The sequence below is a fragment of the Pantoea sp. ABR1s genome, from assembly GCF_057812235.1.
The window spans coordinates 915,246-972,916 of sequence record NZ_CM173823.1 but is presented as its reverse complement, the minus strand read 5'-3'; the positions used below and the strand labels follow the sequence as shown (position 1 = coordinate 972,916).

The following is a 57,671-nucleotide window of genomic DNA, read 5'->3' as shown; positions in this document are numbered from 1 at the left end:
CGCCCACAGGGCTGATACATAACAAAGCGTTGCTCTGGCGGATAAAACCGTCCTGCTCTCCCCTCTAATCCATTGTTTATGATAAAACAAAGGTCAAAAGCGCAGCTCATCAAGGTTCATCCCCACAAAGCGACTTTCCAGGGTAGAATTAGAAACTTTGTTCAGTCATTGCCAATGTTTTCCATCATCGCAAAGTGATACGAAAAGCGGGTGAAATAAGGTATAAAGCCGCATGAAAATCCCAAACAGAATCCAGCCCCTGGTCGATGACGGCCTGATTGACGATGTCCTGCAGCGGCTGAAAAGCGGCAAAGAAGCAGACGTCTATACCGTGCTATGCGGCGGCAAGGTGCAGTGCGCCAAAGTCTATAAAGAAGCGACCCAGCGTAGCTTCAAGCAGGCGGTGCAGTATCAGGAAGGCCGTAAAACCCGTAACAGCCGTAACGCCCGCGCCATGCAGAAAGGCACAAAGTTCGGCCGTAAGCAGCAGGAAGAGTCCTGGCAGACCGCCGAAGTAGATGCCCTGTTCCGCCTGGCGAACGCCGGTGTTCGCGTGCCACAGCCTTATCTCTGCATCGACGGTGTGTTACTGATGGAACTGGTGACCGATGCCAATGGCTCGGTCGCGCCACGTCTCAGCGATGTCTCTCTGTCTGAAGAGCAGGCGGTAACGGATTTCCATACCATGATCCGTAACATCGTTCGCATGCTCTGTGCCGGTATCGTTCACGGTGACTTATCCGAGTTCAACGTGCTGCTGGATGACCAGGGGCCGGTGATTATCGACCTGCCACAGGCAGTTGATGCGGCGGCCAACAACCATGCCGAGTCGATGTTTGAACGTGACGTGGACAACATCACCTCTTACTACGGTCAGTTCGCTCCGCAGCTGTTGAAGACGCGCTATGCCAAAGAGATCTGGCTGCTCTATGAAGATGGCAAGCTGACGCCGGAAACGCCGCTTACCGGGAAGTTTGTGGAAGAGGAGCGCGTAGTCGATATGGATTCTCTGATGGATGAGATCATCACCGCAGAAGATGAATATTACGAGCGCCAGCGCGCCAGCCGTGAGCGCGACGAAGAGTAACTGCCTCAATAAAAAAGGCAGCGAGTCGCCTCGCTGCCTCTCACTTACCGCACTATCACAACGCCATCACCGCACGATGACCGTCAGCGCAATCAGAGTTAAGCCGATGATCATCACGCCGACAAAGACCTTATCGAGCCTGCTTTTTTTCATCTTCTCCTCCCTAGAACCACTGACCAAAGCGACGGATGTAGAAACGCTTCATGCCCTGCGCCACCAGGCAGTAGCTGAACAGCGTAAGCACCAGCCACGGGAAATATTGCCATGGCAGTGGCACCAGACCGACCATCGCACCCAGCGGTGAGAACGGGATCAGGATGCCCAGCGCCATCACCGCCAGCGTAGTCAGCATCACCGGTAAGGTGGCGCGACTCTGGATAAACGGAATCTTCCGGGTACGCAGCATATGCACCACCAGCGTCTGTGACAGCAGCCCCTCAATAAACCAGCCGGACTGGAACAGCGACTGCACGCCTGCATGGTTAGCGCCGAAAACAAACCACATCAGCGCAAAGGTGGTGACGTCAAAAATTGACGAAGTCGGGCCCATCCACAGCATGAAGCGTTTGATGTTGCCGGCATCCCATTTACGCGGCTTATTCAGAAACTCACGGTCAACCTTGTCCCACGGCAGCGCCAGCTGGGAAACGTCATACATCAGGTTCTGAATCAGCAGATGAATCGACAGCATCGGCAGAAACGGAATAAAGGCACTGGCCACCAGCAGCGAGAAAACGTTGCCGAAGTTGGAGCTGGCGGTCATATTGAGATACTTGATGATGTTGCCAAAGGTCTCGCGTCCTTTGAGTACACCCTCATTCAGCACCTGTAAATCCTTCTCCAGCAGGATGATGTCCGATGAGGCTTTCGCCACATCCGCCGCGCTGTCCACGGAAATCCCGGTGTCGGCTGCCCGCAGCGCAGGCGCGTCGTTAATGCCATCGCCCAGGAACCCGACGGTGTGACCGTTCTGCTGCATCAGCCGCACCAGACGGGATTTCTGCAGCGGCGTCAGCTGAGCAAACAGGGTGCAGCGTTCAGCTTCCTGCGCCAGCTCATCATCGTTCATCGCCTCAATCTGATCGCCGGTCAGCATCGCCGGATCGGTCAGCCCGACATCGGCACAGACCCGCAGCGTCACCAGCGGATTGTCACCGGTCAGTACTTTCACCGTCACACCGCTGTCACGCAGGGCTTTAATCGCTTTGCCCGCGCTGGCTTTAGGCGGATCGCGGAAGGTCAGCATTCCCTGGATAATCAGATCGCGCTCATCACTGTCGCTGAGCGGCGCGTGCAGCTCGCCATCACGGGTCGCCACCAGCAGCACGCGATAGCCCTGCTGATGATAGTGTTCAGTCTGCGCCAGCAGCGCCGCACGCTGTGCCGCATCCAGTGCGACCACCGTGTCGCCCTGCCGCACGGCAATGCTCACTGCCAGCATCTCTTCCACTGCGCCTTTGCAGATCAGTTGTGAACGATGCTGAGTCAGATCCTCCACCAGCACCGACACCCGACGGCGGGTAAAATCAAACGGCAGCTCATCGATCAGCTGGAACTGGCTGCGCTGAGACTGTGAAATGACCTTGTCGCCCGCGCAGAGTAAGGCGCGATCCATCAGGTTTTTCGCGCCACTCTGGCTGCCGCTATTGAGCCATGCCAGCAGCAGCACCTGTGCATCTTCGTTGCCCCGCGCATCCAGATGATGCGCCAGCAGGATGGTGTCCTGGGTCAGCGTGCCGGTTTTATCGGTGCACAGCACATCCATCGCGCCGAGGTTCTGAATGGCGTTGAGCTTTTTAACGATCACTTTGCGGCGTGACATCGCAATCGCGCCCTTAGCCAGGTTGGCGCTGACAATCATCGGCAGCATTTCCGGGGTCAGTCCGACCGCGACGGCCAGTGCAAACAGCGTGGCATCCATCCAGTCGCCTTTGGTGAAGCCGTTAATCAGCAGCACCACCGGAACCATCACCAGCATAAAGCGGATCAGCAGCTTGCTGACGCTGTTCACCCCGCGGTCAAAGGCGGTCTGCGGACGGCTTCCGGTCAGCGATGAGGCCAGGGAGCCGAACCAGGTTTCGCCACCCGTCGCTACCACGACTGCGCTGGCTGTGCCGCTGGCCACGCTGGTGCCCATCAGGCAGATATTCGGTGATGCCAGCCGCTCCTGGGCGGTCTGACCTTCGGCATCGATACCCGCATCGCTGCTCTGTTTCTCAACCGGCAGCGACTCGCCGGTCAGTACTGCTTCACTGATAAACAGATTACGTGAACTCAGCAGACGGACATCGGCAGGCACCTGATCGCCGGTGCTGAGCAGAATGATATCGCCCGGCACCAGTTCACTCATATCCACATCCTGACGCTGCGCGGTTTCGCTGCCTGGCTCACGGCGCAACACGGTGACCTGGCTGCGCACCAGTGACTTCAGTGCCTGCGCCGCACGGTTAGTGCGAAACTCCTGCCAGAAGCGCAGCAGCCCGCTCAGCATCACCATGGTGAAGATGATGATCACGCCGGAGAGATCGGTCTCCTGACCGGCGCGCAGCGGCAGAATATAGTCGGTAAACAGGCTCACCAGCGCCAGGACCAGTAATACGTAGATAAACGGGTTATTAAACGCCATCAGCAGCTGAATCAGCGCGGGTGGCGCTTTCTCATGCGCCACTTCATTACGGCCATACAAAGCCAGTCGTTTCGCCGCCTCAGCCTGAGTCAGACCCTGACGCTGACTACGCAGGTTCGCCAGCGTCCTATCAATGTGCTGGTCTGCCTGCTGCGCCACGGCAAACATTTTTTTACTTTTTTTATCATTACGGTTGCCGGATGAAGTGATCGCAACCTGTTCCAGTTTCATGTCGCTCATTTCGACATCTCCCTGATTTAAAGCAATAGTTGTCCTGCACGGGAAATAACGTGCATGGATAAAACCTGGCGTAGCCGGGTTATTTAATGGGGTGACTTTCAGAAACAGTCAGGTTATTCCGCCTGCACACAAAATAATGACGCGCACAGGGTTACCTGACGCCGGTTATACGCGGCGTTTTAAAAGTCTGATATCAGCGATTGGGCGCAGCCTGGGCTACGCCAGACGGGGCGGAGGAAAAAGAGCGAATATAAACAGCAGCATAACGCGCACTCCTGGTGATAGCAGGATTAAAAATAAGGAGCGCGATCGTTAATTAAAGCGGGGATCGCTGCTCGCCGGTTGGCAAGCAGCAGAGGAAACTCAGCTTGCCAGAATAAAGGTTAATCTCGGGTGACTGTCCAACTGAATTCTCCTGAAGTTATCTGCCGCCATTATAAAGAGAGGCCGGCGTCGGTAAAGCAATAACGTATTGAATAACGGTTTCGTTGAAGATTTGTTTCTGCTCAGGTTGCCGCTTCGGTAACAGCGTGGCGATCTTCTTATAACCTCCAGGTAATGCTTATAACCTTTTGGCATATGATTAGCCCATATTCGACTATTCTTCGCATCGGCCCTTTCGTAAACTCGCGTAACTTTTTAGAGGCAAGGAAATTTCATGAAAACTATAATTCCATCACTGCTGGCGCTGACGCTGGCTGCCGCCTTCACAGCCCAGGCCGCAACACCAAAAGATACGCTGGTGATTGCACAATCAACTGACGACGCAGACAGCTTCGACCCGGCCAAAGGGTTTGAACTGACCAGCGTTCAGGCCTTTACGAACATCTATCAGCGTCTGGTGCAGTCTGACCCGCAGAATCCGGTGGATCTGAAACCTACGCTGGCCACCTCGTGGCAGCCCGGCAGCGACAACCGCAGCCTGACCTTTGAACTGCGCAAAGATGCGAAATTCTCTACCGGCAACCCGCTGCGTCCGGAAGATGTGATCTTCTCGCTGGGCCGCGTGGTGAAACTGAACCTCGATCCCTCTTTCATCCTGACGCAGCTCGGCTGGAACAAAGATAACGTCGATGGCTTCCTGAAGAAAGTCGACGACAATCATGTGCAGATCAGCTGGACCGCCAACGTCAGCCCGACCTACGTCCTGAGCCTGCTCTCTGCCCCGGTTTCATCGATCATTGATGAAAAAACCGCGATGGCGAACCAGAAGAACGGCGATTTCGGTAACGCCTGGCTGGCCACCCACTCGGCGGGCAGCGGCCCGTATCAGATCCGCAAAGTGGTGATGCATCAGGTGGTGCTGCTCAGCGCTAACCCGACTTCACCAGCGGGCGCGCCAAAAATGAAGAACATTCTGATCAAGAACGTGCCTGAACCAGCTGCGCGTCGTCTGCTGCTGGAACAGGGTGATGCCGATATCGCCCGTAACCTGGGTGCCGATCAGATTGCTGCGCTGAACGGCAAACCGGGCGTGAAGACGGAAGCGATTCCAATGGCGTCGCTCTACTACATCCAGTTCAACATCGGCGCGAACGAGACGATGAAGAACCCGGCCTTCTGGGAAGCGGCACGCTACCTGTGGGATTACAAAGGCATCGCCAGTGAGCTGCTGAAAGGCCAGTTCGATGTGCATCAGAGCTTCCTGCCTAAGGGCTTCCTGGGCGCGATCAACGACACGCCATACAGCTACGATCCGGAAAAAGCCAAAGCGATTCTGAAGAAAGCAGGCCTGAACAACGTCACCTTCAAGCTCTCCACCAGCAACCAGCCGCCTTATCTGGATATCGCACAGGCGCTGCAGGGCAGCTTCGCCAAAGCGGGCGTGAAAGTGGAAGTGGTGCCGGGTCTGAGCTCCGAAGTATCGACCAACGTGAAAGCGCATAAATATGAAGCGACGCTGAACGCCTGGGGCTCCGACTATTTCGATCCCAACACCAATGCCGCCTCGTTTGCTTACAACCCGGAAGATGGCAGCAAAACCATCGCTTTCCGTTCAGACTGGCACATTCCTGAGCTGAACAAACAGGTGATTGCGGCGACCGCCGAGAGCGATCCGAAGAAACGTGTGGCGCTGTATGAAGCGATGCAGCGTGAAGTGATGAAGAACTCACCGTATGTGATTGGGATGCAGGCGAAGAACCTCATCGCCCTGCGCGACAACCTGAAAGGCTATGTTCAGGGCATTAACCCTGACATGGTGTATTACTCGCAGGTCACTAAGTAATGGCACAGTCTGTTCCTTCAGCCGGGTTCGCCCGGCTTTTTTGGCAGCGTGGCGGGCGCCTGATCGGTAGCGTACTGTCGCTGCTGGTCACGCTGCTTGGCCTGCTCGCCTTCACCTTTATGCTGTCGCATCTCTCGCCGATCGATCCGGTGCAGCAGATCGCCGGCGATCACGCCAGTGAAGCGACCTATGAGCAGGTGCGTCATGACCTGGGTCTCGACCAGCCGGTGCTGATGCAGTTCTGGCGCTACGTCGAACATCTGGCACAGGGCGATCTGGGTGTCTCCCGTCTCACCAATCAGTCGGTGAGCGGCGACCTGATGACCACCTTCCCCGCCACCATCGAGCTGGCGACCTGCGCGATGATCTTCGCGGTGGTGTTCGGTGTGACGCTGGCGCTGCTGGCCGCCTGGAAACCGGGGAGCTGGATCGATAATCTCGCCCGCTTTGTCTCGCTGCTGGGCTACTCGGTGCCGGTGTTCTGGCTCGGCCTGCTGGGCCTGCTGCTCTTTTATGCGGTGCTGCACTGGTCCGCCGGACCGGGACGGCTGGATGATATCTGGGTCTACACCCTGGAGCCGAAAACCGGCTTTGTGCTGATCGACAGCTGGCTGTCGGGTGAACCGGAGATGTTCCGCAATGCAATTGCGCACCTCTGGCTGCCGGTGGTGATCCTCGGCCTGCTGGCGATGGCGGGCATTACCCGCCTGCTGCGTGCTGCGCTGCTGGAAGAGAGCAGCAAAGAGTATGTGGTGCTGGCGCGTGCTAAAGGCGCGGGTCGGGTGCGCATCCTGCTGCGCCATATCTTCCCCAACGTGCTGGGCACGCTGGTCACGGTGATCGCCCTCTCCTACGCTACGCTGCTGGAAGGCTCGGTGCTGACTGAAACCGTCTTCGCCTGGCCAGGTGTGGGTCGCTATATGACCAATGCGCTGTTCTCCGGCGATGTGCCGGCGATTCTGGGCTCAACCCTGTTAATCGGCAGCTGCTTTATCCTGATTAACACCCTGGCGGATGTTTTAACCTGGTTAACCGATCCGAGAACCCGATGACGCAACAACTCTCTGAACTCGAAACGCTGCGACCACGCCGTCGCCGTCAACGCGTTACCTCGTTAACCGTTGGGCTGACGCTGGTGGCGATTCTTATCCTGATGGCACTGCTGGCGCCGCTGATTGCGCCGTTCGATCCGAACGTGCAGACCATGTCGAGCCGTCTGCTGGCGCCGTCGGCACAGCACTGGTTCGGCACCGACGGCTTTGGCCGCGATCTGCTGTCGCGCGTGATTTACGGCGCGCGTCCGACCCTGCTGCTGGTGTCGCTGATTCTTGTGCTGACCATTCCGGCCGGGCTGCTGATCGGCATCACCGCCGGTTACGTGGGCGGCTGGACCGAACGCCTGCTGATGCGCATTACCGATATCTTTCTGTCACTGCCCAACCTGGTAATCGCGCTGGCGCTGGTGGCGATTCTCGGCCCTGGCCTGATGAACGGCGCGCTGGCACTGGCACTGACCAGCTGGCCGCCGTTTGCCCGTCAGGCACGCGCTGAAACCCTGGCACTGCGCCGCAGCGACTACCTTGCCGCCGCGCGGATGCAGGGGATTACGGGCTTTCGCCTGATGTTCGGTCATATCCTGCCGCTCTGCATGCCGACGGCGGTAGTCCGCGCCGCCCTGAGCCTGGGCGGGATTATCCTGGCTGCGGCCGGACTCGGTTTCCTCGGTATGGGCGTTCAGCCGCCGACGGCGGAATGGGGTTCGATGGTGGCCGAAGGCAGTAAAGTCATTTTTGATCAGTGGTGGGTTGCTGCTGCACCGGGCGCGGCGATTCTGTTTGCCAGCCTGGCCTTTAACCTGACAGGCGATGGCCTGCGCGACCGACTGGATACCCGTCATGCAAAATAATCTGCTCCATGCCGAGGGGCTGACCATTCGCAGCGACGATGCGCTGCTGGTCGACAACATCAGTTTTTCCGTGGGTCGCGAGCGCGTGGCGCTGGTCGGTGAGTCCGGTTCCGGCAAGTCACTGACCGCCCGCAGCCTGATGGGCTTACTCTCGCCCGCGCTGCATCTGCAGGCCAGCCAGCTCCAGGTGGCCGGTGAAAATGCGCTGACGCTAAGCGAGCGTCACTGGAACCAGCTGCGTGGTAACCGCGTGGCGATGGTGATGCAGGACCCGAAGTATGCCCTTAACCAGACGCGCACCATTGGCTGGCAGGTGGAAGAGCCGCTGATCCTGCATCGCCGCCTGAGCCGTGCCGAGCGCAAAGAGAAAGTGTGTGAAATGCTGGATGCGGTCGGCCTGCCCGATCCGCGTCGTCTGATGCAGCAGTATCCGCATCAGCTCTCTGGCGGCATGGGCCAGCGCGTGATGCTGGCGATCGCCCTGATTACCGATCCGGACTTCCTGATCGCCGATGAACCGACCTCCGCGCTGGATCATGCCATGCGCGATCAGGTGCTGGCGCTGATCCGCGGTCTGGTGGAGGCGCGCAACATGGGCCTGCTGCTGATCAGCCATGATTTGCAGCAGGTTTCAGAGCATTGCGAGCGGGTGATGGTGATGTATAAAGGCCGGTTGCTGGATACGCTGCCCGCCGCCGATCTGCCGCACGCTACCCATCCCTACACCCGCACGCTGTGGGCCTGCCGTCCGGGCAAAGCGACCCACGGACAGACATTACCGGTGCTGGACCGCGCTGCGCTGGAGGCAAATGATGATTAAGCTGCAGAATCTAAGCGTCGCCCACAAACAGGGTTACGAGCTGCGCACCGTGGTGCATGAGGTTAACCTGGAGGTTAACGCTGGCGAGTGTTTTGGTCTGGTGGGTCCGTCAGGCTGCGGCAAGTCGTCGCTGCTGTGGGTGCTGGCAGGTCTGAACCCACACTGGCAGGGTCAGATGCAGCTTGCCGGTCACGAAGTTCAGCCGGGTAAAGCCTTCACCGGCGCGCTGCGTCAGGAAGTGCAGATGGTGTTTCAGGATCCCTATGCCTCGCTGCATCCGCGTCATCGGCTGCGTCGCACGCTGGCGGAGCCGCTGAAGCTGCTGAAACGCGACAATATCAACGATCGTATCGATCAGGGCTTCCGTCACGTCGGACTCGATCCCGCCCTGGCGGATCGCTATCCGCATCAGCTCTCCGGCGGCCAGCGTCAGCGCGTCGCCATCGTGCGCGCCCTGCTGCTGCAACCGAAGATCCTGCTGCTGGATGAGCCGACGTCGGCGCTGGATATGTCAGTGCAGGCGGAGATCCTCAATCTGCTCAACGATCTGAAACAGCAGGATGGTCTGACCATGGTGCTGGTGAGCCACGATCCTGATGTGATCGATCACATGTGCGATCGCGCCGTGCACATGTCACAGGGTCGCATCATCGAACAGATCTCTGCCTGAAATCAGGCCGGACGGCGTTCACCTGCCGTCCGGTGCTGCTGCATCCGCAGCGCCTTTCCGTAACATCCCCTTCTTCCGCCATTAGCGTCATCCTCTCTATTGCCAGAACGGCTCTCTGTTCTCTTCCTCTGAGTCATTTGATTGCCACGCGACGCTGTAAACCTTTACAGGCTGAAGCAGGCACGCGAATGCGACAGCGCAAAACGCAGCGGCTGGCTGATGCGGTATACTCGCGACCATTATTTCATGAGAGGAAAAAGCAATGACGGTAAAACTACGTCCGCTGGAACGGGAAGACCTGCACTTTGTCCATCAGCTGGATAACAACGCCAGCGTGATGCGTTACTGGTTTGAGGAGCCGTATGAAGCATTTGTGGAGCTGTCCGATCTCTACAACAAGCACATTCACGATCAGACAGAACGTCGCTTTGTGGTGGAGCACAGCGGGCAGAAAGCGGGATTAGTGGAACTGGTGGAAATCAACCATGTGCACCGGCGCGCCGAGTTTCAGATCATTATCGATCCGGCCCATCAGGGCAAAGGACTGGCAACCCAGGCGGCGAAGCTGGCGATGGATTACGGCTTCTCAGTACTGAATCTCTACAAGCTCTACCTGATTGTCGATCAGGAGAACGAAAAAGCGATCCACATCTACACCAAGCTCGGCTTCGAGATCGAAGGCGTGCTTAAACATGAGTTTTTCATCAACGGGGAGTACCGCAACACCATCCGCATGTGCATTTTCCAGCATCAGTATCTGGAACGCCATAAAACGCCAGGCGGAATGGTGAAGCCGACCGCGCAGTAATCAGCCGCGTGCGCCAACCGGGTTCATAAAGGGACGCGGGTGTTCAGGCTTGAGGTCGTACATGCCGCCATAAAAGGGATCGACCAGCAGCCAGCCGGGGAAGCCACCCAGCGGGATATTGCCCAGCAGATACCACAGGTTAGCGCGAGCCTCGATAGGCACCGTGACCGGCACGTAGCCAGGGCTTTCCAGCATCAGCAGATAGTGCTTTTTGCCGAAGTAGCGGCCGGTAGATTTTTCCAGTTCAACGGTCTGCGGCGTGAAACCCTGCGCAACCGCATAGCCACGCTCATCCTGCACGGTAAAGCGCGCGCCCTGCGGCAAGGAGTCGATGCGCACCAGTTGGGTTTCATTGCCGACAATGGTGGCACAGCCGCTAAGCAGCAGCGCGGCGGCCAGGGCCAGAATTCGCTGTTTCATGAAGGGGTCCACAGAGTGATCAGTGATCAGAGTGTAGACCGCCCTCTCCACCTCAATCGGGCTATCATCGCCCGATTCAGCCAGCTTATTGCGGTTGACAAGCGCGGGCGATAGCCGCGATGTCGTTGGGTGAGGTGCGACAGCAGCCGCCAATCAGCTTCGCGCCCGCCTGCTGCCACTCTGCCAGTTTGTCATGCAACGTGCAGCCTGATGGCGCTGAGTGCCAGGTTTTGCTGCTGGCATCATACTGCTCGCCAGAGTTGGGATAGACCACCAGCGGCTTGTCGGTCAGCTTCTGCAACTGCTGCAGCGCAGGCGTCACGCTCTCAAGAGCCACACAGTTGATCCCCACCGCTACCACCTGCGGCTGCTGATTCAGCCAGCTCACGACGTCTGGCAGCGGTGTGCCGTCGCTGATGTGTCCGGCGTCACGCAGGGTAAACGAGAACCAGGCGCGGCCTTCAGGAAATTCAGCCAGCAGCTTCACCAGCGCCTGCGCTTCGGCAAACGAAGGCAGGGTTTCGCAGGCCAGCAGATCGGCACCCGCCGCCAGCAGCGCCTGCACGCGTGGGCGGTGAAACGCCATCATCTCCGCTTCCGGCAACGCATAGTCGCCGCGATATTCCGAACCATCCGCCAGGAAGGCGCCATAGGGACCGACCGATCCCGCTACCAGCAGCGTTTTCGCGTCGGGCCGGACCGCCAGATAATCGTGACGGGCGCGTCGCGCCAGCTCGACGCTCTGCGCGATCAACGCCAGTGACTCCGCCTCATCAAGGCCACGTGTGGCAAAGCCCTGCGGCGTCGCCTGATAGCTGGCGGTAATGGCACAGCGCGCGCCGGCGACAAAATAGTCGTAGTGCACCTGATAGATCAGCTCAGGATTTTCCATCAGCACCTTAGCTGACCATAACGCATCGGCCAGATGACAGCCGCGGGCTTCCAGCTCGGTGGCCAGGGCACCATCCAGAATCAGCAGTGGCGACTCCGTTAAAGCCTGCGCGACAGGGTTATACGACATCATTGGCCTCCTCAGGCTTCGGGGATGATTTGTGGGTCAGATGGTAAGCGGCATAGCAGAACAGCACAAACGGGATGCCACACCACAGCGCGATACGCTGAGTCGGATCAAACGCCAGACCGACGCAGGCCAGCAGGCAGAGCAGGAAACCCAGCACCGGCGTCAGCGGATAGAGCGGCGCACGGTAGGCCAGATCGGCCAGCGATTTGCCCTGCTGAAGATGACGACGACGGAAAACAAAATGCGAAGCGCAGATGCTGAGCCAGACGGCCACCACTGCAAAGCCGGAGATAGCTGACAGCGCCACAAACACCGTGTCGGGCGCGACCACGCTGGAGACCAGCGCCAGCAAACCACCCACCATGCTGACGGTGATCGCCAGCATCGGCACGCCGCGCTTGTTCACCCGGGCAAAGGCGCGCGGCAGCGTATTTTCATTGGCCAGCGACCAGAGCATCCGCCCGGAGGCATAGAGTCCGGAGTTGGCCGCAGACAGGATAGCGGTCAGGATCACAAAGTTAATAATGTCAGCCGCCCACGGGATGCCGATCTTTTCGAAGACCAGCACGAACGGGCTTTTCACGATACCCGCCTGATCCATAGGAATCAGCGCCGCCAGCACAAATACCGTGCCGATGAAGAAGATAATCAGCCGGGCCACGGTAGTACGGATCGCCAGCGGCAGCACTTTCTCCGGCTGCTGGGTTTCACCGGCCGCAATACCGATCAGCTCGGTGCCGGAAAAGGCGAAGTTGACTGCCACCATAGTCATCAGAATCGGCAGTACGCCGTTGGGCAGCCAGCCGTGCGCCGTCAGGTTGCTCAGGCCCGGTGCGGGCGTGCCATCCTTCATCGGGATAAAGCCGAACATCGCCGCGCCACCGAGCACGATAAAGGCGACGATCGTCACCACCTTAATCAGCGAGAACCAGAACTCCCCTTCGGCAAAGAAGCGGGTTGATATAACGTTCAGCAGATAGATGGCGCAGCAGAAGACCAGGCACCAGATCCATACCGGGATCTGCGGAAACCAGTACTGCATACAGAAGCCCGCCGCCGTCAGGCTGGAGCCGAGGGCGACGGTCCAGGTGAGCCAGTAGAGCCAGGCCACGGTGTAGCCGGTTGCCGGGCTGAGATAGCGTGCGGCATAGACGTGGAACGCGCCGGTTTCCGGCATCGCCACCGAGAGCTCGCCCAGACAGACCATCACCAGCCAGACCACCAGCGCGCCAATCAGATAGGCGAGCAGCGTCCCCGCCGCCCCGGTGGTGGAAATGATATAGCCGGTGTTAAAAAACAGGCCGGTGCCGATTACGCCGCCCAGCGATAACATCACCAGATGGCGCACTTTCATGGTGCGTTTAAATTGTTCCTGCGAGGGAGTTGGCTGTTCGCTCATCACTTTTATCCGTATGGACGTCTAAACATCTATAAGGAACAGTTTTATACGCGTCACAGCCGGTAATTGCAACGGCAGGGAAACAGGGAGGAGGTAAAGGCGGTTCAGTGCCCCGTCGCGGCGGGGCCTGATGCGTTAGCCGAAAACGCTTTGAATATAACGTTCCAGCGCCATGCGGGAACTAAATCCGTGCGGGATGCCGTAGTGTTCCTGTGAATCACCCGCCAGGTAGAGAGGGAATTGGGTGTAGTGATCGCAGGTCTTCATTTCTGAAGCAGGTTCAGCGAACGGCTGGCTCTTCTCTTTCAGTGTCGGGTGAATGACGAGTGCCATGCGCCCCATGCGCGCTTCGCGATTTACATAAACATAGTTCTCTCCACGGCGATAACCATAGGCCCGTGGGGTAATTTCATCGACTTCGAAACCCGCTTTTTCCAGTACGCGCGCTACCTCATCTGGTCGTAAATACATGCTCGATCCTCTCCTCTTTCAAAAGCTTCGCAACCTTACAACAGCATGACAGAGTGGGCATTCGGAATTTTCCCTAAAGAACACTCCCGCGTCTCGTTTATCTCAAGGTCGTCTACACTAGTATTACGTTTTTAAATCAAAGGGAGCTAAAAAATGTTTAATCGCACTGTAAAAAACGATGACATTGATATTAATCAGGATGTTAACGAACTGGCCGATTCACTGGAAGCGCTGCTGAAATCTTACGGCAGTGACGCCAAAGACGAAGTGGATTCTGCACGTAGTCAGGCAGAAAAGCTGCTGAAACAGACCCGCTCCAGACTGAATGGCGGCAGCAACCGTGTTTCACAGGTTGCGCGTGATGCCAGTGCGCAGGTTGACACCTATGTCCATGACAAGCCATGGCACGGTGTTGGTATCGGTGCCGCTTTCGGTATCGTAGTGGGTGTGCTGCTGGCTTCACGCCGCTAAGCTCAACTCTAAAAAATCTCCTGAGCCCTGCCCTGTGCGGGGCTTTTTTATGCCCTTTTTCTGGCTGGTGACATTTACAAAAGATTTTTCCAGGCTGCAGGGCGCATCCCTGCTGGCTTTGCCGCTGTTGCGCAAATGCAAATCATAAAACCCTATATCTGGTGGGCTTGACCCACAAAACCACTACATCTAGTATTTATCTCATCAGCACGACACCAGATGTCCGGCAGAATGAGGCCCGCAACCTGCTCCTCCAGCTCTGTTTCCTGACATCAGAACCGCATATAGAAGGAAATACGAATCATGCGCATTATTATTTACACTAAAGATAACTGTGTCCAGTGCACGGCAACCAAAAATGCGATGGACCGTCAGGGTCTCGCCTATCAGCTTATCAATCTCGACAGCCAGCCCGAGGCGATCGACAACCTGAAATCACTGGGTTACCGCCAGGTACCGGTCGTGATGGCAGATAACGATCACTGGAGCGGTTTCCGCCCGGACAAAATCGCCACGCTGCGCACGCTTTCTGCTGTCGGAGGATAAACACATGTTCCCGCTGGTCTATTTTTCCAGCCAGTCGGAAAACACCCACCGGTTTGTGACGCGCCTCGGCCTGCCCGCCCGGCGCATCCCGCTTGATGCCCGGCAACAACTGCATATCGACCAGCCCTATATTCTGGTGGTGCCCAGCTATGGCGGTGGCAGCAGTCGTGGTGCGGTGCCCGGTCAGGTGATTCAGTTTCTTAATGATGAGGCGAACCGACGCGGTATTCGTGGCGTGATCGCAGCGGGCAACCGTAACTTCGGTGCCGGTTACTGCCTGGCGGGCAGCATCATTGCAAATAAATGTCAGGTTCCCTGCCTCTACCGCTTCGAGCTGATGGGAACGCCTGACGATATCGCGAAAGTTAAAGCGGGAGTAACCCAATTTTGGCAACAACAGACACCCTCAACGGCGTGACGCTCGATTATCACGCCCTTAATGCCATGCTCAATCTCTACGACGCCGAGGGCCGCATCCAGTTCGACAAGGATCGCGAAGCGACACGTCAGTTTTATCTGCAGCATGTGCAGCCCAATACCGTCCCCTTCAATAGCTGCGCTGAGCGTTTACGCTATCTGGTGGCAGAGAGCTATTACGAAGCGGAAGTGCTGAACCAGTACGATTTTGCGTTCCTGCTTGCGCTGCATGAGGTGGCGGAAAATTGGGGATTTGAGTTCAAAACCTTTCTCGGTGCCTGGAAGTACTACACCAGCTACACCCTGAAGACCTTCGACGGAAAACGCTATCTGGAAACCTTCGAACAGCGCGCCTGCATGGTGGCGCTGACGCTGGCTCAGGGCGATGAAAAGCTTGCGCGGGCCCTGCTGGAGGAGATCCTCAGCGGCCATTTCCAGCCCGCTACACCAACCTTCCTGAACTGCGGCAAACAGCAACGCGGTGAGCTGGTCTCCTGCTTTCTGCTGCGCATCGAAGACAATATGGAGTCGATTGGTCGCGCCGTGAATTCGGCACTGCAGCTCTCAAAGCGCGGCGGCGGCGTCGCCTTTTTGCTGTCGAACCTGCGTGAGTCCGGTGCGCCAATCAAACGTATTGAAAATCAGTCGTCGGGCGTTATCCCGGTGATGAAAATGCTGGAGGACGCCTTCTCTTATGCGAATCAGCTCGGCGCGCGTCAGGGCGCTGGCGCGGTGTGGCTCAATGCGCACCATCCCGATATTTTCCGCTTCCTTGATACCAAGCGCGAAAACGCCGATGAGAAGATCCGCATCAAAACCCTGTCGCTGGGCGTGGTGATCCCCGATATCACTTTCCAGCTGGCAAAAGAGAACAAACCGATGGCGCTGTTCTCGCCCTACGACGTTGAACGGATCTACGGCCAGGCCTTTGGCGATATCAGCATCAGCGAGAAGTATGATGAGATGCTGGCCGACGACCGCATCCGTAAAACCTATATTCAGCCACGCGACTTCTTCCAGACGCTGGCCGAGATTCAGTTTGAGTCGGGCTATCCCTACATCATGTATGAGGACAGCGTGAACCGCAGTAACCCGATTGCCGGTCGCATTAACATGAGCAACCTCTGCTCTGAGATCCTGCAGGTGAACAGCGCCAGCGAGTACAATGACGATCTCAGCTATCGCCGGATCGGCAAAGATATCTCCTGTAATCTCGGCTCACTGAACATTGCGCACGCCATGGATTCACGCGATCTGGCGCGTACCGTGGATGTGGCGATCCGCGCCCTGACCTCGGTGTCGATGATGAGCGAAATTGGCTCGGTGCCCTCGGTCGCCGAAGGCAATCGCCGTTCGCACGCCATTGGTCTGGGTCAGATGAACCTGCACGGCTATCTGGCGCGGGAAGGCATCGCCTACGGTTCACCGGAAGCGCTGGATTTCACTAATCTCTACTTCTACTGCATCACCTATTATGCGCTGCGCACCTCTAATCAGCTGGCAAAGGAGCGTCAGCAGACCTTCGATGGCTTTGCGGATTCGCAGTACGCCAGCGGCGCCTACTTCGATAAGTATCTGCAGCGCGAATGGCTGCCGCGCACGGAACGGGTAGCGACGCTGTTTGCCGATGCCGGACTGGCCCTGCCGACACAGGCGGACTGGCAGGCGCTGCGCGACGCGGTGATGCAGCACGGGCTGTTTAATCAGAACCTGCAGGCGATCCCGCCAACCGGTTCAATCTCCTACATTAACCATGCCACCTCCAGCATCCATCCGATTGTCTCCCCTATCGAGATCCGCAAAGAGGGCAAAACCGGCCGCGTCTACTATCCCGCGCCGTTTATGACCAATGAGAATCTCCATCTCTATCAGGATGCGTATCAGATTGGGCCGGAAGCGATTATTGATACCTACGCAGAAGCGACTCAGCATGTCGATCAGGGCCTGTCGCTGACGCTGTTCTTCCGCGATGACGTCTCGACCCGTGACATCAACAAAGCGCAGATTTACGCGTGGAAAAAAGGCATCAAAACGCTCTATTACATTCGACTGCGCCAGATGGCGCTTCAGGGCACGGAGGTTCAGGGCTGCGTCTCATGCTCCCTGTGATGAAAACGATGAAACTAAAACAGATTCAGGCAATTAACTGGAACCGCATTCAGGATGACAAAGATCTTGAAGTGTGGAATCGTCTCACCAGCAACTTCTGGCTGCCGGAGAAAGTGCCGCTCTCCAACGATCTGCCCGGCTGGCAGACGCTGGATAAACAACAGCAGCAGCTGACCATCCGGGTATTCACCGGCCTGACGCTGCTCGACACTATCCAGAACGTGATCGGCGCGCCGGGGCTGATGGAAGATGCCATTACCCCGCACGAAGAGGCGGTGCTGTCGAATATCAGCTTTATGGAAGCGGTGCATGCCCGCTCCTACAGTTCGATCTTTTCAACCCTGTGTAACACCCAGGATGTGGATGCCGCTTATCAGTGGAGCGAAGAGAATGCGCCGCTGCAGAACAAGGCGCGCATCATCCTGGAACACTACCAGGCCGATGATCCGTTGAAGAAGAAGATCGCCAGCGTCTTCCTGGAGTCGTTTTTGTTCTATTCCGGCTTCTGGCTGCCGATGTACTGGTCGAGCCGTGGCAAGCTGACCAACACCGCTGACCTGATTCGCCTGATTATTCGCGATGAAGCGGTTCACGGTTACTACATCGGTTACAAATATCAGCAGGCGCTAGCTGCCGCTGACGATCTGCGCCGCGAAGAGCTGCAGCAGTTCGCCTATGATCTGCTGCTGGCGCTGTATGAGAACGAAGTGGCTTATACCGAGGCGCTCTATGCCGATGTCGGCTGGGTAGAGGAGGTGAAAACCTTCCTGCACTACAACGCCAACAAAGCGTTGATGAATCTGGGCTATGAGGCGCTGTTCCCGGCGGAGCTGACAGCGGTGAATCCGGCCATTCTGTCGGCTCTGTCGCCCAACGCCGACGAAAACCACGACTTCTTCTCCGGTTCAGGCTCCTCCTATGTGATGGGAAAAGCGGTCGAAACCGAAGACGAGGACTGGAATTTCTGAGGGTTACCGGGTGCTGTTTTGTCAGCATCCGGTTTTCTCTGGCAGTGCCGTGTCAGCCGCGCCATTCCGTCTAATCATAAGAAAAAAATATTACTGCAAAACAGCCTGACTATTTCACCGTTTGTTGATTCTGCCCCTCCCCGCATTTCCTTTTTTTTCGACCAATTATTCCACTGAATCCGATCGTTTCAGGCGTGATTATTTCCCTGCATCGGAATCCATTATTTCCGTAATATTTCACCCTGGTGACGCTTGTTTTTCTCCCTTTCACGCGGCAAATCGGCTGAAATGCCAAAAACCCGCCAATGATTTCACAAAAAATTAATCCACGCTTATCCCTTGTGAGCACTGAAGATAATCGGCATCTGAATGTCCCGCGGCCGGTCAATATTCCACTTCAGGGTTGTCAGATAACGTCAGTGTGCTACGGTATGGCCTGCTTAAATTTCAGCGGGAACGACAGGATAATATTAGATATTTCAACCAGGATTTAATGACTGCATGGCTATTAAGCTCGAAGTAAAAAATCTCTATAAAATATTTGGCGACAATCCGGATCGCGCGTTTAAATATATTGAAAAGGGTGCGACCAAAGATGTCATTCTTGAGAAGACCGGGCTCTCCCTTGGCGTAAAGAACGCCAGTCTGGCCATTGAAGAAGGCGAGATATTCGTCATCATGGGGTTATCCGGTTCAGGAAAATCGACCATGGTTCGCCTTCTCAATCGTCTGATAGAGCCGACGCGCGGCCAGGTGATTATTGACGGTGTCGATATTGCCAAAATATCAGCCAGCGAACTGCGCGACGTGCGCAGAAATAAAATCAGCATGGTATTCCAGTCATTTGCTTTGATGCCGCACATGAATGTATTAAATAATACGGCATTTGGTATGGAATTAGCGGGAGTCGCACTGGCTGAACGCCAGGAAAAAGCACTGGAAGCGTTACGTCAGGTCGGGCTGGAGAATTATGCGCACGCTTACCCGGATGAACTTTCCGGAGGGATGCGACAGCGCGTCGGATTAGCCCGCGCACTGGCCATCAATCCCGACATCTTATTAATGGATGAGGCCTTCTCCGCTCTGGATCCGTTGATTCGTACTGAAATGCAGGATGAGCTGGTTAATTTACAAGCCAGGCATCAGCGCACCATCGTCTTTATTTCCCACGATCTTGATGAAGCGATGCGTATTGGCGACCGTATTGCCATTATGCAGGGCGGCGAAGTGATACAGGTTGGTACGCCGGATGAAATCCTGAATAACCCAGCCAATGACTATGTCCGCACCTTTTTCCGTGGCGTCGATATCAGCCATGTATTCAGCGCCAAAGATATCGCCCGCCGTAGCGCGGGAGCGTTGATCCGCAAAGCGCCAGGTTTCGGCCCGCGCTCCGCCATTAAGCTGCTGCAGGATGAAGACCGCGACTACGGCTACGTGCTGGAGAAACAGAAGTTTCTTGGCGTGGTCTCCACCGACTCGCTGAAAGCCGCGCTGGCAGCAGGTCTGGGACTCGATAGCGCCCTCCTCGACTCGCCAGCCGCGGTGCCCGCCGATACCTCACTGAGCGATCTGCTCTCGCACGTCGCTCAGGCGCCCTGTGCGGTGCCAGTGGTCGGTGAGGAGAATCAGTATGTCGGTATCATTTCCAAAAGCACGCTATTGCGCGCGTTAGATCGTGAAGGAGCCCAGCCATGAGTCAGGAAACCACCAATCCGTGGGATAGCGGCACCGCCGCCAGCAGTCAGGCTGCGCCCACCAGCAGCGGCGGTGCCGATGCCTGGGGCACGCCCGATGGCAGCGCGACACCCGATGCAGCCAGCAGCAGTGACTGGCTCAACAGCGCCCCCGCGCCCGCGCCGGAACATTTCAATATCATGGATCCATTCCACAAAACCTGGATCCCGCTTGATCACTGGGTGACTACCGGCATCGACTGGGTGGTCAACCATTTCCGCCCGCTGTTTCAGGGTATCCGGGTACCGGTTGACTATATTCTCAGCGCCTTTCAGCAGCTGTTGCTGGGAATGCCCGCGCCGGTAGCGATTCTGGTGTTTGCGCTGATCGCCTGGCAGATCGCGACGCCCGCCATGGGCATCGCCACGCTGGTATCGCTGATCTTGATTGGCGCAATTGGCGCCTGGTCGCAGGCGATGGTCACGCTGGCGCTGGTGCTTACCGCGCTGATGTTCTGCATTCTCATCGGCCTGCCGCTGGGGATCTGGCTGGCCCGCAGTGAACGGGCAGCGCGTATCGTACGCCCCTTGCTGGATGCGATGCAGACAACACCCGCCTTTGTCTATCTGGTGCCGATTGTAATGCTGTTTGGTATCGGCAACGTGCCAGGCGTGGTGGTCACGATTATCTTCGCCCTGCCACCGATTGTGCGTCTGACTATTCTCGGCATTAAGCAGGTGCCCGCCGATCTGATCGAAGCGAGCGAATCCTTTGGTGCCAGTCCGCGTCAGCTGCTATTCAAAGTGCAGTTGCCGCTGGCGATGCCCACCATTATGGCGGGCGTTAATCAGACCCTGATGCTGGCGCTGTCGATGGTGGTGATCGCCTCGATGATCGCCGTGGGCGGACTCGGTCAGATGGTCCTGCGCGGTATTGGCCGTCTCGATATGGGGCTGGCTACGGTGGGTGGTGTGGGGATTGTTATCCTTGCCATTATCCTTGACCGTCTGACCCAATCTTTTGGTCGCGATAGCCGCAGCCGCGGTAATCGTCACTGGTATCACACCGGCCCGCTGGGCCTGATCTTCTCTCCTTCGCGTAAAAAATAATCTGTCGGGCGGCGCCTGCGCGCCGCTCATCCTGACGCGACATCTGAAATAAGGAATGACTATGCGCAACAGAGCCTCTCTGCTCGCCGCCGTGGTAACCACGCTGGCCGTTTCACACGTCTCCGCTGCCGATCTGCCGGGCAAAGGTATTACGGTACAACCCATACAGAGCACTATCGCTGAAGAGACTTTTCAGACCCTGATTGTCAGCCGCGCGCTGGAAAAACTCGGCTATCAGGTCAGCAAGCCGAGTGAAGTGGATTACAACGTTGGCTACACCTCTATCGCCGCTGGCGACGCCACCTTTACCGCGGTGAACTGGCAGCCGCTGCATGACGACATGTACAAAGCCGCCGGTGGCGATCAGAAGCTCTATCGTCAGGGAACCTACGTTACCGGTGCCGCCCAGGGTTATCTGATTGATAAGAAGACCGCCGAGAAATATCACATCACCAATATCGAACAGCTGAAAGATCCTAAGATCGCCAGCCTGTTTGACGCCAACGGCGATGGCAAAGCGGATATGACCGGCTGTACGCCAGGCTGGGGCTGTGAAGCGGTGATTAATCATCAGAACAGCGCCTTCGGTCTTAGTGATACCGTAACCGCCAATATGGGTAACTATTCGGCGATGGTGGCGGATACGCTGGCACGCTACAAACAGGGTAAACCGATCCTTTATTACACCTGGACGCCCTACTGGCTGAGCGATGTGCTGAAGCCGGGCCGCGATGTGGTCTGGCTGCAGGTGCCGTTCTCTTCGCTGCCTGGCGAACAGAAGGATGTGGATACTAAGCTGCCAAACGGCGCGAACTACGGTTTCCCGGTTAACACCATGCACATCGTCGCCAACAAAGCCTGGGCGGCGAAAAACCCGGCGGCTGCCCGTCTGTTTGCGGTCATGAAGCTGCCCATTACCGATATCAATGCTGAAAACTCAGCAATGCATGCCGGACAAAACTCAGAAGAGGCGATTAACCGTCATGTGGATGGCTGGATTAAGGCGCATCAGGCTGAGTTCGATAAATGGATCAGCGAGGCGCAGGCCGCCGCGCAATAACCTGAAAACATTTCCGCCCCACGGTGGTTGATAAAAGTGCTGGCTCAGTGAGCATACGCTTTTAGGCGGGCAGTTATCTGAGGGCAGAAATTTTTCTGCCCTTTTTTTATGCCTGCTTTCCCGACTGGTATGGCCTGTTAATAAACATGCGTGTGAAATAGTTTTTTGAGTTACTATTAACCTCAAATGATTATTAGCGACCGATGCTGTTTATGAATGCGACTCGCCAGGGTCTGACGCCTGCTTTAGTAATACTGATGTCAGTAGCAACCGGCCTCTGCGTAGCCAGTAATTACTACGTTCAGCCACTACTGAATACCATCGCCCAACAGTTTGATCTCTCTGTCAGCCTCGCCGGATTTATTGTCACCACGGCGCAGCTGGGCTACGCCTGCGGTCTGCTGCTGCTGGTGCCGCTTGGCGATCGGTTTGAACGACGCAGCCTGATTGTTACGATGATCCTGCTGGCTGCTGCGGGCATGGTGATTATCGCCCTTTCGCACTCCTTTCTCTTTTTACTGCTGGGCACGGTGATGACCGGCCTGTTCTCGGTCGCCGCACAAATCCTGGTGCCGCTGGCCGCCACGCTGGCAGAGCCGGAGCGGCGCGGCAAAATAGTGGGGACGGTAATGAGCGGTTTGCTGCTGGGGATTCTGCTGGCGCGCACCGTGGCAGGCGGCCTGGCGCAGCTTGGCGGCTGGCGTACCGTTTACTGGACTGCCAGCCTGCTGATGGTGGTGATGGCCCTGGCGCTGTGGCGATCGCTGCCGCGCGTGAAACAGTCTGTGCCCATGAGCTATCCGCAACTGCTGGCCTCCATCTTTCGCCTGTATGCCGGTAATCGGGTGCTCCGCACCCGCGCCTGGACCGGCTGCCTCTCCTTTGCCAATTTCAGCCTGCTGTGGACCTCAATGGCCTTTCTGCTCGCCGGGGCGCCTTATCATTTCTCAGAGGGCGAGATTGGCTTGCTGGGGCTGGTCGGTGCCGCGGGTGCGCTGGCCGCACGTCAGGCGGGCGCGCTGGCTGACAAGGGTAAAGCGAAGCTGACCACCCGACTGGGCCTGCTGCTTATGCTGCTGTCGTGGGCCGCCATTGCGTGGGGCGCGGAGCAGCTTGCGCCGCTGATCGTCGGCATCCTGCTGCTGGATCTGGCGGTACAGGCCGTCCATATCACCAATCAAAGCGTGATCTACGCGCAGATGCCGGAGGCGCGGAACCGTCTTAATGCCGGTTACATGACCAGCTACTTTATGGGTGGCGCGGCCGGCTCACTGCTCTCCGCGACCGCTTACCATCTTTGGGGCTGGTATGGCGTCTGTGGCGCTGGCGCGCTGCTGACTGTGGTTAATCTGCTGATTTGGGCAGCCGGATCGCGCTTTGAGCCGGAAAAAATCAACTGAAGCCTGGCCGGACAGCGCATTGCGTCTGGTCACAAATGGTTAGGTTTGTTATGGTTAGTAGCAAACCTATTCACTTCAGTTATTTTTCCCCGCGATATTATTAAATTTGCCCCCTTTTTGATCACGTTCCGGCACAGCGGCTGCCGCCGGACGTACGGGTTTTTGACCCAGGGCCAGGGAATGGCCTGGAATACCTTTGATGGTGAATAGTGATTCTGTCAGCGATCACCTGCCAAAAAGTGACTACGCTTATCCTGTCACCATAGTTATTATACAAGTTGCAATTAGTGAGGTTTTTTTTAATGGAAAGTTCGTTTACTCCCATTGAGCAGATGCTAAACATCCGTGCCAATCGCCATAAGGATTTTCCGTTGCAGGAAATTATTCTGACGCGTCTCTGTATGCATATGCAGGGTAAACTGCTGGACAACCGTAATAAGATGCTGAAAGCACAGGGTATTAATGAAACCCTGTTCATGGCGTTGATTACGCTGGATGCACAGGAAAACCATAGTATTCAGCCCTCTGAGCTCAGCTCTGCCCTTGGTTCTTCGCGCACCAATGCCACGCGCATTGCTGATGAACTGGAAAAGCGCGGCTGGATTGAGCGTCGTGAAAGCGATCACGACCGTCGCTGCCTGCACCTGCATCTGACCGATAAAGGGATGGAGTTCCTGCGTCAGCTGCTGCCACCTCAGCATCAGAGCCTGCAGTACCTCTGGTCATCGCTCTCCGTCGATGAGAAGTCGCAGCTGGAAGGCATCACCCGTAAGCTACTTAATCGTCTTGATAAAATGGATGAAGATCAGCTGATCGCCTCGCTTTCCCGCTAATAGCAATAAGTGCGACACAATCACCTGTCGGAATCGTTATTTTAATTTCCTTTTTTATCTGGCCAGCGCTCAGTCGCTGGCTTTTTCGACTCGGGCGCTGGCGAAAAGGGATTTCTGCCGCCCGACTAAATGGAAAACGTGGAGAAAGACATGAGTGCAACGGCAGAAGCACAAAGCCCGCAACCGTCAGCCAACAAAAAGAAGAAGCGCAAAAGTGTGCTCATCGTGCTGGCGCTGATCTTTGTGCTGATTGGTATTGCCTGGGGAGTTTACTGGTTCCTGGTCCTGCGCCATTTTCAGGAAACGGATGACGCCTACGTTGCGGGTAACCAGGTGCAGGTGATGGCACAGGTCTCCGGTAGCGTGAATAAAGTCTGGTTTGAAGATACCGATTTCGTCAAAAAAGGCGATGTGCTGGTTTCACTGGATAAGACGGATGCGGAGCAGGCGTTTGAAAAAGCGCAGACGGCACTCGCCACCAGCGTGCGTCAGACGCATCAGCTGATGATTAATGGCAAACAGTATCAGGCCAGCATTACCTTGCAACAGACCGCTCTGGCGCAGGCACAGGCCGACCTGAAACGCCGTGAGCCGTTAGGCGCAGCTAATCTGATTGGCCGTGAAGAGTTGCAGCACGCCCGCGATGCCGTCGCGACGGCCAAAGCACAACTGGACGTGGCGATTCAGCAATACAATGCGAATCAGGCGATGATCCTCAACACCTCACTGGAAAATCAGCCTGCCGTGCAACAGAGCGCGGCTGAGCTGCGTGACGCCTGGCTGGCGCTGCAGCGCACCGAAATCCGTAGTCCGATGGATGGTTTTGTCTCCCGTCGCAGCGTCCAGGTCGGTTCGCAAATCTCCACCAGCACCCCGCTGCTCGCCGTCGTGCCTGCAACGAATCTGTGGGTCGATGCCAACTTTAAAGAGACCCAGCTGGCTGGCGTTCGTATTGGTCAGCCTGTCACCGTAGTTGCCGACATCTACGGTGACGAAGTGGTTTATCAGGGCAAAGTTGCAGGACTGGATATGGGCACCGGCAGCGCCTTCTCACTGTTGCCGGCACAGAATGCCACCGGTAACTGGATCAAAGTGGTTCAGCGCCTGCCGGTTCGTATCGAACTGAATCAGGAAGATATCGCCAGACATCCGCTGCGTATTGGCCTCTCAACGCTGGTTAAAATCGATACCACCAGCAAAGAGGGCAGCGCGCTGGCCACCAGCGCCCGTCAGCAAGCCGCTTACAGCAGCAACGCACTGGCGATTGACCTTGCGCCGGTCAATCAGCTGATCACCGATATCGTCCGCGCCAACGCCGGATGATGACGCGGAGGCTGTAATGGCACAAAAACCGCTTGAAGGAATGCCGCTGGTCCTGATGACCATTGCGCTATCGCTGGCGACGTTCATGCAGGTTCTGGACTCGACCATCGCCAACGTGGCTATCCCCACGATTGCCGGTAATCTGGGGGCGTCGAACTCCCAGGGAACCTGGGTGATCACCTCGTTTGGTGTGGCCAATGCGATCTCGATCCCGCTGACCGGCTGGCTGGCAAAACGCATCGGTGAAGTGAAGCTCTTTACCTGGTCGACCATTCTTTTTGCTATCGCCTCCTGGGCGTGCGGCATGTCAGACAGCCTGGAGATGCTGATATTCTTCCGCGTCATTCAGGGGATCGTCGCGGGTCCATTGATCCCGCTGTCGCAAAGTCTGCTGCTCAACAACTATCCGCCCGCCAAGCGCAGTGTTGCGCTGTCGCTGTGGGCGATGACGGTGATCGTCGCCCCAATCTGTGGCCCGATACTGGGCGGCTGGATCAGCGATAACTATCACTGGGGCTGGATCTTCTTTATCAACGTGCCCATTGGTGTGGCGGTGGTAATACTGACGCTGCAAACCCTGCGCGGCCGGGAAACCAAAACCGAAATCCGGCGGATCGATATGGTCGGGCTGGTGCTGCTGGTGGTGGGGATCGGCTGTTTGCAGGTGATGCTGGATCGCGGAAAGGAGCTCGACTGGTTTAACTCGTCCGAGATCATCGTGCTCGGGGTAGTGGCCGTGATTGCGCTGTCAGTCCTGCTGGTGTGGGAGCTGACTGACGATCACCCGATCATTGATCTGTCGCTGTTTAAGTCGCGCAACTTCACCATTGGCTGCCTGTCGATCAGTCTGGCTTATATGCTCTACTTCGGCTCGATTGTTCTGTTGCCGCAGCTGCTGCAGGAGGTCTACGGCTACACCGCAACCTGGGCCGGTCTGGCGTCTGCGCCGGTGGGCATTTTGCCGGTGATCCTGTCGCCGATCATCGGACGCTTTGCCCATAAGCTCGACATGCGACGGCTGGTCACGTTCAGCTTCATTATGTATGCCGTCTGCTTCTACTGGCGCGCGTATACGTTTGAACCGGGAATGGACTTTGGTGCCTCAGCCTGGCCGCAGTTTATTCAGGGCTTTGCCGTGGCCTGCTTCTTTATGCCGCTGACCACCATTACGCTGTCGGGATTGCCGCCGGAGCGCATGGCCGCTGCCTCCAGCCTGTCGAACTTTATGCGTACCTTTGCAGGCTCGGTGGGAACGTCGATTACCACCACCATGTGGAGTAACCGCGAGTCGATGCATCATAGCTACCTGACGGAGTCGATTACCCCTTACAACGTCAATTCGCAGCAGATGTATAGCCAGCTGGAGAGCATGGGGATGACGCAGCAGCAGGCGTCGGCCTGGATCGCGCAGCAGATTACCAATCAGGGACTGATTATTTCAGCGAATGAAATTTTCTGGGCGTCGGCGGGGGTCTTTTTGATTCTGCTGGTGCTGATCTGGTTTGCCCGCCCGCCGTTTAGCGCAGGCGGCGGCGGCGGTGGCGCGCACTAACGTTACACAGCAAAACGGGCCTTTCGGCCCGTTTTTTTATGCGTTCTGACGCCACCATTCGGCGAGCAGTACGCCGGTTGCGACCGAGACGTTAAGGCTTTCTACGTTGCCGGTGCCGCCAATCGACAGGCTCATGTCACCCTGTTTGAACGCGGTATCAGAAAGACCTTCACGCTCCTGCCCTAACACCAGCACCATTTTCTCGGGCAGCTGAGCCTGCGCCAGCGGCGTGCCCTGATGGCTGGAGGTGGTGACGATGGTGTAACCCGCTTTACGGAACGCTTCCAGACCTTCACTGAAGGTTGCGCCGCTGATGGCCTGCACATGCTCAGCACCGCCTTCTGCGGTACGTACCGCGGCGCCGGACTCCAGCAGTGAGGCGTCGTTCACCAGCAAACCTTTTACGCCAAAGTGCGCGCAGCTGCGCATAATCGCGCCGAGGTTATGCGGGTTGCTGACATCTTCCAGTGCCAGTACGCAATCTTTGGTATTCGCCTGGCTCAGCCATTCAGAAACCGCCATACCCATGCGCTTTTTGATCAGGAAGCAGACGCCACCGTGATGCTCAGTGCCTGACGCTTTGGTAATCTCTGCATCTTCCACGACGTGATAGGCTTTGCGGTTAGCCGCCAGCCAGCGCAGCGCTTCGCGGAAACGCGGTGTCACTTCCTGCACGAACCAGGCGCGAACAATCGCTTCAGGACGGCTCTGGAACAGCGCCTGACAGGCGTTCTCACCATAGACGCGCGTCTCTTCGTTACGCTGACGACGGATCTGTTCGGGATCGACGAAGCTCTTGCCGCTGATGCCGCCATGATCCGGCTTATCGCTTTCGGTTGCCGGACGATCTGCTGATGGCGCGCGTGACACAGTGCGCCATGGGGAATCGCTGCTGCCATAGGCGCCGCGATTATCATCGCCACGATCGTTGCGGCGGCCTGCGCCATCGTCTGAACGGCGTGGAGCGCCACGTCCGCCTTCATCACGACGCGGTGAACTGCTGCGACCGGTGTCGTCGCTGCGACGGCCAGCGGAGCGACCACCTTCCTGACTGCGTTCAGTACGGGGGCCAGACGAACGACGATTATCATCCGAACGGGCAGCAGCGTGACCACCTTTGCCTGTACGAGGATTAGGCGCGCGCGCGCTTTTATCGTCCTCGCCACGCACGTACATCACCTTAACCTTACCGCTCTTGCCTTTAAATTCGTCGTTCATGTCTTCCTCCTGCATTGAGAGCGCGCAGATTACCTGATGTGCTGGCGCTTAGCTATCAACTATTGAACCTATAGAGCAATCCAGATTGAGAGGGAATCCGTCCCCTTTCATAATGAACAATATTTACCAGACTGACACTTTTCAACATCAGAGGTTCCTATGAATACGGTATGCGCTTCCTGTCAGGCAACCAATCGCGTTCCTGAAGAACGCCTTGCCGACGTGGCGAAATGTGGTCGCTGTGGAAATGCGTTATTTGATGGCGAAGTGGTGAATGCCACCAGCGCTAACTTTGACAAATATCTGCAGGACGATCTGCCGGTGGTGATCGATTTCTGGGCGCCCTGGTGTGGTCCCTGTGTCAATTTTGCGCCGGTGTTTAAAGATGTCGCCAGTGAACGCAGCGGTAAAGTCCGCTTTATTAAAGTGAACACCGAAGCGGAACCGGCCCTGAGCGCCCGTTTCAACATTCGCAGTATCCCGACCATCATGCTGTTTAAGAACGGCGAGCGGGTTGACATGCTGAATGGCGCGATGCCCAAAGCGCCTTTCAATGAATGGCTGGATGAGTCACTTTAATCTTCAGAGGCCAGCCTGGCTGGCCTTTTCCTTTTCGCCTGTGCTTCGATTACACTGACGTTTTTCCTGCCCTGAATACTCATGTCTGATAATGCTGTTTTGCGCTTGCGCACCCAACGCCTTGCCCGATCCACCCGTCCTTTCCTCGCGCGCGGGAATCGGGTCATTCGCTGTCAGGGCTGCCTGCTGCCAGAGATCAACTGTCTCTGCAGTCAGATTGTGCCGCAGTCCGCCCGTAGCCGCTTCTGCCTGGTGATGTTCGATACCGAGCCGATGAAGCCGAGCAACACTGGCCGGCTGATTGCCGATATTCTGCCGGATACTCAGGCTTTTGGCTGGTCACGCACCGAGCCGGATCCGCTGCTGCTGGCGGCGGTGCGCAATCCCGATTATCAGCCGCTGGTGGTTTTCCCGGCCGCCTATGCCGACCCCGGTCGTGAAGTGCTGACAATGCCGCCCGTCAGTGGCAAGCCGCCGCTGTTTATTATGCTGGACGGCACCTGGACCGAAGCCCGCAAAATGTTCCGTAAAAGCCCCTGGCTTGACGCCCTGCCGGTGATGTCGCTGGATGTCAGCACCCCGTCGCGCTATACGCTGCGTGAAGCCCACGGCGCAGGTCAGCACTGTACTGCTGAAGTGGCCGCGGCGCTGCTGGCGCAGGCGGGCGATCGGCTGGCAGCTGAGGCGTTATCTCACCATTTTGATCAGTTCCGCGCGGCCTACCTGGCAGGGAAACCGCACCACGCCGGACAGGTTTAATCGCCCAGTCACCTCCTGGCGGGAGCGTCCCTGCGGTGACAGAGATTAAAATCGGAATGCGCAGCCTGCGATCTGCCCGGAAGCACTGCCAGCAAAAAGCGTTTACAATCACGCAAATCCCGAACTCTGGAGAGCGAGATGAGCCAACGCGGACTGGAAGCGCTGTTACGACCTAAATCAATTGCGGTGATTGGTGCCTCGGTCACGCCAGGGCGCGCCGGATATTTTATGATGCGTAACCTGCTGGCGGGCGGTTTTAGCGGCCCGGTGTTGCCGGTGACGCCGAAATATAAAGCGGTCAGCGGCGTACTGGCCTGGCCCACCATCGACAGCTTACCTTTCGCGCCAGACCTGGCAGTGATCTGCACCCACTCAAAACGTAACCTCGAACTGCTACAACAGCTCGGGGAGAAAGGCTGCAAAGCCTGCATTATCCTCTCTGCGCCCGCCAGCCAGTCGGCCGAACTCAAAGCCTGCGCCAGCCAGTGGCAGATACGTCTGCTGGGCCCGAACAGTCTTGGACTGCTGGCCCCCTGGCAGGGATTGAATGCCAGCTTCTCGCCAGTGCCGATAGAGAAAGGCCGTATCGCATTTATCTCCCAGTCCGCCGCCGTATCCAACACCATTCTCGATTGGGCGCAGCAGCGTAATCTCGGATTCTCCTGGTTTATCGCGCTGGGTGACAGTCTGGATACCGATGTCGATGATCTGCTCGACTTCCTGGCTCGCGACGGTAAAACCAGCGCTATCCTGCTCTATCTTGAGCACCTTAGCGATGCGCGTCGTTTTGTTTCTGCCTCACGCAGCGCCTCCCGTAATAAACCGATTCTGGTGATCAAGAGTGGTCGCAGTCGGGAAGCACAGGCACTGCTGGGCACTCACAGCGGTCTGGACGCCGCCTGGGATGCAGCCATTCAGCGTGCCGGGTTACTGCGGGTGCAGGATACCCATGAGCTCTTCTCCGCCGTAGAGTCGCTGAGTCATATGCGGCCGCTGCGTGGCGACAGGCTGATGATCATCAGTAATGGTGCCGCCCCCGCCGCGCTGGCGCTGGATGAGCTCTATGCCCGCAACGGGAAACTGGCACAGCTCAGCGAGCAGACGATTCAGCAGCTCGAGGCGCTGTTGCCCGCTGGTGCAGGCCGCGGCAACCCGCTGGATTTAAAAGACGACGCCACAGCTGAACGTTATGCCGCCTGCACAGAGATCCTGCTCGACAGCCATGAACTTGACGCGTTGATGATTATTCATGCGCCAAGCGCGGTCGCGCCCGCGACTGAAACGGCCGGACATCTGATCGACACCATCGCCCGTCACCCACGCGGTAAGCTGGTGACGCTGCTGACCAACTGGAGTGGCGAGTTCTCTTCACAAGCCGCGCGCCGAGCCTTTACGCAGGCGGGGATACCGACCTGGCGCACGCCAGAGGGAACGGTGACCGCTTTTATGCATCAGGTTGAGTACCGCCGTAACCAGAAGCAGCTGCGCGAAACCCCTGCCCTGCCCGCCACCCTGAACCTGGACAGTGCCCATGCACACCAGCTGCTGTCACAGGCGCTGGAGCGCGGTGTTACTGCGCTGGATACCCACGAAGTGCAGCCGGTGTTGCAGGCTTACGGCCTGGCCACGCTGCCGACCTGGATCGCCAGCGACAGTAAGGCGGCAGTGGCGATTGCCGATCAGATTGGCTATCCGGTGGCGCTAAAACTGCGTTCACCCGATATCGCGCATAAATCGGAGGTGCAGGGCGTGATGCTCTACCTGCGTAATGCCAGCGAAGTGGAGCATGCCGCTGAGGCCATTTTTGATCGGGTAAAACAGACGCTGCCGCAGGCACGTATCGAAGGGCTGCTGGTTCAGAGCATGGCGAGTCGTGCAGGCGCACAGGAGCTGCGGGTCGTGGTCGAACAGGATGCCCTGTTTGGCCCGATCATTATGCTGGGGGAAGGCGGCGTTGAATGGCAGGCCGATAAACAGGCTGCCGTTGCCCTTCCCCCGCTGAATATGACGCTGGCACGCTATCTGGTGATTCAGGCGATCAAGAGCGGAAAAATCCGCAGCCGCAGCGCGCTGAATCCGCTGGATATCCCCGGTTTAAGCCAGCTGCTGGTGCAGGTCTCTAACCTGGTGGTGGATTGCCCGGAGATCCAGCGACTGGATATTCATCCGCTGCTGGCGGCGGGCAATGATTTTACCCTGCTGGATGTCACCCTGACGCTGGCTCCGTTCCATGGCGATAACGAAGCACGGCTGGCAATACGTCCTTATCCTCAGCATCTGGAAGAGCAGGTAGAGTTAAAGGATGGGCAATTCTGCCTGTTCCGGCCCATTCTGCCAGAGGATGAGCCCCTGCTGCGCGATTTCATCAGTCAGGTCACCAAAGAAGATCTCTACTACCGCTACTTCAGTGAAATCAGTGAGTTTACTCATGATGATCTCGCCAACATGACCCAGATCGATTATGACCGCGAGATGGCGATTGTGGCGGTACGTCAGCATCATGGACGATCCGAGATCATCGGCGTCACCCGCGCTATCTCTGATGCAGATAACATTGATGCGGAGTTTTCGGTGCTGGTCCGTTCCGACCTGAAAGGCTTAGGCATGGGCCGTCGTCTGCTGGAAAAAATGATCCGCTATACCCGGCATCACGGCTTGCAACAATTGAACGGTATCACCATGCCCCATAACCGCGGCATGATTACGCTGGCACGAAAGCTCAACTTTCATGTTGATATTCAACTGGATGACGGTATTGTCAGCCTGAAATTGTCTTTACAGAATGAGATCAACTAACCTTGTAGAGAAAGGTAAAAAACGTTCGAATCGGCGAAGTTGATGTTATTATTTGTGGTTATAACCCTGATTTGATGGCAAAAGGCCATGCAATGAACAGAGAAGAAGTGCACTGTGATGTTGTCTAAATTTAAACGTAACAAACACCAACAACACCTCGCACAGCTGCCGAAACTGTCACAATCCGTTGCGGATGTGTCGACACTTTACTCGCCTGCCGAATTTCGCCAGACGTTGCTGGAGAAAATTGCGGCAGCGCAGACTCGCATCTGTATTGTTGCGCTCTATCTGGAAAATGATGACGCCGGACGTGCCGTCATGGATGCGCTTTATAGTGCGAAGCAGGCGCGGCCGGAGCTGGATATCTCGATTCTGGTTGACTGGCACCGTGCGCAGCGTGGGCGAATTGGCGCAGCGCGAGGCGTAACCAATGCCGACTGGTATTGCGAAATGGCGACACGTTATCCGGATATTGCCATCCCGGTTTATGGTATCCCGGTCAATACCCGTGAAGCGCTGGGCGTGCTCCACCTTAAAGGGTTCATTATTGATGATATGCTGCTCTACAGCGGCGCCAGCATCAATGATGTCTACCTGCATCAGCATGATAAGTATCGCTATGACCGTTATCAGGTTATCCGTAATTCCCAGCTGACAGATACGATGTATGACTGGATCACGCTCAATCTGAAGTCAGCAGAGGCGGTAAACCGACTCGATTTTGCTGAGCGCCCCTCAAGTCCTGAAATTAAAAATGAGACACGCCAGTTCCGTCAGGACCTGCGCGGCTTCAATTATCAGTTTGAAGGGAATGCCGGCAACGATGAACTGACGGTCACGCCGCTGGTCGGTCTGGGTAAGCATAGCCTGCTCAATAAAACCATTTTCCACCTGATGCCCTGTGCGGAACAGAAGCTGATCATCTGTACCCCCTACTTCAACATGCCCGCCTTGCTGGTACGTAATATCATTCATCTTCTGCGTCAGGGAAAACAGGTTGAGATCATCGTCGGCGATAAAACAGCCAATGACTTCTATATTGCGCCCGATCAGCCGTTCAAAATCATCGGCGCACTGCCTTACCTGTATGAAATCAATCTTCGTCGCTTTATGAGCCGTTTGCACTACTACGTTACGACCGATCAGCTGGTCGTGAGACTGTGGAAGGATGGCGAGAACAGTTATCACCTTAAAGGAATGTGGGTTGATGATGAATGGCAGCTGATTACCGGTAATAACCTCAATCCACGTGCCTGGCGGCTCGATCTGGAAAATGCGGTGCTGATCCACGATCCTCATCAGGAGTTAGCGGCTCAGCGTGAGAAGGAACTGACGTTAATCCGGCAGAACACAACGGTAGTGACGCATTTCCGTGAGCTTGAGAGTATTGCTGATTACCCGGCCAAGGTGCGCAAACTGATTCGCCGTCTGCGCCGGATACGTATCGATCGCCTGATCAGCCGGATTCTTTAATCACTGCGGCCAATAAGGCATCTGCTATGCGAAGTGTGCTGCTTGCTGTGTTGTTGTGTAGCGGATGCGCCCATATGGCGGAAGATCAGTGGACCGGACGGGATAAAGCGGAGCATTTTGTCGCCTCTGCAGTCCTGGCCGCTGCCGGTAGTGAATATGGGAAGGCAGCGTCAGCACCATTCTGACCGGCAAAGCCAGACTGTTTTCATTAACGCCTGGGGCGGGAAAAGAGTGGTATGACAGCCGCCCGAATGGCAGCGGCTGGAGCTGGAAAGATTTCGCCTGGGATGCCGCCGGTGCTGCCAGCGGCATTGCCCTGTGGAATCTGAGTCAGTAGCTTTCTCTGTTAAAGCTTAATCCCCTTACCGCGCTTGTGCAGCAACAGCGACACCAGAAATGCCACCGCGCCCATCGCTGAAACATACCAGAAGAAAGTCGTCTCAATCCCCTGCTGCTTCATCAGCAACGCAACATACTCTGCCGACCCACCGAAGATCGCATTCGCTACTGCGTAAGATAGTCCTACACCCAGTGCGCGCACCTGTGGCGGAAACATTTCTGCTTTAAGAATGCCACTGATGGCGGTGTAGAAGCTGGTAATCAGCAGCGCCAGCATGATTAACAGGAAAGCCACACCAGGGCTCTGCACGTTTTGCAACAGGGTCAGAATGGGGACCGTACAGATGGCCGCGCCCGCGCCAAAAATCATCATTGAGGTGCGACGACCGATTTTATCTGACAGGGCACCGATAATCGGCTGAATCAGCATAAAGACCAGCAGCGCACCGGTCATCAGGCCGCTGGCGGTTTTAGGATCCATACCTGACGTATTAACCAGATACTTCTGCATGTAGGTAGTGAAGGTGTAAAAACTCAGGGAGCCGCCTGCGGTGAAACCCAGCACCATCAGGAAGGGACGAGTATGATTACGCAGTAACCCGATTACGCTACCCGCATCGCGATGTTCGCGGCTCGTCTTATCTGAGGTCTCTTCCAGTGAGCGTCGTAACCATAATGCGACAACGGCGAGGAGTGCGCCGAGGAAGAACGGAATACGCCAGCCCCAGCTTCGCAGTTCTGCATCCGTCAGCAAAAATTGCAGGACCACGACGGTGAGTACCGCCGCTAACTGGCCACCAATCAGCGTGACATACTGGAATGAGGCGTAGAATCCTTTGCGTCCTTCCAGAGCCACTTCGCTCATGTAGGTTGCACTAGTCCCATATTCTCCGCCCACCGATAATCCCTGAAACATACGCGCCAGCAGCAGAATAACGGGCGCAGCCACGCCGATCGTTGCGTAACCGGGTAAGCAGGCGATCACCAGCGAACCAAAACACATCATGCAGACCGAAACCAGCATCGAATTTTTTCGGCCATGTTTGTCGCCGATATAGCCAAACAGCCAGCCGCCAATCGGACGCATTAAAAATCCTGCCGCAAAAACGCCCGCCGTCTGTAACAACTGAGTCGTGGTATCGCCCTGCGGAAAGAAAATGTGGGCAAAATAGAGTGAGAAGAAGGAGTAAACGTAGAAGTCGAACCACTCAACCAGGTTACCTGATGACGCGCCGACGATAGCCCAGATACGTTTCTTTGTATCATCCGTCTGAGTTTTATTATTTGTGGGTGCCATGCCTTACCTCTGTTCCTTGCTGATCAACAGCGTTTAAAGGAGTGAGTAAAGCATTTAAGTCTACTGAAGGTAAAGGCGGCGTAATCCGAGATTATTATTGTGAGCCATGTCGCTAATTATCGAAAAATCAGCGGGTTGCTGGTCATTCAGAAGTCAAGAATGGGGAGTTAAGGGTGACATACCGCGTGCCTGCAGATCATATTTTCAGCTTAACGTGGCAAAGTGCAGACGTAAAAAAGCCCCGCACTTTCGTGCGGGGCTTCTTCACTTATTTAATGCCTGGCAGTTCCCTACTCTCGCATGGGGAGACCCCACACTACCATCGGCGCTACGGCGTTTCACTTCTGAGTTCGGCATGGGGTCAGGTGGGACCACCGCGCTAAAGCCGCCAGGCAAATTCTTTGTGCTCTGTCCTGTGTCTTTTGTGCTGAGGCTGCGTTGGCCGCCCTCGCGCTACTCCGTCACATACTTCAGTATGCTCCTTCGTATCGCTCGCTTGCCGCCTTGCCTCAGCGCAAAATCCTTCGGACTTCAGTCCGCAGGACACAACTGTATCCGGTTAACAAGCTGAAAACCTGTCTCTCAAAAACGCCTCTGGCGTTGTAAGGTTAAGCCTCACGGGTCATTAGTACCGGTTAGCTCAACGCATCGCTGCGCTTACACACCCGGCCTATCAACGTCGTAGTCTTCAACGTCCCTTCAGGACTCTCAAGGAGTCAGGGAGAACTCATCTCGGGGCAAGTTTCGTGCTTAGATGCTTTCAGCACTTATCTTTTCCGCACTTAGCTACCGGGCAATGCCATTGGCATGACAACCCGAACACCAGTGGTGCGTTCACTCCGGTCCTCTCGTACTAGGAGCAACCCCCCTCAATTCTCCAGCGCCCACGGCAGATAGGGACCGAACTGTCTCACGACGTTCTAAACCCAGCTCGCGTACCACTTTAAACGGCGAACAGCCGTACCCTTGGGACCTACTTCAGCCCCAGGATGTGATGAGCCGACATCGAGGTGCCAAACACCGCCGTCGATATGAACTCTTGGGCGGTATCAGCCTGTTATCCCCGGAGTACCTTTTATCCGTTGAGCGATGGCCCTTCCATTCAGAACCACCGGATCACTATGACCTGCTTTCGCACCTGCTCGAGCCGTCACTCTCGCAGTCAAGCCAGCTTATGCCATTGCACTAACCTCACGATGTCCGACCGTGATTAGCTGACCTTCGTGCTCCTCCGTTACTCTTTAGGAGGAGACCGCCCCAGTCAAACTACCCACCAGACACTGTCCGCAGCCCGGATTACGGGCCTACGTTAGAACATCAAACATTAAAGGGTGGTATTTCAAGGTTGGCTCCACGCAGACTGGCGTCCGCGCTTCAAAGCCTCCCACCTATCCTACACATCAAGGCTCAATGTTCAGTGTCAAGCTGTAGTAAAGGTTCACGGGGTCTTTCCGTCTTGCCGCGGGTACACTGCATCTTCACAGCGAGTTCAATTTCACTGAGTCTCGGGTGGAGACAGCCTGGCCATCATTACGCCATTCGTGCAGGTCGGAACTTACCCGACAAGGAATTTCGCTACCTTAGGACCGTTATAGTTACGGCCGCCGTTTACCGGGGCTTCGATCAAGAGCTTCTCCTTACGGATAACCCCATCAATTAACCTTCCGGCACCGGGCAGGCGTCACACCGTATACGTCCACTTTCGTGTTTGCACAGTGCTGTGTTTTTAATAAACAGTTGCAGCCAGCTGGTATCTTCGACTGGCTTCGGCTCGGGGAGCAGGTCCCTCCACCTACGCGCCAGCGTGCCTTCTCCCGAAGTTACGGCACCATTTTGCCTAGTTCCTTCACCCGAGTTCTCTCAAGCGCCTTGGTATTCTCTACCTGACCACCTGTGTCGGTTTGGGGTACGATTCTGTGTTACCTGATGCTTAGAGGCTTTTCCTGGAAGCTGGGCATTTATCACTTCAGCACCGTAGTGCCTCGTCGTCACGCCTCAGCGTTAACAAGCGTCCGGATTTACCTGGACACTCCGCCTACACGCTTAAACCGGGACAACCGTCGCCCGGCTGATATAGCCTTCTCCGTCCCCCCTTCGCAGTAACACCGAGTACAGGAATATTAACCTGTTTCCCATCGACTACGCCTTTCGGCCTCGCCTTAGGGGTCGACTCACCCTGCTCCGATTAACGTTGAACAGGAACCCTTGGTCTTCCGGCGAGCGGGCTTTTCACCCGCTTTATCGTTACTTATGTCAGCATTCGCACTTCTGATACCTCCAGCATGCCTCACAGCACACCTTCGACGGCTTACAGAACGCTCCCCTACCCAACAACGCCTAAGCGTCGCTGCCGCAGCTTCGGTGCATGGTTTAGCCCCGTTACATCTTCCGCGCAGGCCGACTCGACCAGTGAGCTATTACGCTTTCTTTAAATGATGGCTGCTTCTAAGCCAACATCCTGGCTGTCTGTGCCTTCCCACATCGTTTCCCACTTAACCATGACTTTGGGACCTTAGCTGGCGGTCTGGGTTGTTTCCCTCTTCACGACGGACGTTAGCACCCGCCGTGTGTCTCCCGTGATAACATTCTTCGGTATTCGCAGTTTGCATCGGGTTGGTAAGCCGGGATGGCCCCCTAGCCGAAACAGTGCTCTACCCCCGAAGATGAGTTCACGAGGCGCTACCTAAATAGCTTTCGGGGAGAACCAGCTATCTCCCGGTTTGATTGGCCTTTCACCCCCAGCCACAGGTCATCCGCTAATTTTTCAACATTAGTCGGTTCGGTCCTCCAGTTAGTGTTACCCAACCTTCAACCTGCCCATGGCTAGATCACCGGGTTTCGGGTCTATACCCTGCAACTTAACGCCCAGTTAAGACTCGGTTTCCCTGCGGCTCCCCTATACGGTTAACCTTGCTACAGAATATAAGTCGCTGACCCATTATACAAAAGGTACGCAGTCACCCCCATAAAGAAGGCTCCCACTGCTTGTACGTACACGGTTTCAGGTTCTGTTTCACTCCCCTCGCCGGGGTTCTTTTCGCCTTTCCCTCACGGTACTGGTTCACTATCGGTCAGTCAGGAGTATTTAGCCTTGGAGGATGGTCCCCCCATATTCAGACAGGATACCACGTGTCCCGCCTTACTCATCGAGCTCACAGCATGTGTGTTTTTGTGTACGGGAGTATCACCCTGTACCCTGCGACTTTCCAGACGCTTCCACTAACACACAAGCTGATTCAGGCTCTGGGCTGCTCCCCGTTCGCTCGCCGCTACTGGGGGAATCTCGGTTGATTTCTTTTCCTCGGGGTACTTAGATGTTTCAGTTCCCCCGGTTCGCCTTGCAGCACTATGTATTCATGCTGCAATGATGCACAGAGTGCACCGGGTTTCCCCATTCGGACATCGACGGCTGTAGCGGTTCATATCACCTTACCGTCGCTTTACGCAGATTAGCACGTCCTTCATCGCCTCTGACTGCCTGGGCATCCACCGTGTACGCTTAGTCGCTTAACCTCACAACCCACAGGCGTTTTACAACGCTGCGAATTGCAAGCATTTGAGAGACTCGAACGCATCGCTTTGCCATTCCTTAATTACGGAGGAATGACGCGCTGCGTCGTTTCAATTTTCAGCTTGTTCCGGATTGTTAAAGAGCATAATACGTCGCAGCACACCGTCGCCGGTATGCTCTGAGGTATTTCAGAAAAAAACAGATAAACGGTATGGTGGAGCTAAGCGGGATCGAACCGCTGACCTCCTGCGTGCAAGGCAGGCGCTCTCCCAGCTGAGCTATAGCCCCATACAGTTACTGCAGAGACCACTACTACCACTCAACCGAGTTACATTCTTCAGGAGAAGGATGCAATTTCTTTTCAGGCAAGGCATGCGGAAGGGACGTTTACTCAGGTAAACGACCGCGCGCATAACGCAGCATGAGAAGAAATTTGGTAGGCCTGAGTGGACTTGAACCACCGACCTCACCCTTATCAGGGGTGCGCTCTAACCACCTGAGCTACAAGCCTGTAGAGGTTTTTTCTGCTCGTTACTTTTTTATCAGACAATCTGTGTGGACACTGCGCGGGAAGGTATCTTCAGGTAAGGAGGTGATCCAACCGCAGGTTCCCCTACGGTTACCTTGTTACGACTTCACCCCAGTCATGAATCACAAAGTGGTAAGCGCCCTCCCGAAGGTTAAGCTACCTACTTCTTTTGCAACCCACTCCCATGGTGTGACGGGCGGTGTGTACAAGGCCCGGGAACGTATTCACCGTGGCATTCTGATCCACGATTACTAGCGATTCCGACTTCACGGAGTCGAGTTGCAGACTCCGATCCGGACTACGACGCACTTTGTGAGGTCCGCTTGCTCTCGCGAGGTCGCTTCTCTTTGTATGCGCCATTGTAGCACGTGTGTAGCCCTACTCGTAAGGGCCATGATGACTTGACGTCATCCCCACCTTCCTCCGGTTTATCACCGGCAGTCTCCTTTGAGTTCCCGACCGAATCGCTGGCAACAAAGGATAAGGGTTGCGCTCGTTGCGGGACTTAACCCAACATTTCACAACACGAGCTGACGACAGCCATGCAGCACCTGTCTCAGCGTTCCCGAAGGCACCAAAGCATCTCTGCTAAGTTCGCTGGATGTCAAGAGTAGGTAAGGTTCTTCGCGTTGCATCGAATTAAACCACATGCTCCACCGCTTGTGCGGGCCCCCGTCAATTCATTTGAGTTTTAACCTTGCGGCCGTACTCCCCAGGCGGTCGACTTAACGCGTTAGCTCCGGAAGCCACTCCTCAAGGGAACAACCTCCAAGTCGACATCGTTTACGGCGTGGACTACCAGGGTATCTAATCCTGTTTGCTCCCCACGCTTTCGCACCTGAGCGTCAGTCTTTGTCCAGGGGGCCGCCTTCGCCACCGGTATTCCTCCAGATCTCTACGCATTTCACCGCTACACCTGGAATTCTACCCCCCTCTACAAGACTCAAGCCTGCCAGTTTCAAATGCAGTTCCCAGGTTAAGCCCGGGGATTTCACATCTGACTTAACAGACCGCCTGCGTGCGCTTTACGCCCAGTAATTCCGATTAACGCTTGCACCCTCCGTATTACCGCGGCTGCTGGCACGGAGTTAGCCGGTGCTTCTTCTGCGGGTAACGTCAATCGATAAGGTTATTAACCCCATCGCCTTCCTCCCCGCTGAAAGTACTTTACAACCCGAAGGCCTTCTTCATACACGCGGCATGGCTGCATCAGGCTTGCGCCCATTGTGCAATATTCCCCACTGCTGCCTCCCGTAGGAGTCTGGACCGTGTCTCAGTTCCAGTGTGGCTGGTCATCCTCTCAGACCAGCTAGGGATCGTCGCCTAGGTGGGCCATTACCCCGCCTACTAGCTAATCCCATCTGGGTTCATCCGATAGTGAGAGGCCCGAAGGTCCCCCTCTTTGGTCTTGCGACGTTATGCGGTATTAGCCACCGTTTCCAGTGGTTATCCCCCTCTATCGGGCAGATCCCCAGACATTACTCACCCGTCCGCCACTCGTCACCCAAGAGCAAGCTCTCTGTGCTACCGTCCGACTTGCATGTGTTAGGCCTGCCGCCAGCGTTCAATCTGAGCCATGATCAAACTCTTCAATTTAAGTTTGATTTGCTTAAACAAGTTAAGCGGTGCTCATCTGTAAAACGTCATAATGAATTTCATTATGTGTTCACTCGTGAGGCTTGATATTTTTTACGTCCGGAGACGCTGATATCAATCCTGCGAGTGCCCACACAGATTGTCTGATAAATTGTTAAAGAGCAGTGCGAACAGTGCGTTAGCGTCCTGTCGCGAGGTGGCGTATATTACGCTTTCCTCCTGCAGAGTCAACCTCTATTTCAGAAGTTTTTCTCCGGCGGCGCAGTCTCCTGTGCCTCCTGACCCGTTTTCCGTTTCCGGTTTGCCGTGTCAGTGGAGGCGCATTATAGGGAACGGCTCAGATAGCGCAAGTGCAAATTGAGACTTTTTTACTGACCGTTCATTTTGCACTCAAAGGGAGTATTAAATAAGCAAAAATCCCTTAAAAGGGCAAAAAAAACGGGCCAGAGGCCCGTTTTTCGTTCCACACCCTTACTGATGTGCAGTAATGATGTTGTTCTCCACATCCATTTCGATGGTTTTGCCTGGCACCAGCGAACCGGCAAGGATCTGCTGAGCCAGCGGGTTCTCGATCTGCTGCTGTATCGCACGTTTCAGCGGACGTGCACCGTAGACCGGATCATATCCGTTCTCCGCCAGCAGTTTGATCGCATCATCAGAGATGTGCAGCTGATAACCCCGTTCATCCAGACGTTTGTACAGCCGCTGCAGCTGAATCTGCGCAATGGACGCAATATGTTTCTCAGCCAGCGGATGGAACACCACCACCTCATCAATACGGTTGACGAACTCAGGTCGGAAATGCTGTCCGACCACACCCATCACGATATCTTTCATTTCCGGGTAACTGAGATTGCCGAACCGCTCCTGGATTAAATCTGATCCCAGGTTAGAGGTCATAATCACCACGCTGTTACGGAAATCGACCGTGCGGCCCTGCCCATCCGTCAGACGCCCATCATCCAGCACCTGCAGCAGAATGTTAAAGACATCAGGATGCGCTTTCTCTACTTCATCCAGCAGGATGACCGAATAAGGCCGACGGCGCACAGCTTCGGTCAGATAACCGCCCTCTTCATAGCCGACATAACCCGGAGGTGCACCCACCAGCCGTGATACTGAGTGTTTTTCCATAAATTCGGACATGTCGATACGAACCATCGCATCGTCACTGTCGAACAGGAAGTTAGCCAGCGCTTTACACAACTCCGTCTTACCGACCCCGGTTGGCCCCAGGAACAGGAAGGAACCGATAGGCCGGTTTGGATCAGAAAGGCCTGCGCGACTACGGCGAATAGCATTTGATACCGCCTCAACCGCTTCATCCTGTCCGATGACCCGGCCATGTAAGTCCTGCTCCATGCGCAGTAACTTATCGCGCTCACCTTCCATCATTCGTGCGACCGGAATACCGGTCCAGCGTGCCAGCACATCGGCAATCTCCACATCGGTTACCCGGTTACGCAGTAACTTCATGGTCTTGCCTTCCGCCTGAGTCGCTGCGGCTAGCTGTTTTTCCAGTGCCGGAATTTTACCGTACTGCAGCTCTGACATCTGAGCGAGGTCACCCTGGCGACGTGCCTGCTCTAAATTCAGACGCGCCTGCTCAAGTTCCGCTTTAATGTTCTGCGTGCCGGACAGCGAGGCTTTCTCTGTCTTCCACTCATCTTCCAGCTCGGCGTATTCGCGCTCTTTCTGGTTGAGTTCGGTTTCCAGCATTTCAAGACGCTTGATACTGGCATCGTCCGCCTCTTTCTTCAGCGCCTGCTGCTCCAGCTTCAGCTGAATGATACGGCGCTCAAGGCGATCCAGTGACTCCGGCTTCGAGTCCATCTGCATACGAATGCTGGAAGCTGCCTCATCGATCAGGTCAATCGCTTTATCCGGCAGCTGCCGGTCAGCAATATAACGATGAGACAGGGTCGCCGCCGCGACAATCGCCGGGTCAGTGATCTGCACATGGTGATGCAGTTCATAACGCTCTTTCAGACCACGCAGAATGGCGATGGTATCTTCCACACTCGGCTCAGCCACAAAGACTTTCTGGAAACGACGCTCCAGCGCGGCATCTTTTTCAATGTACTGGCGATACTCATCAAGCGTAGTGGCACCCACACAGTGCAGTTCACCACGCGCCAGCGCAGGTTTAAGCATATTGCCGGCGTCCATCGCACCGTCCGCTTTACCGGCTCCCACCATGGTGTGCAGCTCGTCGATAAACAGAATGACGTTGCCTTCCTGTTTCGACAGGTCACTCAGTACGCCTTTCAGACGCTCTTCGAATTCACCGCGATATTTCGCCCCGGCCACCAGCGCACCCATATCCAGTGCCAGTACCCGACGTCCTTTCAGACCCTCAGGCACTTCACCATTGATGATGCGCTGCGCCAGCCCTTCGACAATCGCGGTTTTACCCACGCCAGGTTCACCAATCAGTACCGGGTTGTTTTTGGTACGGCGCTGCAGAACCTGGATGGTGCGGCGAATCTCTTCGTCACGACCAATGACCGGGTCGAGTTTGCCCTTCTCTGCCCGCTCGGTCAGATCGATAGTGTATTTTTTTAAAGCCTGGCGCTGATCTTCAGCCCCCTGATCGTTCACGTTGTCTCCTCCCCGCATCTGTTCAATCGCACTGGTGATTTTTTCACGCGTTGCGCCCGCTGCTTTGAGCAGATCGGCCAGTGAGCCCCGCGATTCCAGGGCGGCCAGAACAAATAATTCGGATGAAATAAAGTTATCGTTGCGCTTCTGTGCCAGCTTGTCGCACAGGTTTAATACCCGGACGAGGTCAGATGAGGGTTGTACATCGCCTTCGCTGCCTTCAACTTGTGGCAGGCGATCAATAGCCTGCTCAACCTGAGCGCGAAATGGCGTAACGTCGACACCGGCCGAAGTCAGTAAAGGTGAAACCGATCCGCCTTCCTGTTTGAGCAATGCGCTCATCAGATGCAGAGGTTCAATGAATTGATTGTCGTGTCCCAGAGCGAGGGACTGCGCGTCGGCGAGAGCCAGTTGAAATTTGTTAGTAAGACGATCCAGACGCATAATTCCTCCCATTACAGGTCAAAATGCTACTGGAGATTAAATGAGGTCATCCCTCAAAATTTCAAGGTTAATGACCTGAGATTTGAGTAAAAAATACGCTAACTGGACCGTCTTATGGCGTAAGGTTATAACAGCCAGATCAAAGTTGCCATACGCCCGGTGATCCCATCGCGGCGGAAAGAGAAGAAATCGTCGCGCTGCGTAAAGGTACAACGGCTGCTGGCGCTGACTGAATTCACGCCCGCTGCCTGTAGTCGCATCTGCGCCAGCAGGCCGATGTCGGCGTAAAAGCGGTCACCTGATGGACGGAAAGCCTGCACAGCCCGGGGTTCCTGAGCCATAAAGGCCTGACGGACTTCGGCGCCGACTTGAAACGCATCAGGTCCGATTGACGGTCCAAGCCAGGCATGAATCTGATCAGGCGGCGAACGAAACTGCGCCAGCGTATTTTCCAATACACCCGCACAAAGTCCGCGCCAGCCTGCATGTGCCGCCGCCACTTCCGTGCCATCCGGCGAACAGAACAGGACCGGAAGACAGTCAGCGGTCATGATGGCGCAGACAACACCGGGCTGATCGGTAATACAGGCATCAGCACGTAATGGCGTACTTTCCCCTGCAGTCAGACGCACAACCTCAGTGCCATGAACCTGATCCAGCCACTGCGGCATGGCAGGTAAACCCGCCTCTTCCAACAGCAACTGCCGGTTACGCGCCACCGCATCCGGATTATCCCCCACATGCCCGCCGAGATTCAGTGCATCCCAGGGCGATATGCTGATGCCGCCCTGTCGCTGCGTCGAGCAGGCCCGAACGCGTGACGGAGCGGGCCATTGAGGAGTAATCAGATTCATCACCAATTCAACTGGTCTTTAAATTCTTCAGTGTCTGCTTTTAACGCCGCGATTAAATCAACCATGTCCTGCGGAAGCGCAGCATGGAATTCCATTTCAATACCGCTGATGGGGTGATAGAGGCGCAACATCGTGGCGTGCAGTGCCTGACGATCGAAACCGCGCAGCGTAGTAATAAATGCTTCAGACGCGCCTTTTGGCGGACGCGGACGGCCACCGTAAAGCGGATCGCCCACCAGCGGATGGCTGATGTGAGACATATGCACACGGATCTGGTGAGTACGACCGGTTTCCAGACGCAGGCGCAGACGGGTATGGGCCCGGAAGTGCTCCATGATGCGGTAATGAGTGACCGCCGGTTTACCCATTGGGTGTACCGCCATGTGGGTGCGTTTGGTTGAGTGACGGCTGATAGGCTGCTCAACGGTGCCGCCCGCAGTCATATTGCCAATCGCAACCGCTTCATATTCACGAGTGATTTCGCGACGCTGCAGCGAGTCCACCAGATGCGTCTGAGCCGGAACGGTTTTCGCGACCACCATTAAACCGGTGGTGTCTTTATCCAGGCGGTGTACGATGCCCGCGCGCGGCACATCCATAATCGCCGGATAGTGATGAAGTAAGGCGTTTAACACTGTGCCATCCGGATTACCGGCGCCAGGGTGAACCACGAAGTCGCGTGGTTTGTTGATGACAATAATGTCTTCATCTTCATAAACGATGTCGAGTGGCAGATTCTGCGGTTCCCAGCGCTGCGCCTCCTCGATCTCAGCGTCAATCGCGACCAGCTCGCCGCCCAGCACTTTTTCTTTGGGTGTATCGACCATGACGCCGTTTACAGTAACGCGACGATCGAGGATCCACTCTTTTATGCGAGAACGTGAATAATCAGGGAACAATTCCGCCAAAGTCTGATCTAAGCGTTGTCCGAGTTGTGATTCGGATACCGTTGCGGTGAGTTGAACTTGTTGTGCCATATACAGCTTCTTCGTTAACGTTGGGTTTTCACGGCGATGCCGTTTAATATAATGTGCTATCGTACCTGGTCATTACCGGGAGCTATACGGACAGCTTCCGCCATAACATTTGAGGATAATCACTTCGTCATGACGCGTATGAAACATCTGGTGGCTGCTGCCACACTGAGCCTGGCACTTGTTGGTTGTTCCGGCTCAAATGACGCGGTACCGGACAGCCCGCCTTCTGAAATCTATGCTACAGCGCAGCAAAAGCTGCAGGACGGTAACTTTAAAGCTGCGATTAAGCAACTGGAAGCGCTGGATAATCGTTATCCGTTCGGTCCTTATTCGCAGCAGGTGCAGCTGGATTTAATCTACGCGTACTATAAAAATGCCGATCTGCCCCTGGCGCAGGCTGCCATTGCTCGCTTTATGCGTCTGAACCCCACGCATCCGAACATTGACTATGTCATCTATATGAAAGGTCTGACGGACATGGCGCTGGATGACTCCGCGCTGCAGGGCTTCTTTGGTATTGATCGTTCTGACCGCGATCCGACGCACGCTCGTGATGCTTTCCGCGACTTTTCCCAGCTGCTGCGGAGTTACCCGAACAGCCAGTATGCGGCTGATGCTCAGAAACGCCTGGTCTATCTGAAAGACCGTCTGGCTAAATATGAGCTGTCAGTGGCGCAATTCTATACTAAGCGTGAGGCTTATGTCGCGGTTGTTAACCGTGTCGAAGGTATGATGCGCGATTATCCGGATACGCAGGCAACACACGATGCCCTGCCGCTGATGGAGAATGCTTACCGCAATCTGCAGCTGAACGCTGAAGCCGATAAAGTGGCGAAAATCATTGCAGCTAACAAAAGCTGATCGTTCGAAGGATTCTCAGCCATAAAAAAAGCAGCCTCTCAGGGCTGCTTTTTTTTGCTTACAGAACAGTCAGATTTGGATCTGTTCTCAGCGAGCTAACTCATCAAGCATGCCGTGTTAATCGTTTCGCTTCAAGCCATTTCGGCCAGTTTCTCTGCCTTTCTCACAGAATGTTGTGACTGACAAAAAGTGACATTTTTTCGTGATCGAAATCCCACATTGAACGCTTTTTCGCGCTATGCTGAGAAGACCAAGACGGAAATGACAGAGAGGTAAGAACGATGATTCTGAACATTACCAGTAAACAAATGGACATCACTCCGGCAATCCGAAGCCATGTTGAAGACCGTCTCGCCAAGCTCGAAAAATGGCAAACCGACCTGATTAATCCACATATTGTCCTTTCCAAAGAGCCCAAAGAATTCGTGGCTGACGCCACTATTAACACACCTAACGGGACTCTGGTGGCCAGCGCCAAGCACGATGATATGTATACCGCTATCAACGATTTGATTGCCAAGCTCGAGCGTCAGCTGAATAAAGTTCAGCACAAGTCTGAAGCACGCCGCGCCAGTGCCAGCGTGAAAGACATCATTCCCGCCGACGAAGAGTCCTGATTTTCTTAACGCTGTTTCTTAACGCGCCTCCGGGCGCGTTTTTTATTGACAGCTTTTAAGCAGTACGGTTACTCTCAGGTCACTCTCTTTTCGGACATTACCATGAAACTTGATCTGTTTTTCTTCGCTTTCTTTTTTACCTTCCCCTGAACGGGAGGCCATTCGTCGTGTGAAAATGAAAGCGAAGACGAACACCGAAGCCTCCCAACCGGGAGGCTTTTTTTTTGGATAGCATACAGGTGAGCCCTATGAATCCCGATAATCCATTGCTGGCGCTACGCGATAAAATCAGCGCCGTGGATAAAAAACTTCTGACGCTGCTGGCCGAGCGTCGTTTGCTGGCAGTGGAAGTTGCACAAGCGAAACTGGCGACGCATCGCCCGATTCGGGATGTGGAGCGCGAACGCGCGCTACTGGAGAATCTCATCGTACTGGGTAAGGCACACAACCTGGATGCGCACTACATCACCCGTCTGTTCCAGCTGGTAATTGAAGATTCCGTGCTGACTCAGCAAGCGCTGCTGCAAAAAAACCTCAACCATCCCCATGCGCATGCCGCCCGTATCGCCTTCCTGGGCCCGAAAGGCTCTTACTCGCATCTTGCAGCACGCAACTACGCGTCGCGCCATTTCGATAGCATGGTGGAGTGTGGCTGCCTGAAGTTTCACGACATCATCAAACAGGTCGAAAATGGCGTAGCTGATTACGCCGTGATGCCGATTGAGAATACCAGTTCAGGCTCGATCAACGATGTCTACGATCTGCTGCAACAGACCAGCCTCTCAATCGTGGGCGAGCTGACATTGCCTATCGACCATTGCGTATTGGTGAATGGCCCCACCGATCTTCAGCAGATTGAGACGGTTTACAGCCATCCTCAACCGTTCCAGCAGTGCAGCCAGTTTATTAATCGTTTCCCGCACTGGAAAATCGAATATACCGAGAGTACCGCGGCAGCGATGGAGAAAGTGGCTGCGCTCAACTCACCTAAGGTGGCGGCGCTGGGCAGTGAGGCCGGCGGCGAACTCTATCAGTTGCAGGTGCTGGAACGTAATCTGGCGAATCAGCAGCAGAACCACACCCGCTTTATCGTGCTGGCCCGCAAAGCAATCGAGGTTTCTGACCAGGTGCCAGCGAAAACCACGCTGATTATGGCAACCGGCCAGCAGGCGGGTGCGCTGGTCGACGCGCTGCTGGTACTGCGTCAGCACAACCTGATTATGAGCAAGCTGGAGTCCCGCCCGATTAATGGTAATCCGTGGGAAGAGATGTTTTACATTGATGTGCAGGGCAACCTGCAATCAGAGCGGATGCAGCAGGCGCTGCAGGAATTACAGACCATGACCCGCTCTCTGAAGGTACTGGGCTGTTACCCCAGCGAAAATGTGGTGCCCGCTGAACCTGGCGAATAAAAAGAAGAAAAAAGGCATCCAACTGGATGCCTTTTTCATTGATGAATGGCTGTCATTTATGGGCGGCTGTCATTGGCCGATCGCAACAGGCTTCGGCTTTCGACCAGGAAGCGTTTTGCGTGATCGCCAAACCACTGTTCAACCCGGTTAAAGCTGGCGATAAACGCCTGCTTGTCGCCCTGCTCCAGCAGCGCAATCGCTTCACCAAACCGCTGGTAATAGCGTTTTATCAGCGCCAGATTACTCTCTGAAGACATGATGATATCCGCATAGAGTTGCGGATCCTGAGCGAACAACCGCCCCACCATCGCCAGTTCAAGCCGGTAAATGGGCGACGAGAGCGCCAGCAGCTGATCCAGATTGACGTTCTCTTCGGCTAAATGCAGACCATAAGCGAAGGTAGCAAAGTGACGCAGCGCCTGAATGAATGCCATGTTCTGGTCATGCTCAACAGCGCTGATACGATGCAGACGCGCACCCCAGACCTGAATCTGCTCCAGGAACCACTGATACGCTTCCGGTTGTCTTCCATCACACCAGACCACCACCTGTTTTGCCAGGCTGCCGCTGTCCGGGCCAAACATCGGATGCAGACCCAGCACAGGCCCGTTATGGGCAGCCAGCATTGCCTGCAGAGGCCGGTTTTTGACTGACGCCAGATCGACCAGAATACAATCTTCCGGCAGTGGTGGCAGTTGGGCAATCACCTGCTCGGTCAGGTGAATCGGCACGCTAATGATCACCATTCCGGCATCGCTGAGCAGAGTCTCAGCCTGAGGCCAGTCCTCTTTATCCAGCGTTTTAACCGTGTAGCCTGATAGCCCGAGCATTTTTTCAAACAGCCGGCCCATCTGGCCCTTACCACCGACAATCACCACCGGGCGCAGTTCAGGACAGAGGGTTTTAAAGCCTTTGTCATTCTCGCTGGTATAGGATTCCCGCATCACGCGACGCAGCACATCCTCAATCAGATCCGGTGGTACACCGAGCGCTTCGGCCTCTTTGCGACGCGAAGCCAGCATCGACGCTTCACGCTCAGGCACATAGATAGGCAGGCCGTAACGGCTCTTCACCTCACCTACCTCGGCCACCAGTTCCAGTCGCTTAGCCAGCAGATCCAGCAGCGCTTTATCAACACTGTCAATTTGATCGCGTAACGCGGTCAGTTCAGCCACCATTGCTCTTACACCTCTTGTGACAGACGCGCCGACAGCACTCCCTGCAGATCCTGATGCATTTCACGCAGCAACGTTTCGGTCACTTCCCAGTTGATGCATGCATCGGTTACGGAAACACCATACTTCATTTCGCTGCGTGGCTGCTCAGAAGACTGGTTACCTTCATTGATATGGCTTTCCAGCATCAAACCAATGATTGAACGGTTCCCGTCTTTGATCTGCGCAATAGCGGATTCCGCTACGCCAGGCTGACGGCTGTAGTCTTTATTCGAATTACCATGGCTGCAATCTATCATTAAGGCCGGACGCAGTCCCGCCTTGAGCATCTCTTTTTCACACTGCGCAACATCTTCAGGACCGTAGTTCGGCGCTTTGCCGCCACGCAGGATCACGTGACCATCCGGATTGCCCTGAGTCTGCAGCAGGCAGACCTGACCGGCCTGATTAATCCCGACAAAACGGTGTGGCATTGCGGCAGCACGCATGGCGTTGATTGCCGTTCCCAGACTGCCATCGGTGCCATTTTTAAAGCCTACCGGCATCGACAGGCCCGAGGCCATTTCACGGTGCGTCTGAGATTCAGTGGTACGTGCGCCAATGGCAGACCAGCTGAACAGGTCGCCCAGATATTGCGGACTATTGGGATCCAGCGCTTCAGTGGCCAGAGGCAAACCCATTTCAACCAGGTTCACCAGCAGCTGGCGCGCAATGTGCAGACCCGCTTCCATATCAAACGAGTTATCCATGAAAGGATCGTTGATCAGCCCTTTCCAGCCGACGGTGGTACGAGGTTTTTCAAAATAGACGCGCATCACGATAAAGAGCTGATCTTTCAGCTGTTCAGAAAGGGTTTGCAGACGACGAGCATAGTCCAGTGCCACTTCGGTATCGTGAATTGAGCAGGGTCCGCACACCACCAGCAGACGCGGATCGCGGCCGGCAATAATGTCAGAGATAGTCTGGCGCGACGCCGCGACCTGATCCTGCTGTTCAGTGGTCAGTGGAAACTTCGCTTTCAGCTCTTCAGGCGTGATTAATACCTGTTCACCGGCGATATGCACATTGTTCAGCGCGTCTTTTTGCATGATGGCGATCCTTTGGCTCGTATTGGCAGTCATGGACTCCTCACTGAGGAATGCAAATACTGTATCACAGACAATACATAGCGCAATATTATATGTACACTTTTATTACCACGGATGAAGAAGGGTGCGAAATATACTTAAAATAAACAGTAAAATCATGCATATAATAAAAACCTCAACCACAAAAAACCAAAGACAATTGTACAAATAAGTTTACAGTTAAGATTATTGCCTTTCTGCTACTCACAGGCAGAATAAAAGAATCATTCTGTTCGCGCTGTGAGAGTTATGTACCCATCACCACAAAATATTTATCTGCGACCTTTTGAGCTCAGCGACGTATCTGCGTTTACCACTGCGGTTAATGCCTCGCTGGATAGCCTTATCCCGTGGATGGTCTGGGCGCATCACGATTATCAACCTCATGAAGCAGAAAGCTGGATCCGCTTTACCCACTGGCAACGGATGAAAGAGGAAGCGGAAGAGTTTGCCATCGTTGATCAGCATGACCAGCTGCTGGGGGGCGCAGGAATACGCTTTGCCCGTCATCCGGGTGACACCAGCGCAATTGGCTACTGGGTTCGCAGTGATGCACAGCGTCAGGGAATCGCCAGCCGCGCGGTGGCCGCGTTGCTGCCGCTGGGGTTTTCACGCCCAGAGACCCGGGTGATTGAGATTCTGGCAGCAGAGGATAACCTGGCCAGTCGGGGCGTGGCTGAGAAGTGCGGTGGTCAGTTCATTGGCTGTCGCTATGGCCTGATCGTCTTAGAGGAAGGGCCGGTTAATACCGCGATTTATCATTTTCAGCGGCCGGACGACGGTTAACTGTAGGCAGCAAGGTTGGCAGTGACATAAAAAAGGGGCTGGCAGATGCCAACCCCTTGTTTGCTATTAACTTTTAGATGTCGCGTTAGCGATACCTTAGTTAAGACGCTCTTTAATACGAGCAGACTTACCAGTACGCTCACGCAGGTAGTACAGTTTGGCTTTACGCACAGCGCCACGACGTTTAACAGCGATGCTGTCAATTACAGGTGAATGAGTCTGGAATACACGCTCAACGCCTTCGCCGTTAGAAATTTTGCGAACAGTGAATGCAGAGTGCAGACCGCGGTTACGGATAGCGATAACCACGCCCTCGAATGCCTGCAGACGTTTTTTAGAACCTTCAACGACCCATACTTTCACTTCCACGGAATCACCCGGGCGGAAGGAAGGTACGTCCTGTTTCATCTGCTCTTGTTCAATTTGCTTGATAATGTTGCTCATAATTAAATCTCATATCCTGGGTAAACTGATAGTCGGGGAAGAACTTACTCTTCCACATCATCGTTTTGTTGCTGCTGAGATTCCCGCTGGAACTCATTCAGCAACCTTGCTTGCTCTTCAGTCAGAGCCAGGTTTTCCAGAAGTTCAGGTCTTCTCAGCCAGGTACGGCCTAGCGACTGCTTCAGACGCCAGCGGCGGATATCAGCATGGTTGCCTGACAGTAATACTGCCGGGACCTCCACGCCGTCTAACACTTCAGGTCGGGTATAGTGCGGACAATCCAGCAAACCTTCCGAGAACGAATCCTCATCGGCTGACGCCTGCTTGCCGAGCACGCCAGGAATAAACCGGGCGACTGCGTCAATCATCGTCATCGCTGGCAGTTCCCCGCCGCTGAGAACGTAATCACCGATTGACCATTCTTCATCAATTTCGGTCTGGATTACGCGCTCATCAATCCCTTCATAACGGCCACAGACCAGAATTAACTTGTCCCGTGCCGCCAGTTCGCAAACGCCCTGTTGGTCCAGTTTGCGACCCTGAGGTGAAAGATATATCACCCTGGCCCCATCACCTGCCGCTGCTTTCGCTGCGGAGATGGCATCCCGTAAGGGTTGTACCATCATCAGCATTCCCGGTCCGCCGCCGTAAGGACGATCATCCACGGTACGGTGCCGGTCGTGCGTGAAGTCACGAGGACTCCAGCTCTGAATGCTGAGCAGACCGTTTTTTACAGCCCGGCCAGTTACCCCGTAATCGGTAATAGCGCGAAACATTTCTGGAAACAGGCTAATAACACCAATCCACATTGTATTCGCCGTTACGTTACCGTTCGATTCGGAGATCAAAAACCAGGATCCCAATCTACCTCAATGATGCCAGTAGAGAGATCGACTTTCCTGATAACCTGTTCATCAAGAAACGGAATTAACCGCTCCTGAGCACCGAATGCATCCTTCAGGTTTGCCTTAACGACGAGAACGTCGTTCGAGCCGGTTTCCATCATATCGATGACTTTACCCATCTCGTAGCCTTCAAGGTTAACTACCTGGCAGCCCATAAGGTCTTTCCAGTAGTAGTCGCCCTCTTCCAGCGATGGCAACTGCGTCGAGTCAACCTGAATTTCGCAATTGGTTAACTGAGCCGCCGCATCCCGATCTTCAATGCCTTTGACTTTGATGATCAGGTCCTGATTGTGGTGCTTCCAACCGTCCAGTTCGACCTGCTGCCATTTACCGGCGCGCTGGATGAACCAGGGTTGGTAGTTGAAGATGCTTTCAGCGTCTTCAGTGGAGGAAAACACTTTGAGCCAGCCGCGAATACCGTAGGCGGCTCCCATCTTACCCAATACAATCGGGTTAACAGGAGGCTTTGCGGCAATTTGTCTGCTCATGCTCACCACCGTGACAGATTAAGCTGCTTTCTTAGCTTCTTTGACCAGCGCGTTAACGCGATCAGAAAGCGTTGCGCCCTGGCCAACCCAGTGCTCGATACGATCCAGATCAAGACGCAGACCTTCAGCCTGACCAGATGCGATCGGGTTGAAGAAACCAACGCGCTCGATAAAACGACCGTTGCGTGCATTGCGGCTGTCAGTGACGACGACCTGATAGAACGGACGCTTTTTAGCGCCGTGACGTGCCAAACGAATTGTTACCATAACATCCTCTTCAGTTAATAAAACACCCGGCCCCCATCGAGGAACGGGGTCCGGGTGCTGTATAAAAAGCCCGAAAATTTTACTCATTTTGGCGAAAAAAGCAACCTAAACCGTGCCATTTCGGGCTTTTTTGTGGAACGCTTTAGCGGCCAGGAAAACCTGGCGGCATCATACCCTTCATGCCGCGCATCATTTTCGCCATACCGCCCTTCTTCATTTTCTTCATCATACGCTGCATGTCGTCAAACTGCTTCAATAAGCGGTTAACGTCCTGCACCTGCATACCGGAGCCGGTCGCAATGCGGCGCTTGCGTGAGCCTTTGATGATCTCTGGTTTTTCACGCTCTTTGCGTGTCATCGAGTTGATGATCGCTTCCATGCGCACCAGCACTTTGTCATCCATCTGTGACTTCACATTGTCAGGCAGCTGACCCATACCGGGCAGTTTGCCCATCAGGCTGGCCATGCCGCCCATGTTGCGCATCTGCTTCAGCTGCTCAAGGAAATCGTTGAGATCAAAACCGTCGCCGGTTTTCAGCTTCTTAGCCAGTTTCTCAGCCTGATCGCGGTCAACCTTGCTTTCGATATCTTCGATCAGTGACAGCACGTCACCCATGCCGAGGATACGCGAAGCAATACGCTCCGGATAGAACGGCTCAAGTGCATCGGTTTTTTCACCGACACCCATAAATTTAATCGGCTTACCGGTGATATGACGAATCGACAGCGCCGCACCGCCTCGTGCATCACCATCGACTTTGGTCAGGATAACACCGGTCAGCGGTAGTGCTTCATTAAAAGCTTTAGCCGTGTTTGCCGCATCCTGACCGGTCATGGCATCGACCACAAACAGCGTTTCTACCGGATTGATCGCGGCATGAACCTGTTTGATTTCGTCCATCATCGCTTCGTCAACGTGCAGACGACCGGCGGTATCCACCAGCAGTACATCGTAGAACTTCAGGCGAGCTTCACGCAGCGCATTGTTAACGATATCGACCGGCTTCTGGCTGAGATCGGATGGGCAGAAATCCACGCCCACCTGCTGTGCCAGCGTTTCCAGCTGTTTGATTGCCGCCGGACGATAGACGTCGGCAGAAACCACTAAGACTTTCTTTTTGTGCTTCTCACGCAGGAACTTACCCAGCTTAGCGACGCTGGTCGTTTTACCGGCACCCTGCAGACCCGCCATCAGCACCACGGCTGGCGGCTGAGCAGCCAGGTCGAGTGCATTGTTCTCTGCACCCATCGCCGTAACCAGCTCGTTACGAACGATTTTGATAAACTCCTGACCTGGAGTCAGACTTTTATTCACATCATGGCCGACCGCGCTCTCTTTCACACGGTTGATGAAGTCACGCACCACCGGCAGCGCAACGTCAGCCTCAAGCAGTGCCATGCGCACTTCACGCAGGGTCTCTTTGATGTTCTCTTCAGTCAGCCTTCCGCGGCCGCTGATGTTTCGCAGGGTTTGCGACAAACGATCGGTTAAATTATCAAACATGGTCTCTCACTAAAAAAAAGATCGCGAGGCGCCTGATCGGCAGAATGCGGCGGATTATAACACGAAGCCTCAGCGATCTCTGCAATTGCCCCTCAGATCGTTTGGAGCCTGCTTCGGCTGGCGCTATACTGCCTTTTTCCTTATCTGACTGAACCTGAAAGGATCTATGTTCGTTTTCGCGATAGTGGCGCTATTCGCCTACTCCTTAAGTCTTGCCCTGATCATTCCCAGCCTGTTGAAACGTAACGGCGGCTGGCGGCGAATGGCGATGCTCTCTGCCTGTGTGGCGCTGGTGACACACGCGGTGGCCTTGCAGCAACGCATATTTGCTGTTGATAGCGGACAGAATTTAAGCCTGCTCAACATAGGCTCGCTGGTCAGCCTGTTGATTTGCGCCATCATGACCATTGTGGCGTCACGCAACCGTGGCTGGCTGCTACTGCCGATTGTCTACAGCTTCGCGCTGATCAATCTGGCCTTCGCCACTTTTGTGCCCAATGCGTTTATCACCCATCTGGAAACCACGCCAGGCATGATGATCCATATCGGCCTGTCGCTGTTCGCCTACGCGACGCTGATTATTGCCGCACTCTATGCACTGCAGCTGGCGTGGATCGATTACCAGTTAAAAAACAAGCGTCTGGCGTTCACACAGGATATGCCGCCGCTGCTGACCATTGAACGTAAGATGTTTCACATCACCCAGGTGGGCGTCGTGCTGTTGACGCTGGTGCTCTGCACCGGTCTGTTCTATATGCAGGATCTCTTCAGCGCAGAAAACGTCGATAAAGCCGTGCTCTCTATCATCGCGTGGTTTGTTTATATCGTTTTGCTCTGGGGGCACTATCATGAAGGCTGGCGTGGTCGCCGCGTCGTCTGGTTTAACTGCAGCGGTGCGGTGCTGTTAACCATGGCTTACTTCGGCAGTCGCATCCTGCAGCATCTGCTTGTCCCCACCTCTCGTTAAAAAGGAAGTTCTGCGTTGGAGAATGTTTCAACCACCACGCTGATTATTATTCTCTGCGTCATGGTACTGGTTTCCGCCTGGTTTGCCGGGTCGGAAACCGGAATGATGACGCTTAACCGCTATAAGCTGCGCCATCAGGCCAAAAACGGCAGCCGCCCCGCTCGCCGGGTGGAGAAGTTACTGCGTCGCCCCGACCGGTTGCTGAGCCTGGTATTAATCGGCAATAACCTGGTAAATATTCTGGCATCCGCACTTGCCACCATTGTTGGCATGCGTATTCACGGTGATGAAGGGGTTGCCATCGCAACCGGTATCCTGACCTTTGTGGTGCTGGTATTTGCTGAAGTGCTGCCGAAAACGGTGGCGGCGCTCTATCCCGAACGCGTCGCCTTTCCCAGCAGCCTGCTGCTGGTGCCGCTGCAATACATCATGCTGCCGCTGGTCTGGCTACTGAACACCATTACCCGTCTGCTGATGAGGATGGCGGGTATCCGCGCTGACGGTGCCATTAACTCCGCGCTGAGCAAAGAGGAGTTGCGTACCATCGTCTATGAGTCACGTAGCCTGATGTCACGCCGTAATCAGGACATGCTGCTCTCCGTGCTCGACCTGGAGAAAGTCAGCGTTGATGACATCATGGTTCCGCGTAACGAGATCGTCGGCATTAATATCAACGATGACTGGAAGTCGGTGGTGCGCCAGTTGAGCCACTCGCCACACGGTCGCATTGTGCTATTCCGGGACTCACTGGATGACTGCGTCGGCATGCTGCGGGTGCGCGAAGCCTGGCGCATGATGACGGAGAAAAAAGAGTTCACCAAAGAGACGCTGCTGCGCGCCGCCGATGAGATCTACTACATCCCGGAAGGGACACCGCTGAACACCCAACTGGTGAAGTTCCAGCGCAACAAAGAGAAAGCGGGCGTGGTAGTGGATGAGTATGGCGACATCAAAGGGCTGGTGACGATAGAGGACATTCTGGAGG

48 protein-coding genes, 2 tRNA genes, 3 rRNA genes, 1 pseudogene and 1 other annotated feature (1 of these 55 only partly in view) are annotated in these 57,671 nt (G+C 55.3%); of the genes and pseudogenes, 31 read left to right on the top strand and 23 right to left on the bottom strand.

The genetic code is table 11. The features are described from left to right. Positions 1-232 precede the first annotated feature (232 nt). Positions 233-1,087 (top strand): PA4780 family RIO1-like protein kinase, encoded by an 855-nt coding sequence (locus ACXKZD_RS04605; protein WP_010257738.1) that lies wholly within the window; start codon positions 233-235, stop codon positions 1,085-1,087. A gap of 66 nt (positions 1,088-1,153) precedes the next feature. Here ACXKZD_RS04605 and mgtU read toward each other — a convergent pair whose 3' ends face one another. Together mgtU and mgtA are read right to left on the bottom strand one after the other, a co-directional pair. Continuing rightward, a complete protein-coding gene (mgtU, locus tag ACXKZD_RS04600) occupies positions 1,154-1,240 on the bottom strand; it encodes a magnesium transporter protection protein MgtU (RefSeq protein WP_350029534.1) in 87 nt (28 codons plus the stop codon). Positions 1,241-1,250: 10 nt separating this feature from the next. Then, positions 1,251-3,953, bottom strand: a complete 2,703-nt coding sequence (gene mgtA, locus ACXKZD_RS04595; RefSeq protein WP_033786760.1) for a magnesium-translocating P-type ATPase — start codon at positions 3,951-3,953, stop codon at positions 1,251-1,253. Between the two features lie 658 nt (positions 3,954-4,611). On the opposite strand from mgtA, the gene ACXKZD_RS04590 reads away from it, so the two are divergent. The 6 genes from ACXKZD_RS04590 to speG all read left to right on the top strand — a co-directional run bounded on the left by ACXKZD_RS04590 (position 4,612) and on the right by speG (position 10,384). Next, entirely contained in the window at positions 4,612-6,180 is a 1,569-nt protein-coding gene (locus ACXKZD_RS04590) for an ABC transporter substrate-binding protein (RefSeq protein ID WP_010257743.1), read from the top strand. Beyond that, positions 6,180-7,232 (top strand): ABC transporter permease, encoded by a 1,053-nt coding sequence (locus tag ACXKZD_RS04585; protein WP_010257745.1) that lies wholly within the window; start codon positions 6,180-6,182, stop codon positions 7,230-7,232. Before ACXKZD_RS04590 ends, ACXKZD_RS04585 begins: the two co-directional genes overlap by 1 nt. Then, positions 7,229-8,086 (top strand): ABC transporter permease, encoded by an 858-nt coding sequence (locus ACXKZD_RS04580; protein WP_010257750.1) that lies wholly within the window; start codon positions 7,229-7,231, stop codon positions 8,084-8,086. Before ACXKZD_RS04585 ends, ACXKZD_RS04580 begins: the two co-directional genes overlap by 4 nt. After that, positions 8,076-8,906: an ABC transporter ATP-binding protein gene (locus ACXKZD_RS04575; RefSeq protein ID WP_192033378.1), complete on the top strand. Its 831-nt coding sequence runs from the start codon at positions 8,076-8,078 to the stop codon at positions 8,904-8,906. The genes ACXKZD_RS04580 and ACXKZD_RS04575 overlap by 11 nt, the downstream gene beginning before the upstream one ends. Then, the gene (locus ACXKZD_RS04570) at positions 8,899-9,576 is read left to right on the top strand and encodes an ABC transporter ATP-binding protein (protein ID WP_033758674.1); all 678 of its coding nucleotides are present in this window, start codon (positions 8,899-8,901) and stop codon (positions 9,574-9,576) included. Before ACXKZD_RS04575 ends, ACXKZD_RS04570 begins: the two co-directional genes overlap by 8 nt. Positions 9,577-9,838: 262 nt before the next feature. Next, positions 9,839-10,384 (top strand): spermidine N1-acetyltransferase, encoded by a 546-nt coding sequence (speG, locus tag ACXKZD_RS04565; protein WP_003850356.1) that lies wholly within the window; start codon positions 9,839-9,841, stop codon positions 10,382-10,384. On the opposite strand, the gene ACXKZD_RS04560 is transcribed toward speG, so the two are convergent. The 4 genes from ACXKZD_RS04560 to ACXKZD_RS04545 all read right to left on the bottom strand — a co-directional run bounded on the left by ACXKZD_RS04560 (position 10,385) and on the right by ACXKZD_RS04545 (position 13,695). Further along, the gene (locus ACXKZD_RS04560) at positions 10,385-10,804 is read right to left on the bottom strand and encodes a hypothetical protein (protein ID WP_010257757.1); all 420 of its coding nucleotides are present in this window, start codon (positions 10,802-10,804) and stop codon (positions 10,385-10,387) included. Between the two features lie 85 nt (positions 10,805-10,889). Beyond that, on the bottom strand, positions 10,890-11,825 hold the full coding sequence (gene mmuM / locus ACXKZD_RS04555) for a homocysteine S-methyltransferase (RefSeq protein ID WP_340278709.1): 936 nt from the start codon (positions 11,823-11,825) through the stop codon (positions 10,890-10,892). Beyond that, entirely contained in the window at positions 11,815-13,224 is a 1,410-nt protein-coding gene (mmuP, locus tag ACXKZD_RS04550) for an S-methylmethionine permease (RefSeq protein WP_033758676.1), read from the bottom strand. Before mmuP ends, mmuM begins: the two co-directional genes overlap by 11 nt. A 135-nt stretch (positions 13,225-13,359) precedes the next feature. Further along, positions 13,360-13,695, bottom strand: a complete 336-nt coding sequence (locus ACXKZD_RS04545) for a DUF2002 family protein (protein WP_003850360.1) — start codon at positions 13,693-13,695, stop codon at positions 13,360-13,362. Positions 13,696-13,848: 153 nt separating this feature from the next. Here ACXKZD_RS04545 and ACXKZD_RS04540 point away from each other — a divergent pair, with 153 nt between their 5' ends. The 12 genes from ACXKZD_RS04540 to emrB all read left to right on the top strand — a co-directional run bounded on the left by ACXKZD_RS04540 (position 13,849) and on the right by emrB (position 27,160). Continuing rightward, the gene (locus ACXKZD_RS04540) at positions 13,849-14,166 is read left to right on the top strand and encodes a DUF883 family protein (RefSeq protein ID WP_010257764.1); all 318 of its coding nucleotides are present in this window, start codon (positions 13,849-13,851) and stop codon (positions 14,164-14,166) included. 303 nt (positions 14,167-14,469) lie between these two features. After that, the gene (gene nrdH / locus ACXKZD_RS04535) at positions 14,470-14,712 is read left to right on the top strand and encodes a glutaredoxin-like protein NrdH (RefSeq protein ID WP_010257769.1); all 243 of its coding nucleotides are present in this window, start codon (positions 14,470-14,472) and stop codon (positions 14,710-14,712) included. A gap of 4 nt (positions 14,713-14,716) precedes the next feature. After that, positions 14,717-15,130, top strand: a complete 414-nt coding sequence (gene nrdI, locus ACXKZD_RS04530; protein ID WP_010257771.1) for a class Ib ribonucleoside-diphosphate reductase assembly flavoprotein NrdI — start codon at positions 14,717-14,719, stop codon at positions 15,128-15,130. Beyond that, positions 15,100-17,238, top strand: a complete 2,139-nt coding sequence (gene nrdE / locus ACXKZD_RS04525; protein WP_488981890.1) for a class 1b ribonucleoside-diphosphate reductase subunit alpha — start codon at positions 15,100-15,102, stop codon at positions 17,236-17,238. The genes nrdI and nrdE overlap by 31 nt, the downstream gene beginning before the upstream one ends. 8 nt (positions 17,239-17,246) lie before the next feature. Further along, positions 17,247-18,206, top strand: a complete 960-nt coding sequence (gene nrdF, locus ACXKZD_RS04520; RefSeq protein WP_010257777.1) for a class 1b ribonucleoside-diphosphate reductase subunit beta — start codon at positions 17,247-17,249, stop codon at positions 18,204-18,206. A gap of 501 nt (positions 18,207-18,707) precedes the next feature. After that, positions 18,708-19,904 carry a glycine betaine/L-proline ABC transporter ATP-binding protein ProV gene (gene proV, locus ACXKZD_RS04515; RefSeq protein WP_010672155.1) on the top strand — a complete coding sequence of 399 codons (1,197 nt, stop codon included), beginning with the start codon at positions 18,708-18,710 and terminating at the stop codon, positions 19,902-19,904. Further along, the gene (gene proW / locus ACXKZD_RS04510; protein WP_010257782.1) at positions 19,901-20,992 is read left to right on the top strand and encodes a glycine betaine/L-proline ABC transporter permease ProW; all 1,092 of its coding nucleotides are present in this window, start codon (positions 19,901-19,903) and stop codon (positions 20,990-20,992) included. Before proV ends, proW begins: the two co-directional genes overlap by 4 nt. A 61-nt stretch (positions 20,993-21,053) precedes the next feature. Next, on the top strand, positions 21,054-22,052 hold the full coding sequence (gene proX, locus ACXKZD_RS04505; RefSeq protein WP_010257785.1) for a glycine betaine/L-proline ABC transporter substrate-binding protein ProX: 999 nt from the start codon (positions 21,054-21,056) through the stop codon (positions 22,050-22,052). A gap of 212 nt (positions 22,053-22,264) precedes the next feature. After that, complete coding sequence (locus ACXKZD_RS04500) at positions 22,265-23,452, top strand: MFS transporter (protein WP_045139739.1); 1,188 nt, start codon at positions 22,265-22,267, stop codon at positions 23,450-23,452. 302 nt (positions 23,453-23,754) lie between these two features. After that, positions 23,755-24,285, top strand: a complete 531-nt coding sequence (gene mprA / locus ACXKZD_RS04495) for a transcriptional repressor MprA (protein ID WP_003850381.1) — start codon at positions 23,755-23,757, stop codon at positions 24,283-24,285. A gap of 150 nt (positions 24,286-24,435) precedes the next feature. Continuing rightward, on the top strand, positions 24,436-25,608 hold the full coding sequence (gene emrA / locus ACXKZD_RS04490) for a multidrug efflux MFS transporter periplasmic adaptor subunit EmrA (RefSeq protein WP_010257791.1): 1,173 nt from the start codon (positions 24,436-24,438) through the stop codon (positions 25,606-25,608). Positions 25,609-25,624: 16 nt separating this feature from the next. After that, positions 25,625-27,160: a multidrug efflux MFS transporter permease subunit EmrB gene (gene emrB / locus ACXKZD_RS04485; RefSeq protein ID WP_010257793.1), complete on the top strand. Its 1,536-nt coding sequence runs from the start codon at positions 25,625-25,627 to the stop codon at positions 27,158-27,160. Positions 27,161-27,196: 36 nt separating this feature from the next. On the opposite strand, the gene ACXKZD_RS04480 is transcribed toward emrB, so the two are convergent. After that, the gene (locus ACXKZD_RS04480; RefSeq protein WP_010672152.1) at positions 27,197-28,378 is read right to left on the bottom strand and encodes a tRNA/rRNA methyltransferase; all 1,182 of its coding nucleotides are present in this window, start codon (positions 28,376-28,378) and stop codon (positions 27,197-27,199) included. A gap of 159 nt (positions 28,379-28,537) precedes the next feature. On the opposite strand from ACXKZD_RS04480, the gene trxC reads away from it, so the two are divergent. From trxC to ACXKZD_RS04455, 5 genes and pseudogenes are all read left to right on the top strand, one after another. Next, entirely contained in the window at positions 28,538-28,957 is a 420-nt protein-coding gene (gene trxC / locus ACXKZD_RS04475; protein ID WP_010257800.1) for a thioredoxin TrxC, read from the top strand. An 81-nt stretch (positions 28,958-29,038) separates the two neighbouring features. Then, positions 29,039-29,716: a tRNA-uridine aminocarboxypropyltransferase gene (locus tag ACXKZD_RS04470; protein WP_311978303.1), complete on the top strand. Its 678-nt coding sequence runs from the start codon at positions 29,039-29,041 to the stop codon at positions 29,714-29,716. Positions 29,717-29,854: 138 nt separating this feature from the next. Further along, positions 29,855-32,512 (top strand): bifunctional acetate--CoA ligase family protein/GNAT family N-acetyltransferase, encoded by a 2,658-nt coding sequence (locus tag ACXKZD_RS04465; protein ID WP_010672150.1) that lies wholly within the window; start codon positions 29,855-29,857, stop codon positions 32,510-32,512. Between the two features lie 117 nt (positions 32,513-32,629). Then, positions 32,630-33,985 (top strand): CDP-diacylglycerol--serine O-phosphatidyltransferase, encoded by a 1,356-nt coding sequence (gene pssA, locus ACXKZD_RS04460; RefSeq protein ID WP_029519515.1) that lies wholly within the window; start codon positions 32,630-32,632, stop codon positions 33,983-33,985. Between the two features lie 26 nt (positions 33,986-34,011). After that, positions 34,012-34,322: pseudogene (locus ACXKZD_RS04455) on the top strand (YfiM family lipoprotein). Between the two features lie 9 nt (positions 34,323-34,331). On the opposite strand, the gene ACXKZD_RS04450 reads toward ACXKZD_RS04455, so the two are convergent. The 9 genes from ACXKZD_RS04450 to rluD form a co-directional block, all read right to left on the bottom strand. Beyond that, the gene (locus ACXKZD_RS04450; RefSeq protein WP_010257813.1) at positions 34,332-35,621 is read right to left on the bottom strand and encodes an MFS family transporter; all 1,290 of its coding nucleotides are present in this window, start codon (positions 35,619-35,621) and stop codon (positions 34,332-34,334) included. Positions 35,622-35,898: 277 nt separating this feature from the next. After that, positions 35,899-36,014, bottom strand: a 5S ribosomal RNA gene (gene rrf, locus ACXKZD_RS04445). Between the two features lie 211 nt (positions 36,015-36,225). Next, a 23S ribosomal RNA gene (locus ACXKZD_RS04440) occupies positions 36,226-39,134 on the bottom strand. A gap of 210 nt (positions 39,135-39,344) precedes the next feature. Next, a tRNA-Ala gene (locus tag ACXKZD_RS04435) sits at positions 39,345-39,420 on the bottom strand. 146 nt (positions 39,421-39,566) lie between these two features. Next, positions 39,567-39,643, bottom strand: a tRNA-Ile gene (locus ACXKZD_RS04430). Positions 39,644-39,717: 74 nt separating this feature from the next. Further along, positions 39,718-41,257 (bottom strand): 16S ribosomal RNA (locus ACXKZD_RS04425). The 16S, 23S and 5S rRNA genes sit together here with 2 tRNA genes alongside, the layout of an rRNA operon. 471 nt (positions 41,258-41,728) lie before the next feature. After that, positions 41,729-44,314: an ATP-dependent chaperone ClpB gene (gene clpB / locus ACXKZD_RS04420; RefSeq protein WP_029519628.1), complete on the bottom strand. Its 2,586-nt coding sequence runs from the start codon at positions 44,312-44,314 to the stop codon at positions 41,729-41,731. Positions 44,315-44,427: 113 nt separating this feature from the next. After that, positions 44,428-45,156, bottom strand: coding sequence for a purine nucleoside phosphorylase YfiH (gene yfiH, locus ACXKZD_RS04415; protein ID WP_488981889.1), 729 nt, complete (start codon positions 45,154-45,156; stop codon positions 44,428-44,430). After that, positions 45,156-46,133 carry a 23S rRNA pseudouridine(1911/1915/1917) synthase RluD gene (gene rluD / locus ACXKZD_RS04410; protein WP_010248442.1) on the bottom strand — a complete coding sequence of 326 codons (978 nt, stop codon included), beginning with the start codon at positions 46,131-46,133 and terminating at the stop codon, positions 45,156-45,158. Before rluD ends, yfiH begins: the two co-directional genes overlap by 1 nt. Before the next feature lie 129 nt (positions 46,134-46,262). On the opposite strand from rluD, the gene bamD reads away from it, so the two are divergent. From bamD to pheA, 4 genes are all read left to right on the top strand, one after another. Then, positions 46,263-46,994: an outer membrane protein assembly factor BamD gene (gene bamD / locus ACXKZD_RS04405; protein ID WP_010248444.1), complete on the top strand. Its 732-nt coding sequence runs from the start codon at positions 46,263-46,265 to the stop codon at positions 46,992-46,994. A gap of 281 nt (positions 46,995-47,275) precedes the next feature. Continuing rightward, the gene (gene raiA / locus ACXKZD_RS04400) at positions 47,276-47,611 is read left to right on the top strand and encodes a ribosome-associated translation inhibitor RaiA (protein ID WP_003849030.1); all 336 of its coding nucleotides are present in this window, start codon (positions 47,276-47,278) and stop codon (positions 47,609-47,611) included. A 101-nt stretch (positions 47,612-47,712) separates the two neighbouring features. Continuing rightward, positions 47,713-47,837, top strand: a sequence feature (Phe leader region). Further along, positions 47,714-47,761 carry a pheA operon leader peptide PheL gene (gene pheL, locus ACXKZD_RS04395; protein ID WP_187507180.1) on the top strand — a complete coding sequence of 16 codons (48 nt, stop codon included), beginning with the start codon at positions 47,714-47,716 and terminating at the stop codon, positions 47,759-47,761. (Overlaps the previous feature by 48 nt.) Positions 47,838-47,859: 22 nt before the next feature. Then, entirely contained in the window at positions 47,860-49,023 is a 1,164-nt protein-coding gene (gene pheA / locus ACXKZD_RS04390) for a bifunctional chorismate mutase/prephenate dehydratase (RefSeq protein ID WP_010248448.1), read from the top strand. Positions 49,024-49,079: 56 nt separating this feature from the next. Here the strand turns inward: pheA and tyrA are convergent, their stop codons facing one another. Then, positions 49,080-50,201, bottom strand: coding sequence for a bifunctional chorismate mutase/prephenate dehydrogenase (gene tyrA / locus ACXKZD_RS04385; RefSeq protein ID WP_010248465.1), 1,122 nt, complete (start codon positions 50,199-50,201; stop codon positions 49,080-49,082). A 5-nt stretch (positions 50,202-50,206) separates the two neighbouring features. Then, positions 50,207-51,286, bottom strand: a complete 1,080-nt coding sequence (locus tag ACXKZD_RS04380; protein WP_010672116.1) for a 3-deoxy-7-phosphoheptulonate synthase — start codon at positions 51,284-51,286, stop codon at positions 50,207-50,209. Between the two features lie 288 nt (positions 51,287-51,574). On the opposite strand from ACXKZD_RS04380, the gene ACXKZD_RS04375 reads away from it, so the two are divergent. After that, complete coding sequence (locus tag ACXKZD_RS04375) at positions 51,575-52,111, top strand: GNAT family N-acetyltransferase (protein ID WP_010248470.1); 537 nt, start codon at positions 51,575-51,577, stop codon at positions 52,109-52,111. A 96-nt stretch (positions 52,112-52,207) separates the two neighbouring features. On the opposite strand, the gene rplS is transcribed toward ACXKZD_RS04375, so the two are convergent. From rplS to ffh, 5 genes are all read right to left on the bottom strand, one after another. Further along, entirely contained in the window at positions 52,208-52,555 is a 348-nt protein-coding gene (gene rplS, locus ACXKZD_RS04370) for a 50S ribosomal protein L19 (protein WP_003849035.1), read from the bottom strand. A 44-nt stretch (positions 52,556-52,599) separates the two neighbouring features. Then, positions 52,600-53,364, bottom strand: a complete 765-nt coding sequence (gene trmD, locus ACXKZD_RS04365) for a tRNA (guanosine(37)-N1)-methyltransferase TrmD (RefSeq protein WP_010248477.1) — start codon at positions 53,362-53,364, stop codon at positions 52,600-52,602. Between the two features lie 35 nt (positions 53,365-53,399). Continuing rightward, positions 53,400-53,948, bottom strand: a complete 549-nt coding sequence (gene rimM, locus ACXKZD_RS04360; protein WP_488981888.1) for a ribosome maturation factor RimM — start codon at positions 53,946-53,948, stop codon at positions 53,400-53,402. Between the two features lie 18 nt (positions 53,949-53,966). Then, the gene (gene rpsP / locus ACXKZD_RS04355; RefSeq protein ID WP_003849041.1) at positions 53,967-54,215 is read right to left on the bottom strand and encodes a 30S ribosomal protein S16; all 249 of its coding nucleotides are present in this window, start codon (positions 54,213-54,215) and stop codon (positions 53,967-53,969) included. A gap of 142 nt (positions 54,216-54,357) precedes the next feature. After that, entirely contained in the window at positions 54,358-55,719 is a 1,362-nt protein-coding gene (gene ffh, locus ACXKZD_RS04350; RefSeq protein WP_010248486.1) for a signal recognition particle protein, read from the bottom strand. Between the two features lie 166 nt (positions 55,720-55,885). Here ffh and ACXKZD_RS04345 point away from each other — a divergent pair, with 166 nt between their 5' ends. Both ACXKZD_RS04345 and ACXKZD_RS04340 read left to right on the top strand, forming a co-directional pair. Further along, positions 55,886-56,686: a cytochrome C assembly family protein gene (locus ACXKZD_RS04345; RefSeq protein WP_010248489.1), complete on the top strand. Its 801-nt coding sequence runs from the start codon at positions 55,886-55,888 to the stop codon at positions 56,684-56,686. Positions 56,687-56,701: 15 nt separating this feature from the next. Further along, a protein-coding gene (locus ACXKZD_RS04340) for an HlyC/CorC family transporter (RefSeq protein ID WP_022623780.1) crosses the window boundary here: on the top strand, positions 56,702-57,671 show its 5' portion. The gene runs 317 nt beyond the window's last position; only the first 970 of its 1,287 coding nucleotides appear in the window; the start codon lies at positions 56,702-56,704; the stop codon falls past the right edge of the window.

Coding starts and splice junctions, on each gene's coding strand:
- ACXKZD_RS04470 (WP_311978303.1), top strand. CDS start 29,039: ATGTCTGATAATGCTGTTTTGCGCTTGCGCACCCAACGCCTTGCCCGA.
- ACXKZD_RS04500 (WP_045139739.1), top strand. CDS start 22,265: ATGAATGCGACTCGCCAGGGTCTGACGCCTGCTTTAGTAATACTGATG.
- mmuP (WP_033758676.1), bottom strand. CDS start 13,224: ATGAGCGAACAGCCAACTCCCTCGCAGGAACAATTTAAACGCACCATG.
- speG (WP_003850356.1), top strand. CDS start 9,839: ATGACGGTAAAACTACGTCCGCTGGAACGGGAAGACCTGCACTTTGTC.
- mgtU (WP_350029534.1), bottom strand. CDS start 1,240: ATGAAAAAAAGCAGGCTCGATAAGGTCTTTGTCGGCGTGATGATCATC.
- bamD (WP_010248444.1), top strand. CDS start 46,263: ATGACGCGTATGAAACATCTGGTGGCTGCTGCCACACTGAGCCTGGCA.
- rpsP (WP_003849041.1), bottom strand. CDS start 54,215: ATGGTAACAATTCGTTTGGCACGTCACGGCGCTAAAAAGCGTCCGTTC.
- yfiH (WP_488981889.1), bottom strand. CDS start 45,156: ATGAATCTGATTACTCCTCAATGGCCCGCTCCGTCACGCGTTCGGGCC.
- proV (WP_010672155.1), top strand. CDS start 18,708: ATGGCTATTAAGCTCGAAGTAAAAAATCTCTATAAAATATTTGGCGAC.
- clpB (WP_029519628.1), bottom strand. CDS start 44,314: ATGGGAGGAATTATGCGTCTGGATCGTCTTACTAACAAATTTCAACTG.
- ACXKZD_RS04580 (WP_010257750.1), top strand. CDS start 7,229: ATGACGCAACAACTCTCTGAACTCGAAACGCTGCGACCACGCCGTCGC.
- nrdI (WP_010257771.1), top strand. CDS start 14,717: ATGTTCCCGCTGGTCTATTTTTCCAGCCAGTCGGAAAACACCCACCGG.
- ACXKZD_RS04605 (WP_010257738.1), top strand. CDS start 233: ATGAAAATCCCAAACAGAATCCAGCCCCTGGTCGATGACGGCCTGATT.
- ACXKZD_RS04575 (WP_192033378.1), top strand. CDS start 8,076: ATGCAAAATAATCTGCTCCATGCCGAGGGGCTGACCATTCGCAGCGAC.
- ACXKZD_RS04560 (WP_010257757.1), bottom strand. CDS start 10,804: ATGAAACAGCGAATTCTGGCCCTGGCCGCCGCGCTGCTGCTTAGCGGC.
- ACXKZD_RS04380 (WP_010672116.1), bottom strand. CDS start 51,286: ATGCAAAAAGACGCGCTGAACAATGTGCATATCGCCGGTGAACAGGTA.
- ACXKZD_RS04450 (WP_010257813.1), bottom strand. CDS start 35,621: ATGGCACCCACAAATAATAAAACTCAGACGGATGATACAAAGAAACGT.
- rplS (WP_003849035.1), bottom strand. CDS start 52,555: ATGAGCAACATTATCAAGCAAATTGAACAAGAGCAGATGAAACAGGAC.
- mmuM (WP_340278709.1), bottom strand. CDS start 11,825: ATGTCGTATAACCCTGTCGCGCAGGCTTTAACGGAGTCGCCACTGCTG.
- ACXKZD_RS04375 (WP_010248470.1), top strand. CDS start 51,575: ATGTACCCATCACCACAAAATATTTATCTGCGACCTTTTGAGCTCAGC.
- nrdH (WP_010257769.1), top strand. CDS start 14,470: ATGCGCATTATTATTTACACTAAAGATAACTGTGTCCAGTGCACGGCA.
- nrdF (WP_010257777.1), top strand. CDS start 17,247: ATGAAACTAAAACAGATTCAGGCAATTAACTGGAACCGCATTCAGGAT.
- emrA (WP_010257791.1), top strand. CDS start 24,436: ATGAGTGCAACGGCAGAAGCACAAAGCCCGCAACCGTCAGCCAACAAA.
- mgtA (WP_033786760.1), bottom strand. CDS start 3,953: ATGAGCGACATGAAACTGGAACAGGTTGCGATCACTTCATCCGGCAAC.
- mprA (WP_003850381.1), top strand. CDS start 23,755: ATGGAAAGTTCGTTTACTCCCATTGAGCAGATGCTAAACATCCGTGCC.
- pssA (WP_029519515.1), top strand. CDS start 32,630: ATGTTGTCTAAATTTAAACGTAACAAACACCAACAACACCTCGCACAG.
- proX (WP_010257785.1), top strand. CDS start 21,054: ATGCGCAACAGAGCCTCTCTGCTCGCCGCCGTGGTAACCACGCTGGCC.
- ffh (WP_010248486.1), bottom strand. CDS start 55,719: ATGTTTGATAATTTAACCGATCGTTTGTCGCAAACCCTGCGAAACATC.
- proW (WP_010257782.1), top strand. CDS start 19,901: ATGAGTCAGGAAACCACCAATCCGTGGGATAGCGGCACCGCCGCCAGC.
- trxC (WP_010257800.1), top strand. CDS start 28,538: ATGAATACGGTATGCGCTTCCTGTCAGGCAACCAATCGCGTTCCTGAA.
- ACXKZD_RS04570 (WP_033758674.1), top strand. CDS start 8,899: ATGATTAAGCTGCAGAATCTAAGCGTCGCCCACAAACAGGGTTACGAG.
- trmD (WP_010248477.1), bottom strand. CDS start 53,364: ATGTGGATTGGTGTTATTAGCCTGTTTCCAGAAATGTTTCGCGCTATT.
- tyrA (WP_010248465.1), bottom strand. CDS start 50,201: ATGGTGGCTGAACTGACCGCGTTACGCGATCAAATTGACAGTGTTGAT.
- ACXKZD_RS04590 (WP_010257743.1), top strand. CDS start 4,612: ATGAAAACTATAATTCCATCACTGCTGGCGCTGACGCTGGCTGCCGCC.
- rluD (WP_010248442.1), bottom strand. CDS start 46,133: ATGGCACAACAAGTTCAACTCACCGCAACGGTATCCGAATCACAACTC.
- pheA (WP_010248448.1), top strand. CDS start 47,860: ATGAATCCCGATAATCCATTGCTGGCGCTACGCGATAAAATCAGCGCC.
- ACXKZD_RS04585 (WP_010257745.1), top strand. CDS start 6,180: ATGGCACAGTCTGTTCCTTCAGCCGGGTTCGCCCGGCTTTTTTGGCAG.
- raiA (WP_003849030.1), top strand. CDS start 47,276: ATGATTCTGAACATTACCAGTAAACAAATGGACATCACTCCGGCAATC.
- ACXKZD_RS04540 (WP_010257764.1), top strand. CDS start 13,849: ATGTTTAATCGCACTGTAAAAAACGATGACATTGATATTAATCAGGAT.
- ACXKZD_RS04345 (WP_010248489.1), top strand. CDS start 55,886: ATGTTCGTTTTCGCGATAGTGGCGCTATTCGCCTACTCCTTAAGTCTT.
- ACXKZD_RS04545 (WP_003850360.1), bottom strand. CDS start 13,695: ATGTATTTACGACCAGATGAGGTAGCGCGCGTACTGGAAAAAGCGGGT.
- ACXKZD_RS04465 (WP_010672150.1), top strand. CDS start 29,855: ATGAGCCAACGCGGACTGGAAGCGCTGTTACGACCTAAATCAATTGCG.
- ACXKZD_RS04480 (WP_010672152.1), bottom strand. CDS start 28,378: ATGAACGACGAATTTAAAGGCAAGAGCGGTAAGGTTAAGGTGATGTAC.
- emrB (WP_010257793.1), top strand. CDS start 25,625: ATGGCACAAAAACCGCTTGAAGGAATGCCGCTGGTCCTGATGACCATT.
- rimM (WP_488981888.1), bottom strand. CDS start 53,948: ATGAGCAGACAAATTGCCGCAAAGCCTCCTGTTAACCCGATTGTATTG.